This is a genomic window from Streptomyces sp. NPDC006430 (genome assembly GCF_040612395.1).
Lineage (GTDB): Bacteria > Actinomycetota > Actinomycetes > Streptomycetales > Streptomycetaceae > Streptomyces.
Map to the genome: position 1 here is coordinate 57672 of NZ_JBEXQA010000002.1, position 56912 is coordinate 114583.

The following is a 56912-nucleotide window of genomic DNA, read 5'->3' on the forward strand; positions in this document are numbered from 1 at the left end:
GGCCACGCTCACCGGCGCCCTCGACCGCTCCGCCAGGATCGGCCGCCCCCGGCACGCGGACATCGACTGGGACCGGACCATCCGGGCGAACCTGAAGAACTACCTGCCCGAGTACCGCACCGTCGTCCCCGAGCGGCTCATCGGCTACGGCCGCGCGGCGCGATCCGTCAAGAAGGAGGTGATCCTCTGCATAGACCAGTCCGGATCGATGGCGGCCTCCGTCGTCTACGCCTCCGTCTTCGGGGCGGTGCTGGCATCGATGCGTGCGATCGCGACCCGGCTCGTCGTGTTCGACACGGCCGTCGTGGACCTGACGGACCAGCTCGACGATCCGGTGGACGTGCTGTTCGGCACGCAACTCGGCGGCGGCACCGACATCAACCGCGCGTTGGCCTACTGCCAGTCGAAGATCACCCGCCCTGCCGACACGGTCGTCGTCCTGATCAGTGATCTCTACGAAGGCGGCATACGCAACGAAATGCTGGGCCGGGTCGCGGCGATGAAGGCGGCGGGAGTCGAGTTCGTGACCCTGCTCGCCCTGTCCGACGAGGGCGCTCCCGCCTACGATCGCGAACACGCCGCGGCCCTTGCGGCACTGGGCGCCCCGGCCTTCGCCTGCACCCCCGACCTGTTCCCGGAGGTGATGGCCGCAGCCCTGGAGAAGCGCCCGCTGCCCGTCCCCTGATCAACGCCGTGGCACCTGGCAGTTCAAACGAAACTCCAGTTCAACCGTGAGGCGATCTGTGACAGGTATCACCGCTCAGGTGTGATCTGCGATTTAGGGACCCACGTCCCACGGGGATAACCTGCGGGACGGACATGCCGCGTCCACGGTCACCGTGTGCGCCTCCCTAGTGACAGCGCCGTCACGTTGCCCTCCGCGGCACGCCCACGCAGACAACCGCGAATCACTGCGAATCTTTGAAGACAAGGGACGGACGCGCGTGGACCTGTTCGAGTACCAGGCGAGGGACCTCTTCGCCAAGCACGGTGTACCGGTGCTGGCCGGTGAAGTCATCGACACGCCTGAGGCGGCTCGCGAGGCCACCGAGCGGCTGGGCGGCAAGTCGGTCGTCAAGGCGCAGGTAAAGGTCGGTGGCCGCGGCAAGGCTGGCGGCGTCAAGCTCGCCGCCACCCCGGACGAGGCCGTCGCCCGCGCGACGGACATCCTGGGCATGGACATCAAGGGCCACACGGTCCACAAGGTGATGATCGCCGAGACCGCTCCCGAGATCCTTGAGGAGTACTACGTCTCGTACCTCCTCGACCGCACCAACCGCACCTTCCTGGCCATGGCCTCGGTCGCGGGCGGCATGGACATCGAGCAGGTCGCGGAGGAGACCCCCGAGAAGCTCGCCAAGGTCCCGGTGAACGCCAACGAGGGCGTGACCATCGAGAAGGCCCGCGAGATCGTCGCCCTGGCGCAGTTCCCGGCCGAGGTCGCCGAGAAGGTCGCCGAGGTCCTCGTGACCCTGTGGGCCACCTTCATCGCCGAGGACGCGCTCCTCGTCGAGGTCAACCCGCTCGCGAAGGTCGCCAGCGGCGACGTCATCGCCCTCGACGGCAAGGTCTCGCTCGACGAGAACGCCGAGTTCCGCCAGCCGGGCCACGAGGAGTTCGTGGACCACGCGGCCGCGAACCCGCTTGAGGCCGCCGCCAAGGCGAAGAACCTCAACTACGTCAAGCTCGACGGTGAGGTCGGCATCATCGGCAACGGCGCGGGTCTCGTCATGAGCACCCTCGACGTCGTCGCGTACGCCGGTGAGAACCACGGTGGCGTCAAGCCCGCCAACTTCCTGGACATCGGCGGTGGCGCCTCCGCCGCCGTCATGGCCAACGGTCTCGAGATCATCCTCGGCGACCCGGACGTCAAGTCCGTCTTCGTCAACGTCTTCGGTGGCATCACCGCCTGTGACGAGGTCGCCAACGGCATCGTCCAGGCCCTGCAGCTGCTCGCGGACAAGGGCGAGGCGGTCACCAAGCCGCTGGTCGTCCGTCTCGACGGCAACAACGCCGAGCTGGGTCGCAAGATCCTCTCGGACGCCAACCACCCGCTGGTCCAGCGCGTGGACACCATGGACGGCGCGGCCGACAAGGCCGCCGAGCTCGCGGCTGCGAAGTAAGGGCAGAGGTCACAGACTCACATGGCTATCTTCCTCAACAAGGACAGCAAGGTCATCGTCCAGGGCATGACCGGTGCCACGGGCATGAAGCACACCAAGCTGATGCTGGCTGACGGCACCAACATCGTCGGCGGCGTGAACCCGCGCAAGGCCGGCACCACCGTCGACTTCGACGGCACCGAGGTCCCGGTCTTCGGCTCCGTCGCCGAGGCGATGGAGAAGACGGGCGCCAACGTCTCCGTCCTCTTCGTCCCGCCGGCCTTCGCCAAGGCCGCCGTCGTCGAGGCCATCGACGCCGAGATCCCGCTGGCCGTCGTCATCACCGAGGGCATCGCGGTGCACGACTCCGCCGCCTTCTGGGCGTACGCGACCGCCAAGGGCAACAAGACCCGGATCATCGGCCCGAACTGCCCGGGTCTGATCACCCCCGGTCAGTCCAACGCCGGCATCATCCCGGGTGACATCACCAAGCCCGGCAAGATCGGTCTCGTGTCCAAGTCCGGCACGCTGACCTACCAGATGATGTACGAGCTCCGTGACATCGGCTTCACCTCCGCCGTCGGCATCGGTGGCGACCCGATCATCGGCACCACCCACATCGACGCCCTGGAGGCCTTCGAGGCCGACCCGGAGACCGAGCTGATCGTCATGATCGGTGAGATCGGCGGCGACGCCGAGGAGCGCGCGGCGGACTTCATCGCGAAGAACGTCACCAAGCCGGTCGTCGGCTACGTCGCGGGCTTCACTGCCCCCGAGGGCAAGACCATGGGCCACGCCGGCGCCATCGTCTCCGGCTCTTCCGGCACCGCGCAGGCCAAGAAGGAGGCCCTTGAGGCCGCCGGCGTCAAGGTCGGCAAGACGCCGACCGAGACGGCGAAGCTCGCGCGCGAGATCCTGAACGCCGCGCAGTAACGCTCGCCGTTCGCACGTGTGCACGGGCGTGGCCCGCATCCCCCGGGGATGCGGGCCACGCCCGTTCCTGCTGCGCCGGCGGCTGGCGGCCGGCGGCTACTCGATCCGGGGAGCGAGTCGGGCGGGGCCGGCGGCTGGGTCCGCGCGCAGCTTGTCGTGGAGCTGCTTGGTCTCCTTGGTGAGCCGCTGCGGGCCGCTGAGCGGAGGCACCCCGGACACGCTCGCGCCGGGCGCGACCGGGGGCTCGTACTGTCGGGGCGCCGTCACGGTGGTGTACCCGGTCGCGACGGCGATCACCGCGGTCAGGCCGAGGACCGCCCGCGTCCACCGCCTCGCCCGGTACTCGGCGGCGATGCGTACGGAGGCTGCCGGGCGGGGAACCAACGGTACGACCGGCTTCAGCGCGCCGAGCCGCTCGTGCAGCAGCGCGGACCGTTTCTCCGGGGCCGTCGTGGCCAGTTCGGGGACCCGGTCGGCGAGTTCGGCGTGCGCGCGCAGCAGGCGGTTGCCGGCGGAGGGGGTGCTGGCCTCGGTCTCGGCGGCGGTGTCGGGGAGGTCGAGGCCGACGCCGTCGTAGAGCAGCACGGTACGGCGGCGGACCGGGGGCAAGGCCAACATGGCCTCCAACAGGATCCGGTCCGCGGGGGCGGCCGGAGCCCTGTCGGGGTGCTTGTGGGCGCGGCGGAACTGGTGCCAGGGTGAGAGGGCGTACTCGTACGCGGCGGCGCGCACCCACCCGACGGGGTCGGGATCGGTGGCCACCTCGGACCAGCAGGCCCACGCCTTCTGGAACGCCTGCTCCACGGCTTCCTGGGCGAGGCCGCGGCGGCCGGTGAGCAGGTACGCCTGCCGGGTGAGGGCGGTGGCGGCGTACTGGTAGAGCGCATCGAACGCTCCCCGCGGCCCAGCGCCTGCCGGCAGCCTCAGCTGCCTGCGGTCTCCCGCCCCGTCCCCTCTCGGCCTGACCGTCGGCCTGTCGGGGGCGGTGGCTGCGGCGGCGTCCGCGGTGCCCTGCCCGTTGTCCTGCGGCGGGGCCGGTGCGCCTGCGGCAGCCCCGCCGCCAACGCCTTCGCCCGTTCGGGCCGTCGCGGGTTCGGCGCCGGTCACGGCGTCCGCCTGTTCCGCCTGCTCCATGTCAACGGTGGGGGCCGAGGGGTCAAAGGACGTCAGAAGCCTGACGTACGCGTCGCGTTTGTGGCCGCGCGGGTCGGTGCGGCCCGCTTCCCAGGCGCGAACCGTGCTGACCGTGACGCCCACGGCCGTGGCGACCTCCTCGTACGTCAGGCCCGCCGCCTCGCGCAGTCTGCGGCATTCCTCGGGCGAGGGGAGCCGCGGCTCCTCGACGCTCTCTGTCATGCCGCACTCCCCGTGACCTGCCGGCAGCCCTGGGCGAAAAGGTACATAAAACGTATATTGAGCGACACCACGGAAATTCGCCTGTTACCCGCCCATAGCGCGTGTCGTTGGCACCATGACGGGGTGACCCAAGTGACCGAACGCGGGACCTCGTTGCCCACGCCCCCGCGGACCGCCGTCGGCCGGCGGCGCTCGCCGGCAGCCGCCGCTTGCGTGCTGGGCGGCGCCGTGGCCGCCGGGCTGGGGCTCGGCTTCCTCGCCGTCCTCGTCATCGTGCTGTGGATCAGCTCCCCCTACCCCGACAGCGGCCCCGGCGGGGCCCTGCACCTCGCCGCCGGGCTGTGGCTGCTCGCCCACGGGACCGAGCTGGTCCGGTACGAGACCGTGTCCGGGGTGCCGGCCCCGGTCGGCGTGACCCCGCTGCTGCTCGTCGCCTTGCCCGCGCTCCTCATTCGCCGCGCCGCCCGCCTCGGCAGTGCTTCGGGTGATGGCAGCGACGGCGACGAGGTGCTGCCCGCCAGTGCCGTCTTCTCCGCCGTGACCTGCGGATACCTTGGCGTCGGGTCGCTGGCCACCGTCTACGCGGCCGGCGGCCCCATGCCCGCCGACCCGCTCAGCGCCGCCTGGCACCTTCCGCTGGTCGCTGTGCTCGCCGCCGCCGGTGGGGTGTGGGAGGCCAAAGGGCGTCCGATCTGGCCGCTGCCGGAGCGGGTGCCGGGGGTCGTACGGAGGGCTGTCGCGCGCCCCCGTTACGCCCTCGCGCTCCGCGCCGGCGCCGCCGGGTCCCTGGTGCTCCTGGGCGGTGGCGCCCTGCTCGTCGGAGCCTCGCTCGCCTGGCACGGCGCCGAGGTGCAGGGGTCCTTCCTGACGCTGACCGGGGTGTGGTCCGGACGCTTCGCGGTACTGCTGCTGGCGCTCTCGCTGCTCCCCAACGCCGTGGTCTGGGGCGCGGCCTATGCTCTCGGCCCCGGCTTCGCCCTCGGTGGCGGTGCGACCGCGACCCCGCTCGGGTTCGCGGGTTCACCCGCCCTACCGCGGTTCCCGCTGCTGGCGGCGCTGCCGCCGGCGGGGCCCGGGTCCCTGCTGACCTGTGCGACCGTTGTGGTGCCGTTGCTGGCCGGGTTGGCAGTCGGGTGGTTCGCGGTACGCCGGGCGCGTGAAGTTTCGTACGGGGAGACCGCTCTGACGGCGGCTCTGGGCGCGCTGGTGTGCGGTCTGGTGTTGGCCGGGCTCGCGGCGGCCTCGTCGGGCCCGCTCGGTTCCCGGGAACTGGCGAGCTTCGGGCCGATGTGGTGGACGACCGGCGTGGCGGCCTTCCTGTGGACCGTGGTGCCGGCGGTGCCGGTGGCGGTGGCGGTGCACTCCTGGCGGACGCGCCCCGCCCGGCAGGCGGACGTGCTGGCCGTGGACGACGAGTGGCACGACAGCGGCGTACGGGAGATCCGCTGGGAGGCCCTGCGTCGTGCGGCCGGCGCCCTGATCCCCGACCTGACGCCGGTACCGCAGGCCCCGGCCCCGGCTCCAGCCCCGGCTCCAGCCCCGGCTCCGGCTCCGGCTCCGGATCAGGCCCCGGGAGAGGCCCTGGCCCCGGCTCCGGATCAGGCCCCGGGAGAGGCCCTGGCCCCGGCTCCGGATCAGGCCCCGGGAGAGGCCCTGGCCCCGGGAGAGGCCCCGGCCCCGGCCCCGGCCCCGGCGCAGGCACCGGCCGCCCCGCGCGCCGCACCCCGGCAGATCACCGTCGTGGCGGGGCTTCACCTGGACCTGACGCAGATTCCGCTCCCGGCGGCGCAGCCGCCCCCGCCGCCCCCGCCGCTCGTACCGCCCGTGGCCGGCGCCCGCGTGCTGGAGCGTCGCAAGCCCCCGGCCTGACGGCGATCGGCTACTGCTGCACCTTCAGGATCTTGCCCAGCGCATTGTCCGGCAGCAGCGTGTTGCACTGGAGCTCGGCCGAATGGGTGAGGGCGTCCTCGCGGCAGACGTAGAAGTCCTTGTAGGCCAGTTGCAGGCCGTACGAGCCCATGGCGAGCAGGATCGCCAGCGAGGCCGTGACCAGCCCGCCGATGGCGGCCGTCCGCTGTGGCCGGGCGGCTGGTCCGAGGGCTGCCAGACCGCTCTGGGCCGGAGCGGGGGCCGGAGCCGGGCCCGGTGCGCCTTCGCCGCCCGCGCGCGATGCGGCGCCGGACGCCGCCACCGGCTTCCCGCGCAGCCCGCTGATCCCCCAGTACAGGGCGAGCGCGCCCAGCAACAGGCCCACCGACGGGATTCCGAAGATCCCGAAGAAGAAGCCCCACATGCCGGCCAGCAGTGCGTACCGGGCGCGCCGCTGGACCGGGTCCATCGGGTCCCAGCGCACCGGTCCGCCGGGGGCGGAGCCGGGGTCCTCGCCCGGACGGCCGCCGTCGCCACCGCTGCGCGGCTGCCACGGCTGGTCGGGCCGGCCTTCCGGGGGAGCCGCGAAGGGGTTGTCGTCGGTGGAGGAGTCGGGCTGGCGGCGGTCCGGCATCGAGTGCGTTACTTCCCCTGTGTCGTGGACGTCGAAGTGCGTCGTGGGCGTCGTGCGTTGACGTGGTGCACGGTGCTGCACGGCCCTGCGCACCGCGCCGTATGCGGCTTGTACGCCAGACGCTACCCCTCGGCCGTCCCCCCGTCCCTCGGGGGCTGTCCGGTGTGCCGGTATCGTTGCAGGCGTTCAGCGTCTTCGTAGGGTCCCCCGTATATCGGGGTGCTGAAGTTTCGTCTGATCACACAAGATGTACGGAAGCATTCCCGCAGAAAGGGCCTCCCATGGCCGCCTCCCGCCTGGTCGTGCTGGTCTCCGGTTCCGGCACCAACCTCCAGGCCCTGCTCGACGCCATCGACGCCCACCCCGGCGGAGCCGAAGGCTTCGGTGCCGAAGTCGTCGCCGTGGGGGCCGATCGCGAGAACATCGTCGGTCTGGAGCGGGCCGAGAAGGCCGGGATCCCCACCTTCGTGTGTCCGGTCAAGGCGTACGCCAGTCGCCAGGAGTGGGACGCCGCTCTCACCGAGGCGACCGCCGCCCACGCGCCGGACCTCGTCGTGTCCGCCGGGTTCATGAAGATCGTGGGAGCGTCGTTCATCGACCGCTTCGGCGGTCGCTTCATCAACACCCACCCCGCCCTCCTCCCGGCCTTCCCGGGCGCCCATGGCGTCCGGGACGCCCTCGCCTACGGCGCGAAGGTCACCGGCTGCACGGTCCACTTCGTGGACTCCGGCGTGGATACCGGTCCGATCATCGCCCAGGGTGTGGTCGAGGTCCGGGACGAGGACGACGAAGCCGCTCTTCATGAGCGCATCAAGGAAGTCGAGCGCCAGCTGCTCGTCGATGTCGTGGGGCGCCTGGCCCGGCACGGCTACCGCATTGAGGGACGAAAGGTAACAATCCAGTGACCGCCGTAGAGAGCAGCACCACCTCGTCGAAGCGACCGATCCGGCGCGCGCTCGTCAGTGTCTACGACAAGACGGGACTGGAGGAGCTGGCCCGCGGCCTGCACGAGGCGGGCGTCGCGCTCGTCTCCACGGGCTCCACCGCCTCCAAGATCGCCGCGGCCGGTGTGCCCGTCACCAAGGTCGAGGAGCTCACCGGCTTCCCCGAGTGCCTGGACGGCCGGGTCAAGACCCTGCACCCGCGCGTGCACGCCGGCATCCTCGCCGACCTGCGCCTGGAGGACCACCAGCACCAGCTCGCCGAGCTCGGCATCGAGCCCTTCGACCTGGTGATCGTCAACCTGTACCCCTTCCGGGAGACGGTCGCCTCGGGCGCCACCCCCGACGAGTGCGTCGAGCAGATCGACATCGGCGGCCCGTCGATGGTCCGCGCCGCCGCCAAGAACCACCCGTCCGTAGCGGTCGTGACCAGCCCCGCCCGTTACGCCGACGTCCTCGCCGCGGCCCAGGGCGGCGGCTTCGACCTCACCGCGCGCAAGCGCCTGGCGGCCGAGGCCTTCCAGCACACCGCTGCGTATGACGTCGCCGTGGCCTCCTGGTTCACGAACGCGTACGCCCCGGAGCCGGAGGCCGTGCTGCCCGAGTTCCTGGCCGGAGCCTGGGACCGCAAGTCCACCCTGCGCTACGGCGAGAACCCCCACCAGGCCGCCGCCCTCTACACCGACGGCCAGCCGGGCGGGCTCGCCAACGCCGAGCAGCTGCACGGCAAGGAGATGTCCTTCAACAACTACGTGGACACCGAGGCCGCGCGCCGCGCCGCGTACGACCACGACGAGCCCTGTGTCGCGATCATCAAGCACGCCAACCCGTGCGGCATCGCCGTCGGCGCGGACGTCGCCGCCGCGCACCGCAAGGCGCACGCCTGCGACCCGTTGTCGGCCTTCGGCGGGGTCATCGCCGTCAACCGCCCGGTGACGGTCGAGCTCGCCGAGCAGGTCGCGGAGATCTTCACCGAGGTCATCGCCGCCCCCGCCTACGAGGACGGCGCGGTCGAGATCCTCGCCAAGAAGAAGAACATCCGCGTCCTGAAGGTGGACGGCACCCCGCACCAGCCGGGTGACCTCAAGCCCATCTCCGGCGGTGCGCTGCTCCAGCAGAGCGACCTCTTCCAGGCCGAGGGTGACGACCCGAAGAACTGGACCCTCGCCACCGGCGACGCGCTCTCCCCGGAGGAGCTCGCCGAGCTCGCCTTCGCGTGGAAGGCCTGCCGTGCCGTCAAGTCCAACGCGATCCTGCTGGCCAAGGACGGTGCGTCCGTCGGCGTCGGCATGGGTCAGGTCAACCGGGTCGACTCGGCGAAGCTCGCCGTGGAGCGGGCGGGCGCCGAGCGCGCGCAGGGCTCGTACGCGGCCTCCGACGCCTTCTTCCCCTTCCCCGACGGGCTGGAGATCCTGACCGCCGCGGGCATCAAGGCCGTGGTCCAGCCGGGTGGTTCGGTCCGTGACGAGCAGGTGATCGAGGCCGCGAAGGCGGCGGGCGTGACCATGTACTTCACGGGGACCCGGCACTTCTTCCACTGAGCCGGCGCGCCGCGCCCCGAGGTCCGGCGCCCCCACGAGAACGGCGAAGGCCGCGCCCCGCGCACTGCGGGTCGCGGCCTTCGCCGTGGGCGGTGGCGGCTGCGCTGCCGACACCGTTCGTACACCTCGTCGCACCCCGTTGCGCCCGGTTACGCCTAGTACTGGGGGCGCTGGAAGTAGCCGGCGGCGGCCGAGTTGGCCAGACCGACGATGACCCAGACGCCCAGCCCCAGCGAGACCACCGCGAAGAGCAGGGAGACCACGATGGCGGGGGGCGCGTCGGCGCTGCTCAGCGCCGCCAGGTTGCCGAGCACGCTGATCCCGGCGAACAGGGACTGCAGCGCGCCGAAGACGATGCCGGACACGCGGACGCCACCACGGCCCTTGAGCAGCTTGGCCGCGGTCAGGATCGGCCACAGCGAGAAGGCGATGACCAGGATGCCGACCACGACGAACACGCCGCCCGCCACCGCACCGGCGTCACTCGCGGAGGAGTTGGTGGAGTCGGCGAACATCGACGCGAAGAACGCGCCGCCGAGCAGGAGGAACACACCGCCCAGGGCTTGCAGGCCACCCAGGATGAACAGGATGGCGCGGGCCGCCTTCACACCACCGGGCGCGGGCATCTGCGCGCCCGGAACCGGGTAACCGCCGGGGGCGGCAGGGTATGCCGGATAGCCCGCCGGGGCCTGCTGCTGGGGGTAGGCGTAGCCGCCCTGCGGCGGGACGCCCTGCGGTGCCTGCTGCGGGTAGCCGTAGCCGGGCTGGCCCTGCGGGGGCTGCTGTCCGTACGGGTTGTTCGGATCGCCGAAGCTCATCTTGGGGTGTTCCTCCGTGGAAGTGCAGGGACGCACGGCACGCACGGAGGAATCACTGCTTTTTGCGGTCCGCCCCCCGGCACTGCCCGCGGCACTCTTTCGGTCATCGTGGTCCGATCGGACCGGAGTTGTCCAGCGGGGGCGCGACGGCTCCGTCACTTGTTGTGCAAGTGCAATGAATGGATCACGCCTGTGACAGACCCCGCGACTGGAACCGGGGCCGCTCCATCCGGGAGGATGGAGGTATGACCGCCCAGATTCTCGATGGCAAGGCCACCGCCGCCGCGATCAAGTCCGAACTGACCGCCCGTGTGGCGGCGCTCAAGGCCCGGGGCATCACCCCCGGCCTCGGCACCCTGCTGGTCGGTGACGACCCGGGAAGCCGCTGGTACGTCAACGGCAAGCACAAGGACTGCGCCGAGGTCGGCATCGCCTCCATCCAGCGCGAACTGCCGGCGACGGCCTCCCAGGAGGACATCGAGGCGGTCGTCCGGGAACTCAACGCGAATCCGGAGTGCACGGGTTACATCGTCCAACTCCCCCTCCCCAAGGGCATCGACACCAACCGGGTCCTGGAACTGATGGACCCGGCGAAGGACGCCGACGGCCTGCACCCGATGTCGCTCGGCCGGCTGGTGCTGAACGAGCCGGGTCCGCTGCCCTGCACCCCGTACGGCATCGTGGCCCTGCTCCGCCACCACGGCGTCCAGATCGACGGAGCGCACGTCGTGCTCCTGGGCCGCGGCATCACGGTCGGGCGTTCCATGGGCCTGCTGCTGACCCGCAAGTCGGAGAACGCCACGGTCACGCTGTGCCACACCGGCACCCGCGACCTGCCCGCGCAGCTGCGCCAGGCGGACATCATCGTGGCGGCGGCCGGAGTCCCGCACCTGGTCAAGCCGGAGGACGTGAAGCCCGGCGCGGCCGTGCTGGACGTGGGCGTCAGCCGGGACGAGAACGGCAAGATCGTCGGCGACGTGCACCCGGGCGTGGCCGAGGTGGCCGGCTGGATCTCCCCGAACCCCGGCGGGGTCGGCCCGATGACCCGTGCGCAGCTGCTCGTGAACGTCGTCGAGGCGGCGGAACGGATGACGACCAGTGCAGGCTGACCACGACGCGGGAGTCGGTGCCGGAACCGGAACCGGGACCGGAACGGAGACCGGTCCCGGCGGCGCCGAGGTCGTTGCGCAAGCCGGCGCGGTCCCGGAGCCCGAGGCCCCGAAGTCGCGCCGCTTCCCCTCCGTCACCCAGGACACGGCCCGCCCCGAAGGCGCCGGCCGCGCCGCTCCCGGCGACGCGCTCGCGGCCCGGCAGTGGCCGATGCTCAGCGTGCTCGCCGCGACCGCCGTCGGACTGCTCGTGACCGCGCTGGGGCAGGCCCGGATCGGCTGCCTGGTGATCGGCGTGGCGATGATCGCTGCTTCCGTGCTCCGGCGCGTCCTGCCGTCGGTGGGGATGCTCGCGGTGCGCTCCCGCTTCACGGACATGGTCACGTACGGGCTGCTGGGCGTGGCGATCACGCTGCTCGCGCTGGTGATGGAGCCCAAGCCGTTGCTGGAGATCCCGTTCCTGGAGAGCGCGGTCCGCTTCACCGTCCGCTGATGCCCTCGGGCGGACGTATGGCCGTACGGCTGTACGGGGGCACCCGCTGCGGCCGTACGGCGGTGCCCAACGGCCGAAAAGCAGGGGGAAACCGCGCTCCGCGCCTTCGAACTCCCGGTCCGTGTGCCATGCACCACATGGACCGGGGGGTTGGCCCGCTCGAAGGTCGGATAGCCTGACGCCGGATGTCTCTTCACGTCAAGATTCGCAGGGGAGCGGCGTCCGCCAGCACACGGGGCAGGGACGCCCCACCGCCAGCTGTCTAACGGAGAAGGCCATGACCCGCACTCCTGTGAATGTCACCGTCACCGGCGCCGCCGGCCAGATCGGCTACGCGCTGCTCTTCCGCATCGCCTCCGGTCACCTGCTCGGCGCGGACGTGCCGGTCAAGCTCCGTCTTCTGGAGATCCCCCAGGGCATGAAGGCCGCCGAGGGCACCGCCATGGAGCTCGACGACTGCGCCTTCCCGCTGCTCAAGGGCATCGACATCTTCGACGACCCGAACGCGGGCTTCGACGGCGCGAACGTCGCGCTGCTCGTGGGCGCCCGCCCGCGCACCAAGGGCATGGAGCGCGGTGACCTGCTCTCCGCCAACGGCGGCATCTTCAAGCCGCAGGGCGCCGCGATCAACGCGCACGCCGCGGACGACATCAAGGTCCTGGTCGTGGGCAACCCGGCCAACACCAACGCGCTCATCGCGCAGGCCGCCGCCCCGGACGTACCGGCCGAGCGCTTCACCGCGATGACCCGCCTGGACCACAACCGCGCGATCTCGCAGCTCGCCAAGAAGACCGGCGCCGACCTCACCGACATCAAGCGCCTGACCATCTGGGGCAACCACTCGGCCACCCAGTACCCGGACGTCTTCCACGCGGAGATCGCCGGCAAGAACGCCGCCGAGGTCGTGAACGACGAGCTGTGGCTCGCCGACACCTTCATCCCGACCGTCGCCAAGCGCGGCGCCGCGATCATCGAGGCCCGTGGCGCGTCCTCGGCCGCCTCGGCCGCCAACGCCGCCATCGACCACGTGCACACCTGGGTCAACGGCACCGCCGCGGGCGACTGGACCTCCATGGGCATCCCGTCGGATGGCTCCTACGGCGTCCCGGAGGGCCTGATCTCCTCCTTCCCCGTCGTCTGCAAGGACGGCAAGTACGAGATCGTCCAGGGCCTGGACATCAACGAGTTCTCCCGCACGCGCATCGACGCCTCCGTGGCGGAGCTCGTCGAGGAGCGCGACGCGGTCCGCGAGCTCGGCCTCATCTGATCCCCTCCGATCTGACCCGACGCGGTCCGATCCGCAAGGATCGTCGGGGCGACCCGATCGATCCGGCCAAATACACCCGAAGGGGGCCCCGGCGCAACGCGCCGGGGCCCTTTTTTGGCGCGTTCCGCCCTGTCCCGCGTCCCACGCGCCCCGTACGGTTTCCCTCCTCCCGACCGAGGAGATCTCGTGACCGGAACACCGGACGGCAGGGCCCCCGCGGACCCGGCGATGACGGAGGCAGGACGCCTCCTGTGTGCCGGCACCTATCTCGACGCTACGTTCCGCGACCGGGTGATCGAGGAGCTGTACGTCCACGAGGAGCGGTTCCCGGCGCCCTCGTACGGGTTCGACGCCGCCCGCGTCCTCGCCCACGCCCTGCGCGCCCTGCGCACCGAGGTGGCCTGGTCCGCGGCCGTCGTCGCGGTATGGGGCCTGGGTCTGCTGCTCACCCGCACGTTCTTCCTGTTCCTGCTCGTCCCGGCGCTCCTGCTGAGCGGCGCGGGGCGGATCAAGAAGCGCCGCGAGCGGACCGGCCGCGGCGGCCGGATCCTCGAATGGGTGCTGCGCGGCTACGCCTGCGTCCTGCTCGGCTTCCTCCTGTGGGGGGTGCTGCGCGGCTTCATCGCCGACGACGCGGGCCGCTGGGGCCCGCCGGACCTCGGCCGGGTCGGCCTGCAGCTCGGGCAGACCTTGCAGGTCGACCCGCTGGGGATCTTCCTGGAAGTGCCGAGGATCGGCCAGGTCTACGGGGAGTCCTACTCGTGGACGGTCGTGTTGATCGCCGTTCTCGTCACCGTGCTCGTCGGCTTCCAGCGGGAGCACTTCGCCCAGATCATCCACTCCTCGCTCAGCCGGTCGTCCTACGCTGACCAGGCTGCCGATCCGCCCGCGGGCCGGCGCTTCGAGCGGGCCCGGAGCCGGATCGAACGCACCCAGCACGCACCCGTGGTCCTGTACGACGTCAGCAACCCGTTCTGCGGGGCCGGCAAGGCCCACCTGCCGTGGCAACTGGCCGTGGAGCTGCGCTCCCGTGCCGGCGCGGGGGCCCAACGCCTCGACAACGCGCGGATCATCGATCAGATCCGGCCGAAGTTGGAGGCACTCAGGGTCCCGTCGCCGCGCGGTTCCCAGGAGGCGGAGGAGGCCGTGCTGGACCGGCTGCGCGAGCTGGTCGTCGACGAGTGCGTGTTCCTGCCGGCCGCCGGGCTGCCCGACGTGGACGCGGTGGACCTGTCCGAGGAGGCCTTCGCCGGGCACCGGGCCGCCGCGGTCGAGGAGGGCGGCGAGCGGCGCCGGCACTTCCTGCGCGTCCGGATCGGCGGCTGGGACGAGAACCTCGTCATCACCGTCTTCATCCGGGTCCACACCCAGGGCGGCATGCTGATGCTGGAAGTGGCGCCCCACGTGCTGCTGCCGGTGCGGCCGGACTTCCAGCGGGCCGACGACATCGCCCGGCGGCACCGCCGCAACACCCCCCTGGCCAAGGTGCTGCTGGCCCTCACCCACGCCCCCGGCTCCCTCGGCGTGGCCCTCGCCACCCTGGCCGGTGCCTGCCGGGTCCCGTGGCGGCTGGCGACCGCCGGGCACGGCGTCGCGTACGCGGCGGGACCGGCCGTCTCCGTACGCGAACTCGCCTCCCAGGAGGACGGGTCACTGTTCCAACTGATGGACCTCGACCGGTACCTGAAGACCATTCAGGAGCGGATCGTCGGCGGTGTGACCCTCGCGCTGCACGACGCGGGCTGGCACACCGAGGAGTTCGCCGAGCGCGCCGTGAACGTCGCGGACGGCGGGGTGTTCATCCAATCGGTCAGCAACAGCGCCTTCGGTATCCACGGGGTGAGCCACAACAGCACGGTGAACCAGGGGACGGACAAGGCGGATCGCAAGGACCGGCGCGTGGGCGCGGGTAAGGAGAGCAGAAGTGGCAAGTAGCGCGGGCGAGCAGCCGCAGCCGTCGGTACGGATCGGCGACGTACGGGGCAGTGCCTTCAGCATCGGAGGCACGGACGTCAGCAACAGCACGGTGCACCACGGTGGTCCGGGTGCGGGCGCGGCGGGGCCGACCGCGGAGCAACTGCTGGAGGCCGTGCACGACCTCCGCGCCGCCCTCGTACGACTGCCCCGCAGCGACGGGCGGACGGCCCTGGACACCGAACTCGACGCGGCGGCGGAGGAACTGGCGGGGGCGGACGCGGAGATCCGGCCCGGCCTGGCCGCCAGGCTGCGCGCGGCGCTGGAGCGGTGGGCCCCGCTGGTGGAGTCGGTGAGCGCGGCCACCGCGCTGGCCGCCCTGCTGACCTCGTTCGGGGGATGACCCGTGGCCCCGGGGAGCGGCCCCGCCCGCTGGAACCCGCAGTCGCAGCAGTGGGAGGTCCCGGCGGCGGGCGAGGAGGTTTCGGAGCCGGACCCGAAGCGGCTGCCCCCGAAGCCCGCGCATCCGCCGGGAGCCCCGCGGCCGGATGCGAGGACCGCGGTCAGCGACGTGGCCGAGGGCTCGACCGAAGGGGCGGGAGCCACGGTCGACGGACCGCAAGACGCCTCCGGGGACGGTCCTGCCGACGCCCCTGAGGAGGGTTTCGACGGACCGCCGCCCGTGCGGCGAGGGGCCTTCCGGCGGTGGCGCCCGGCCGTGATCGTCCTCGGCCTGGTGGGGGCACTGGGCGGGGCGGCGCTCACCGCCCCGTTGCTGCTGGAGGACCCGTCGGCCCTGCCGTCCGGCTACAAGGTGTTGCGCAGCGCCGGATCGGGCTTCCAGATCGCGGTCCCCGACAGCTGGGACCTCAGCAGCTCCGAGACCGGAGCCGCGGCCGGGACGGTCTACCGCCCCGCACAGGGCCGGGACTCGCTGCTCCAGGTCTTCCCCGTAACCACGGGCCCCACCAATCCGTGCGAGGTCCTGATCGAGGGCACCAAGGACATGAGCGGCCGGGACGGCTACCGGCGGCTGTCACTCGACGCCAAGGCGGGCCCCGGCTGCGAGCTCGTCTTCGACCTCCCCGACCAGGACGTGCAGGGAACCGGGCGCGGGATAGCCCGCCTCACCGTCGCGTCCGACGGCAGCCGGTGGATGATCATGGCCTTCGGTCCGGCCGCCGAGGCCAAGACCGTCCGTGCCCGTCTGACGGCGGCCCTGGGCTCGTTCCGACCGGACTGACGGGGACGGAGCTCAGTGGTACATGCCCGGGGTGTAGTGGCCCGGGACCATGCGGGTGGTGACCGCGAAGCGGTTCCAGACGTTGATCGTGGAGATCACGGCGATCAGCTGGGCGAGCTCCTTCTCCTCGAAGTGCTTCGCGGCCTTCTCGTACACCTCGTCGGGAACGAATCCGTCGGTCAGGACGGTCACGGCCTCGGTCAACTCGATCGCGGCGGCCTCCTTCTCCGTGTAGAAGTGCCGCGACTCCTCCCAGGCGCTGAGCTGCACGATCCGCTCGACGCTCTCACCCGCGGCGATCGCGTCCTTCGTGTGCATGTCCAGGCAGAAGGCGCAGTGGTTGAGCTGCGAGGCGCGGATCTTGACCAACTCGACCAACAGCGGGTCCATGCCCTTCTTCGAGGCGATCTCCAGGGCGACGATCGCCTTGTAGACCTCGGGGACCTGCTGGGCCCAGCTCATGCGCGGGGAGTGCTCGGGAGCGTATGCGGCGCTGTGTTCGTGAGTGGTCGTCATGCCCTCACCCTACGAAGCGTGCGGCCCGCCGATATGGTCCACATCCATGACGCAATCATGGGCCACTTTCGGGGCTGACCTGCATCTGGACCTCGCCGCCGGGCGCGGCCTGCGGGCCGGACTCGTCGAGGCGCTGCGCGAGGCGGCGCGCAGTGGACGGCTGGCGCCCGGGACCCGGCTGCCGTCCTCGCGGTCCTTCGCCGTCGACCTCGGGATCGCACGGAACACCGTCGCGGAGGCGTACGCCGAGCTCGTCGCCGAGGGCTGGCTGACGGCCCGCCAGGGCTCGGGCACCCGGGTCGCGGAACGGGCCCGGCCGCGACGGTCCGCGGCGGCGGCCCGCGTACGGCATCCCGCGCGGCGGGGGTTCACGTACGACCTCCGGGCCGGCGCGCCGGACCTGGGCGGCTTCCCGCGCGCGGCCTGGCTGGCGGCGGCCCGGCGGGCGTTGACGGACGCGCCGAACGAGGCCTTCGGGTACGCGGCCGACGCGCGCGGCCGGGTGGAGCTGCGGGAGGCCCTCGCCGGGTACCTGGCGAGGGCGCGCGGGGTGTACGCGGACCCGGAGCGGATCGTGCTGTGCGCGGGATTCGCGCACGCGCTGACGCTGCTCGCGGGCGTGCTACGGGCCCGGAGGGTGCGGGACGTGGCGGTGGAAGGGTACGGCCTCGACGTGCACCGGGAGTTGCTGACGCGGGCGGGGCTGCGGACCCGGCCGCTGACGGTGGACGCCGCGGGGGCGCGGACGCCGGACCTGCCCGGCGAGGTGGGGGCGGTGCTGCTCACCCCCGCCCACCAGTTCCCGACCGGAGTCGCGCTGACCCCGGCGCGGCGGGCGGCGGCGGTCGACTGGGCGCGGACCACGGGCGGGCTGATCCTGGAGGACGACTACGACGGGGAGTTCCGCTACGACCGCCAGCCCGTGGGGGCGTTGCAGGGACTCGACCCGGACCGGGTGGTGTACCTCGGCACGGCGAGCAAGTCCCTGGCGCCGGGGCTGCGGATGGGCTGGATGGTGGTGTCGCCGGGGCTGCTGGAAGAGGTACTGGCGGCGAAGGGGCGGACCGACTGGACGTCGAGCGCGCTGGACCAGCTCACGCTGGCGGAGTTCATCCGGTGCGGCGCGTACGACCGGCACGTGCGCGGCATGCGACTGCGGTACCGGCGGCGCCGGGACGAACTGGTGGCGGCGGTGTCGGGACGGGTGGCGGTGTCGGGCATCGCGGCGGGTCTGCACGCGGTGCTGGACCTTCCGGCGGGGACACAGGCGTCGGTCCTCCGGGCGGCGGCCTGGCAGGACCTGGCTCTGGAAACCCTGTCCCGCTACGCCCACCCGGAGGCGGCCCTCCCGGACCGAGAGGCCCTGGTGGTCGGCTACGGGACTCCCTCGACGAGCGCCTGGTCCCCGGCCCTGACAGCCCTCACGGCGGCCCTCCCCTGACACCGCGGGCGGCTGCGGGGCCGCCGGGGTCCGGGACGGACGGTCGTGCGGGTTGCGGGGGCGGGGGTTCACCGAAGCGGGTGAGGGCCAGGGCTCCGGCCACCGCCACCACGAAGCCGAGGACCGCCAGCCAGGCCAGGCCCTCGCGCGTGCGGTCACCGAGCCACACCACGCCCACCAGCGCCGGGCCGATCGTCTCGCCGAGGACCATCCCCGCCGTGGCCGTCGTCACCGAGCCCCGTTGCAGTGCGGAAGTGAGCAGCAGGAACGCGGAGCCCCCACCCAGCAGCAGTGCGTACAGCGCCGGGTTCGTGAAGGAGATGCCGTCGATGAGGCGGACCGCCACCTCCACCACCCCGAAGCCCGTCCCGGCCGCCAGTCCGAGGACCAGTGCCCGCGGCCGGTCCGGCAGGCTCCCGCACACCGCTCCCACCAGCAGTACAGATCCGGCCACCAGCAGCAGCCCGAGCTCCAGGGCGAACGATCCCGTCCCCGAGCCCTCCTCGCCCGACGACAGCGCCAGCATGGCCAGCCCTGCGCACACCACCCCCACCGCAGCCCACTCGGCGCCGCGCAACCGCACGTGCAACAGCCGTGAGGCGACCACCGCCGTCACTGCGAGGCTCGCCGCCAGCGCCGCCCCCACCGTATAGATGGGGACGTGCTTCAGCGCCACGATCTGGAGGACGAAGCCGATCCCGTCCAGGGCCAGGCCCGCCCCGTACCGCCACTGCCGTAGCGCCCTCAGCAGCAGGGCCGTGTCCACCCCGGACCCCGTCCCGGGTTCCGCCGCCCGCGCGGCCATGGCCTGGAGGACCGATGCCGTGCCGAAGCAGACAGCCGCACCGAGCGCACAAATCATCCCAAGCAGCACGAATTGACTTTAGATCATGGAGCTGGTGCGGGGGTTTCGACGGCCGGATTCCATCCCTTCGCCACCCCGTTCTAGTCTGTGCGCCATGGATGACAGCAGCAGTGGCAGCAGCACCCCCCGACGTCGCATGCGTTCCGGCGGCGTCGCACTCGGCGGCATGGGCCTGCTCGCTGCCGCACTCGTGGCCTGTGGCAGCAGCAACGAGCCCGACAAGCGCTGCGCGGACCGCGTCACCCTGGAAAAGCTGAACACCAAGGAGTGCAGGAGCGGCGGGCGCGGCTCGTACTACTACGGCGGAAGCGTCGCGAACAACCGCGTCAGCGGAGGCAGCTTCAACAAGTCCGCCGTCACCCGCGGCGGCATCGGCGGCCACTCCAGCAGCAGCGGCGGCTGAGCCCACGTGCGCCGTCACACCATCGAACCCCGCCCCGACTGGCAGAAGACCGTCGAGGAGCAGGGGCTCATCTACCCGCTCACCCGCTACCCCGACGACTCCCTGCGCCCCTACTGGGACGAGAGCGCGTACTACTCCTTCACGCTCCCCGAGGTCGAGGCGCTGGAGAACGTCGTCGAGGAACTGCACGCCATGTGCCTGGCCGCAGCCGCGCACATCGTCGAGCACGACCGTTTCGGGGACCTCGGCATCACCGACCCGCGCCTCGCGGAGCTCATCGCCCGGTCCTGGCGCAGGCGCGCCGAACAGCCGTCCCTCTACGGCCGGTTCGACCTGCGCTACGACGGCACCGGCAGCCCGGCCAAGATGCTGGAGTACAACGCCGACACCCCCACCTCCCTCGTGGAGGCAGCCAGCCCGCAGTGGTTCTGGATGGAGGAGCGCTTCCCGGGTGCCGACCAGTGGAACTCCCTCCACGAGCGGCTCGTCGACGCCTGGCGCCGGCAGGCGGAGCTACTGCCGCCCGGCCCGCTGCACTTCGCGCACTCGGAGACCGACGAGCTCGGCGAGGACCTGATGACGGTGGCCTACCTCCAGGAGACCGCCGAGCAGGCGGGCCTGGAGACGGAGCAGCTGTCCGTCGAGCAGATCGGCTGGGACAGCCTGTCGGGCCGGTTCGTGGACCAGAAGCTCGGCTTCATCCGCAGCTGCTTCAAGCTCTACCCGTGGGAGTGGCTGGCCACCGACCCCTTCGCCCCCCAGGTCCTCGACTCGTACGACCACGGCGGCGGTTCCGGGACCACCTGCTGGATCGAGCCGCTGTGGAAGATGCTGCTGTCCAACAAGGCGCTGCTGGCCGTCTTGTGGGAGCTCTTCCCCGAGCACCCGAACCTGCTGCCCGCCTATCTCGACGGCCCGCGCGAGCTGGCCACGACGACCGGTTTCGCCGCCAAGCCGCTGCTGGGCCGCGAGGGCGCCGGGGTCACGCTGCACCCCGTCGGCGGCGAGCCCTTCGTGCCGGTCGAGGAGGAGACGTACGTCTTCCAGGGCCTGGCCCCGCTGCCCGACTTCGACGGCAACCGCGTGGTGCTCGGCGCATGGGTCGTCGAGGAGGAGGCGGCGGGACTCGGCATCCGGGAATCGGCGGGCCCGGTCACGGACGAGTACGCCCGCTTCCTGCCCCACGTCATCCTCTAGGACCCGGCCCGCACCCGGCCGCCCCGTTCCGATCCGACCCCGGCCGCCGTCCGCAGGCGCGGCGGCCGGACCCGGGTCGGCACGGTCGCGCCCGTCATCGGACGCAGCCCTCCGCAAGACGTAGGCGGGCGACCGCCGTCAGCCGGCCAGGACGGACCGCAGCTGCTCCAGTCCCCAGTCCAGGTCCTCCTTGCTGATCACCAGCGGGGGCGCGATCCGGATCGTCGATCCGTGGGTGTCCTTGGCCAGTACGCCCCGCTCCATCAGCCTTTCGGAGATCTCCCGGCCCGTCCCGTGCCCCGGGTCGATGTCCACGCCCGCCCACAGCCCGCGGCCGCGCACGGCGGTCACCGCGCCCCCGCCGACCAGCAGATTCAGCTCCCGGTGCAGGTGGTCGCCGAGCTCGGCGGCACGCTGCTGGTACTCGCCCGTGCGCAGCATCGCGACGACCTCCAGGCCGACCGCGCAGGCCAGCGGGTTCCCGCCGAAGGTGGAGCCGTGTTCGCCGGGCCGGAACACCCCGAGCACGTCCTGGTCCGCGGCGACGGCGGAGACCGGGACCACGCCGCCGCCCAGCGCCTTGCCGAGGATGTACACGTCCGGCACGACCCCCTCGTGCTCGCAGGCGAAGGTCTTGCCGGTGCGCCCCAGCCCCGACTGGATCTCGTCCGCCATGAACAGGACGTTCCGCTCGCGCGTGAGGTCCCGTACGCCCTGGAAGTACCCGGCCGGCGGTACCAGCACCCCAGCCTCGCCCTGAATCGGCTCCAGCAGCACGGCCACGGTGTTCGGCGTGACGGCTGCGGCCAGCGCGGTGAGGTCGCCGTACGGAACGATCTCGAACCCCGGCGTGTACGGGCCGAAGTGGTCGCGCGCCTCGTGGTCGGTGGAGAAGCTCACGATGGTCGTGGTCCGGCCGTGGAAGTTGCCGGCCGCGACCACGATCTTGGCGTGCCCGTCCGGGACGCCCTTGACCTCGTAACCCCACTTGCGGGCGAGCTTCACGGCCGTCTCCACGGCCTCCGCGCCCGTGTTCATCGGGAGCACCATGTCCTTGCCGCACAGCGCGGCCAGCTCGCGGCAGAAGTCGGCGAACCGGTCGTGGTAGAAGGCCCGGGAGGTGAGGGTGACCCGTTCCAACTGCGCCCGGGCGGCGTCGAGCAGGCGGCGGTTGCCGTGGCCGAAGTTGAGCGCCGAATAGCCCGCGAGCATGTCCAGGTAGCGGCGGCCCTCCACGTCGGTCACCCACGCGCCTTCCGCGGACGCCACGACGACGGGCAGCGGGTGGTAGTTGTGCGCGCTGTGCGCCTCGGCGGAACGGATGGCATCAGCAGTTGTCGACACGGGGTCTCCGATCGTCGGTCAGGCGGGCCGGGTGACGGGGTTGGTGTCACCTGCGTCACCTTGTATACGGCTATACGTCGCTCGTATACCGGACGGGGAAACCTTTCTTGTGGCCCGGCGGCTAAGGTGAGCGGTACGCACGGCGACTGGCGTACGGAGAACCAACTCCGGGGGAGTCGTGCGCGCACGACCGCATACAGGGCCGCTCGCCTGGGCCTCGCGGGGACGAGATCTGACATCGACCCCGGAGGAGCCCGCCATGACCGCGCGCCGCCACCCCGCCCACCGCCACCCTTCCCTGTGGGCCGTCGACCCCGAGCTGGCGTCCTTCGTCGCCGCGGAGGAATCCCTTCAGGCGGAGACCCTGCGTCTGATCCCCAGCGAGAACTACGTGTCCGCCGCCGTGTTGGAGGCCTCCGGCACGGTGCTGCAGAACAAGTACAGCGAGGGGTACCCGGGCCGCCGCTACTACGAGGGCCAGCAGAACATCGACCGCGTCGAGGCGTTGGCCGTCGAGCGGGCGAAGGGCCTGTTCGGGGTGGACCACGCCAACGTCCAGCCGTATTCCGGCTCGCCCGCGAACCTCGCGGTGTACCTGGCCTTCGCGAAGCCCGGCGACACGGTGATGGGCATGGCCCTGCCGATGGGCGGGCACCTGACGCACGGCTGGGGGGTCTCGGCGACGGGCTCGTGGTTCCGGGGCGTGCAGTACGGGGTCTCCGCCGGGACGGGCCTGATCGACTACGACGCGGTCCGCGACCTGGCCCTCGCGGAGCGCCCGAAGATCATCTTCTGCGGCGGTACGGCGCTCCCGCGCACGATCGACTTCGAGGCGTTCGCATCGATCGCGCAGGAGGCGGGCTCGATCCTGGTCGCGGACGTCGCCCACATCGCCGGCCTGATCGCGGGCGGGGCGCACCCGTCGCCGGTCGGGCACGTGGACGTCGTCTCGACGACCACGCACAAGACCCTGCGGGGTCCGCGCGGCGCGATGCTGATGTGCCGGGAGGAGCATGCGAAGGCCATCGACAAGGCGGTGTTCCCGGGCCTGCAGGGCGGGCCGCACAACCAGACCACGGCGGGCATCGCCGTGGCCCTGCACGAGGCTTCCCAGCCGTCGTTCGTCACCTACGCCCATGCGGTCGTCGCCAACGCCAAGGCCCTCGCCGAGGCCCTCCTGGCCCGCGGATTCGACCTGGTTTCGGGCGGTACGGACAACCACCTGATCCTGATGGACCTGACCTCGCGGGGCGTTCCTGGGAAGGTGGCGGCCAAGGCGCTGGACCGGGCGGGCATCGTGGTCAACTACAACACGGTGCCGTTCGACCCCCGCAAGCCGTTCGACCCGTCGGGCATCCGCATCGGCACGCCGTCGCTGACCTCGCGGGGGCTCGGGACGGACCACATGCCGCTGGTGGCGGACTGGATCTCCCGGGCGGTCGACGCCGCCGCGAAGTCGGACGAAGCCGCGCTGGCCGCCGTCCGCGCCGAGGTCACGGACCTGATGTCGGCCCACCCGGCTCCGGGCCTCCCCCTCTCCTGACCCTGCGGATCGCCGGATCGCCGGATCGCCGGATCGCCGGAGCGTCGCCGGAGCGGGGCTCCGCCGGGGCTCGTCCAGCGTCCGGGCGGGGCCGCCGTCCCGGGGCCGCTCCGGGCCCGGCGCCCCACGCGCCGGCGAGGCCGGATCTGGCCGGTGCCGTCGGGCCGGCGGGGCTGGAACGCGCGGAGCGCGGTTTCGGCCCCGCCGGCGTCCGGGGCGCGGACCGGGGCAGCGCCCGGGAGCCCCGCACGGCGGCGGGGCACCCCTGCGTCCTCCCACGTCACGGAACGAAAAGCGGTCGCTCGGCCGGGGCTGGATCCGGCCACCGCGCTACCCCCGGTACCCGCGCGGGCCCCCGTCGCCCGGTGGAGCGAAGGGCGTGATCCGAGCTCCGACCGGCCGGCGGACCATAAGGTTCCGGCCATGAGCGGGCCCGAGCCCGCCCCCGCACCTGAGAGAATGAAGCCATGGCTTCTGATCGTCCTCGCGCGCTCTCCGGTATCCAGCCCACCTCCGGTTCGTTCCACCTCGGGAACTACCTCGGAGCCATCCGTCAGTACGTCGCCCTGCAGGAGACGCACGACGCCTTCTACATGGTCGTCGACCTGCACGCGATCACCATGCCGCAGGACCCGACGGCCCTGCGCGCGAACACCCGGCTCTCCGCCGCGCAGCTCCTCGCCGCCGGTCTCGACCCCGAGCGCTGCACGCTCTTCATCCAGAGCCACGTTCCCGAGCACGCGCAGCTCGGCTGGGTCATGAACTGCATCACCGGCTTCGGCGAGGCCAGCCGGATGACCCAGTTCAAGGACAAGTCCGCCAAGGGCGGGGTCAACAACGCCACCGTCGGCCTGTTCACGTACCCGATCCTCCAGGTCGCGGACATCCTGCTCTACCAGGCGGACGCCGTCCCGGTCGGCGAGGACCAGCGCCAGCACATCGAGCTGACCCGCGACCTGGCCGAGCGCTTCAACCAGCGGTACGGACAGACCTTCACCCTCCCCGCCGCGCACATCGTCAAGGAGGTCGCGAAGATCTACGACCTCCAGGACCCGTCGATCAAGATGTCGAAGTCCGCGTCGTCCCCCAAGGGCCTGATCAACCTCCTCGACGATCCCAAGGTCACGGAGAAGAAGATCAAGAGCGCGGTCACCGACACCGAGGCCGTGATCCGCTTCGACACCGAGCACAAGCCCGGTGTGAGCAACCTGCTCACGATCTACTCCACCCTCACGGGGGAGTCCGTCCCCGCCCTCGAAGCCGCGTACGAGGGCAAGGGCTACGGCGCGCTGAAGACGGACCTGGCCGCCGTGATGGTCGATTTCGTCACACCGTTCAAGCAGCGCACCCAGGAGTACCTGGACGACCCGGAGACGCTGGACTCCATCCTGGCCAAGGGCGCGGAGAAGGCCCGCGCGGTCGCCGCCGAGACCCTGGCGCAGGCCTACGACCGCCTCGGTCTGGTCCCCGCGAAGCACTGATGCTGCACTGAGGGAAAGAGGACCCTGGCAATCCGGGGGGTGCTGGCCGCACACTGGGGCAGCAGCACCACGCAGCCGCAGCCGGCACACAGACGACGGAGGAGACACACGTGGGGACCGTAACGCTCGGCGTTTCGATCGCGGTCCCGGAGCCTTACGGCAGTCAGCTCCAGGAGCTGCGCGCCGGCTTCGGGGACGCTGCCGCGCACGGCATCCCCACGCACGTCACCCTCGTTCCGCCCACCGAGGTGGAGGCGGACCGGCTCGCGGAGGTCCGGGCCCACCTGGCCGAGGTCGCGTCCGCCTTCGCCCCCTTCGCGATGCGGCTGGCGGGCACGGGCACCTTCCGTCCGCTCTCGCCGGTCGTCTTCGTTAGGGTCGTCGAGGGCGGTGCGGGGTGCACCCGGCTCCAGGGCCTGGTCCGCGACCCGGACGGCCCGGTCAACCGGGAGCTGGCGTTCCCGTACCACCCGCACGTCACGGTCGCCCACGGGATCTCCGAGGAGGCGATGGACCTGGCGTTCACCGCCCTCGCCGGGTACACGGCGGAGTGGACGTGCACCGGCTTCGCGCTCTACGAGCAGGGCTCGGACGGGGTCTGGCGCAAGCTGCGCGAGTACCCCTTCGGCGGCGGCCCGGTCACCGCGGTCCCGGCACAGCTCGGGTCGCCGGTCGACGAGGCGGCCGGGGCGACCGAGGCACCCGTACGAGGATCGTGACGCAGCGGCCTGAAGGTCTGGCGGGCGCGGAACCGGAGCGTGCGCAGGACCAGGGTGTGGAACGGGCGTACCGCAGGGCGAAAAGTCACAATCGACGACCGTAGTGCCCAAAAGTGACAATCCCGGCTATTTCCGGCGGCTCATTTACGGTGACTCCATGGACTGGCTGACGAAACTCCCGGTGATCGGGCCGCTGGTGGTCCGCTTGATGCGGACGCACGCGTGGCGTTCGTACGAGCGGCTCGACCGGGTCCACTGGGCCCGTCTCGCCTCCGCCGTCACCTTCATCAGTTTCATCGCGCTCTTCCCGCTGATCACCGTGGCCGCCGCCATCGGCGCGGCGCTGCTCAGCCAGGAGCAGCTGGACCGGCTGCAGAAGAACCTCGCGGAGCAGGTCCCCGGCATCTCCGACCAGCTCGACATCAACGGCCTCGTCGCCAACGCCGCCACGATCGGGCTCGTCGCCGGAGTCCTCCTGCTCTTCACCGGCATCGGGTGGGTCGGCTCGATGCGGGACTGCCTGCGCGCGGTGTGGGAGAAGGACGACGAGGACGAAGGGAACCCGTTCGTCCGCAAGGGCAAGGACGCCCTCGTGCTCGTCGGCCTGGGCGCCGCGGGCCTGTGCTCGGCCGCGGCCTCGATCCTCGGCTCCAGCGCGGTCGGCAAGTTCGGCGGCTGGCTGGGCGTTCCGGAGCAGGGCGCGGGCGGGGCGTTCCTGCGTGCCGCCGCCTTCCTCGTCGGTGTCGTGGCGGCCTTCCTGCTGCTGCTGTACGTCCTGACCCTGCTGCCGGGCGTGGAGCCGCCGCGCCGCGGCCTGATCGAGGCCGCCCTCATCGGCGCGGCGGGCTTCGAACTGCTGAAAATGCTGCTCAGCGGCTACATGCGGGGTATCGCGACGAAGAGCATGTACGGGGCCTTCGGCGTGCCGGTCGCCCTGTTGATCTGGATCAACCTCATGGCCAAGCTGCTGCTGTTCTGCGCGGCCTGGACGGCGACCCCCGCGCACGAGGGGTGGCGACGGCGCACCGCCCCCGGCGGACCGGGCTGACCCAGTGGCCCGGTGGACCCGGTGGCCCCGGCCGGGACCGGGCGCTAGGAGGTCTGGCCACCCCGGCGGCCCCGTGGGCCCCGCGGCCAGCGGCGGTTGACGGCGTAGGCACCGCCCGCGACCACGGCCAGCACTCCGCCCGCGACGCCGAGCGCGGTGCCGACACCGCCGCCCGCGCCTTCGCCGGCCGCCGACGGGCCGTGCTCGTGCGACTGGGCGGGGGAGCCGAGGGAGGAGGTGTCCGCGCTCTTCGGCGGCACCAACTCCCCCACCGGCCGGACCTTCCCGGCCGCCGCGAAGCCCCAGTCGAAGAGCTCGGCGGTCTCCTGGTAGACGGAGTTGGCGCCCCCCGCGCTCGGGTTCATCACCGTGACCAGCAACTTCTTGTCACCGCGCTGGGCGGCACCGGTGAAGGTGGCCCCGGCCATCGTGGTGTTGCCGTTCTTCACTCCGGCGATGCCCTTGTACGGGGAGATGCCGCCCGCACCCGTCATCAGCCGGTTGGTGTTCTGGATCTCGAAGAACTCGCGCGGCTTCCCGGGCTCCTGCGTACCGGGGAACTTCGCGCTCGCCGTGCCGCAGTACTCGCGGAAGTCCTGTTTCTGCAGGCCGGAGCGGGCGATGAGGGTGAGGTCGTACGCGCTCGACACCTGCTCCGGGGCGTCGTACCCGTCGGGGGACACCACGTGGGTGTCGAGCGCCTGGAGCTCCTCGGCGTGTGCCTGCATGTCCTTGACGGTCTTCTCGACGCCACCGTTCATGGCGGACAGCACGTGCACGGCGTCGTTCCCCGACCGCAGGAACACCCCGAGCCACAGGTCGTGCACGGTGTACTCGTAGTCCTCCTTGATGCCGACCAGGCTGGAGCCGGCACCGATCCCGGACATCTCCTGCTCGGTGACCTTGTGGACCCGGTCCTTGGGGAGGCCGGGCAGCACGGTGTCGGCGAAGAGCATCTTCATGGTGGAGGCCGGGGGCAGCCGCCAGTGCGCGTTGTTGGCGGCCAGGACCTCTCCGGTCTCGGCGTCGGCCACGATCCACGAACGCCCGGTGAGGTCCCCCGGCAGAGCGGGGGCGCCGGGCAGCGGGTTCACCTGCACTCCCGGCTTGCCGAGCAGGGTGCCGCCAACGGTGGACATCGACAAGGGCGGCGCGGGCGCGGCGGGGGCCTGGGCCTTGGGCGGCTGCCCCTTCCCGTCCGACGGGGGCGTGGGCGCGGCGTGAGCGGGCACCACGAGCATCGCGGGGACCAGCAGCCCGGCGGAAAGGACCGTCAGCGCGGTCTTCTTGGCAGACACGCAGGTGAAAGTACATCCCGATCGGCTGTCTACCGTCCGGGACCGGCCAACTTGTGGCAACCACTGCCGGGACAGCCCACCCCGGCGCGTCCGTCCTGGGGACGAAACCGATACTGGGGGCATGAAACTCAGCCGTGCCGCCTCCTGGTTCCTGCTCACCTTCGGAGTGTGGAGCTGGTTCATCTGGGTGTCTTTCGTCCGGAACCTGTGGAAGGACGCCAGTGGTCTGGCATTTGACGCGGCGGGCGAGCCGACGGCCTACTTCTGGGTCCACCTTCTCCTGGCGGTGACGTCCTTTCTCCTGGGGACGGCCGTTGGTGTGATCGGGTTGCGCGGTGTCCTCGCGCTGCGGCGCGCATCACGTCGGGGTGCGCCGGAGTGAAGATCGCACTCTTCGTCCTGATCCTCCTGGTGGTACTGGCCCTGCTGGGCCTAGTGCACCGCTGGCTCTGGGTCCGGCTGGTCCGCGATACGACGCGCCCGGGCGGCCCGGCCCGCCGGATCGGCACCGCCCTCGCCTTCGCACTGCCGCTCCTCTCGCTGGCCGCCCTCACCAGTGGCCGTGCCGGTGCCCCCTTCCGACTCCAACAGGCGGTGGCCTGGCCGGGTTACTTGTGGCTGGCCGTCCTCCTCTACCTGAGCCTGGCGATGCTCCTGGCCGAACCGGTCCGCGCCGTCCTGCTCCGCCGCCCGGCGCCCTCCCGTCCGGCCCGGGAGGCGGCGCCCGGACCGGAGCCCCGGCTCCGGGAAGGTGCGGCGAGCGGAACGGCCCGCCGGGGCCCCGGGGTGGACCTGAGCGAGCCGGTCCCGCCGCCTGTCGTGTCGCTCGCCCCGCCGGCCGCCGCCCCCGACCGTGCGGCGCAGGACCCCGAGGGCGTCAGCCGACGGCAGTTCGTGGCGCGGGCGGTCGGCGGGGTCGCCGCCGGGGCCGCTCTCGGCACCGTCGGGTACGGGACGTACGGGGTCCTGCGCGGGCCGGGCGTGAAGCGGGTCCGGGTCCCCCTCGCCAAGCTGCCCCGCGCCGCGCACGGTTTCCGGATCGCCGTCGTCAGCGACATCCACCTGAGCCCGGTCCTCGGCCGCGCCCACACCACCCGCATCGTCGACACGGTCAACCGGACCCAGCCCGACCTCATCGCTATCGTCGGCGACCTCGTGGACGGCAACGTCCACGACCTGGGGAACGCCGCCGAGCCCCTGAGCAGGCTCCGGGCGCGGCACGGCTCGTACTTCGTCACCGGAAACCACGAGTACTTCTCCGGTGCCCAGCAGTGGATCGACCACGTCCGCGAACTCGGCCTGGTCCCCCTGGAGAACGCCCGCCGGGCGCTGCCGCACTTCGACCTCGCCGGGGTCAACGACGTCCAGGGCGAGAGCGAGGGCCACGGCCCGGACTTCGACGCCGCCCTCGGCGACCGCGACCGGGCCCGCGCCGCCGTGCTCCTCGCCCACCAGCCCGTCGTCATCCACGACGCGGTCCGCCACGGGGTCGACCTCCAGCTCTCCGGCCACACCCACGGCGGCCAGCTCTGGCCCGGCAACTACCTCGCCGAGCTCGCCAACCCCACCGTCGCCGGCCTGGAGCGTTACGGCGACACGCAGCTGTACGTCTCCCGCGGCGCCGGCGCATGGGGACCCCCGGTCCGGGTCGGGGCGCCGTCCGACATCACGGTGGTCCAACTCGCCTCATACCAGGCTTGACCGGGCGTACCCCTGAACGACCCGCCGTGAATCGGCCTTCCCGCGGCCGAATTTCCATGATGGGATGTCCGTTAATCGGACATGGGGGCCTGAGTCGATCCGATTAACGGTCAACCGTGGGTGGGGTGGGGTCAAGGATGAGGTCTGTCCGCTCGAAGGTCATCGCGGTCGGGCTGGTGCTCGGCGTGGCTGGTGTCGGCGCGTGGCAACTGTTGCCCGAGGAGGGCCGGGGCAGCGGAACCGCCGTCCGGGTGGGGACGAGCGACGTCGTCTCCTCCCTAGACCCCGCCGGAGCGTACGACGCCGGTTCCTGGGCGCTGTTCAGCAACGTCTACCAGTCGCTGCTGACCATCAAGTCCGGCTCGGACACCCCCGTCCCGGACGCGGCCTCCGCCTGCAAGTTCGTCGGCCAGAAGCTCACCGTCTACCAGTGCGACCTGCGCCCCGACCTGAAGTTCGCGAGCGGCCGGGTCATCACCGCGGAGGACGTCAAGCACTCCTTCGACCGCATCAAGGCGATCAACTCCGACCAGGGCCCGGCGCCCCTCTTCAACACCCTGGAGACGGTCAAGGCCGAGGGGCGCACCGTCACCTTCACCCTGTCCGCCCCCGACGCCACCTTCCCCTTCAAGATCGCGACGGGTGCCGCCTCGATCGTCGACAAGGAGAAGTACCCGGCGAAGGCCCTCCGCCAGGACGGCAAGGTCGACGGATCCGGCCCCTTCACCCTCGGTGCGTACCAGGCCGGGACCAGCGCCGAGCTCAAGCCCAACGCCGCCTACCAGGGCCAGGCCAGGCCGGCCAAGGCGGCCGTCACCGTCCGGTACTTCAAGGACTCCGCCCAGCTCGACCAGGCCTGGAAGGAGCACGAGGTCGAGGTCGCCCACCGCGACATGCCGCCGGCCGTGCTCGCCGGCCTCAATCCCGGCCTCAAGGACACCCGCTACCAGGCCTCCGGCGGCACCGAGACCCGCAGCATGGTCTTCAACGTCCGGCCCGGCTCCGCCGCCGCCCCGCTCGCGGTGCGCCAGGCGATCGCCGCCGTACTGGACCGCTCCAAGGTGGCCGGCGAGATCCACAAGGGCACGGTCACCCCGCTCTACTCCCTCGTCCCGGCCGGCGTCGCGGCCCACAGCACGCCGTTCTTCGACACCTACCCGTTGCCCAACGGAGCTGCTGCCAAGAAGCTCCTCAAGGACGCCGGGATCACCGGCCCGGTCCTGCTGAACCTCGGAGTCAACACGCGCGGTGCGAACGTCCCGGAGGCCGAGGAGATCGCGAAGCAGCTCCAGTCCACCGGGCTCTTCCAGGTGAAGGTCAAGGTGGTGGACAAGTGGGCCGACTTCCAGAAGGCCTACGCGTCCGGTGAGTTCGACGCCTACACCATCGGTTGGATCGCCGACTTCCCGGACGCGGACAACTTCCTGGCGCCGCTCGTCGGTGCCGACTCCAGCATGAACAACGGCTTCTCCGACAAGGCCGTCGGCGATCTGATCGCCCGCACCCAGTCCTTCTCGGACCGGGCCCAGGCGTCCGCCGACTTCCGCGAGCTCCAGAAACTGGTCTCGCAGCACGTTCCGATGCTGCCCATCTGGCAGAAGAAGGACTACGTGATGTACCGCGAGGCCGTCTCCGGAGCCCAGTACCTCTCCGACGGCACCGGAGTGTGGCGCCTGTGGGAGCTCAACTGGCTGTAGCCGGCCCCCGCGACAACCGCTAAGTCCGGTCGGTTGGGTCGGGGTCCGGGGCGGAGGCCCGCTTCTTCTTCGAGGCCACCGTCTGCGCCATCCCCGGCAGGAAGTCCGCGAACAGCTCGTGCACCTCGCGCACCAGAGGCCGCAGCACCCGGAACCGGGCCAGGACGATGCCCCGCGTCGTCAGCTGCGCGCCGCGATCGGCGAGCCGTCGCGTCTTCTCGCTGTTGGGGGACCGGTCGAAGACCCAGTACAGGACGAGACCCATCTGCGAGAGCCACATCAGCTCCGGCAGTACGTCGGCCAGTTCCTCCGGGACCTTGGTCTTCGCCCCCGCCAGCACCTCGCGGTGCATCTCGATCGCCGTCTTGCGCGCGGGTTCCGATTCGGGGGAGAAGGGGCTGAGCGGGCTCTCCGGGTCCGCCGCGTTCTTGAAGAACTGCGAGGCGAACTCGTGGTACGGCTCGGCGATGTCCAGCCAGCTCGTCAGCACGCCCGCGAGCCGCTTCTGCAGATCGGTCTCGTTGTCCAGGATGGGCCGAACCGCCGCCAGGTGCGCGGCGCCGATCCGGTCGTAGAAGCCCTGGACCAGGTGTTCCTTCGATTCGAAGTAGTAGTAGGCGTTGCCGACCGAGACCCCTGCCTCCTTGGCGATGGCCCGCATGGTCGTCTTGTCGAAGCCGCGCTCCTGGAAGAGACGGAGCGCGGTTTCGAGGATGAGCGTGCGGGTCTGCTCGCTCTTGGGAGCCTTCTGATCAGTCACGGTGCACGAGCCTATCCGGGTGCGGAGCAGCGCTCGTCACAGGCCGGTTCCTCCGGCTCCGCTTCGCCCTCCGGACCACCTTCGGTCCGGACCGCCTGCCGCCACGCGGAGGCGGTGTACATGGCGGCCCGTGCGAAGGGCCGCCCTGCCGGGGTCGCGAGCCAGTTCGCCTTGGGCCGGTGCTCCGCCAGCGCCCACAGGCAGACGATGAAGGCGTCGGTACCGGTCCATACCTGCCCCGAGGCCCCGATGACGGTGATCTCGCGGAGCGTCGCCGCGTGGTCGAGCTGCGGGAACCGCCGCTGCGCCTCGACGGACGCGGCCGGGACCAGCCGGAGCGGTACCAGCCAGCGCTGCCCGAGCAGCCAGTGCCGGATGTGGACGCAGAGCGGGCAGCCGGCGTCGTACAGCACGGTCAGGTGCTGGGTGCCCGGCGCGGCCGGTGCCATCGTCAGGCCCCGGCCGGAGCGGTCCACCCCTGGGGGGCGACGGGCGGGGTCTGCTGGCGCTCCATGATCCCGCGGCGGCGCATCTTGTTCAGCACCCATACGTTCCCCAGGTGCATCACACCGAGGACCAGGAGGACGACGCCGAGCTTGACCGACAGGGCCTCGAAGAGGCCGCGGGCTTCGAGGACCGTCTCGCCCGACCGCAGGTAGAGGGTGACGAAGCCGATGTTCACCAGGTAGAAGCCGACCACCAGGAGGTGGTTCACGGCGTCCGCGAGCTTCTCGTTCCCGTGCAGGACGTCGGCGATGAAGACCCGCCCGTTCCGGCTGAGCGTACGGGCCACCCAGATGGTCAGCCCGATGCTGAAGAGCAGGTAGATGACGTATGCGACGACGGTGAGGTCCATGCCCTCGCCCCCCTTGAACGTGTTCAACTTGTTGGCAGGACTGACTGTAGACCTCTTTTTGAACAGGTTCAAGCTTTCAGCAGGGCGGCCGTGGCCCGCCGTCCGCGGCCCCGGGGCGGTCCGCCGAGACGATGGCCGCCTCGGGGCGAGGCATCGGGGTGCCGTCGGACAGGAACAGCGGGCGCGGGTCGTGGACGGCGCCCACCTCGGCCTTGCGCAGGCGCCCGTTCCGAGCCGTCACACGGTCCGTCGGCGCCGGGGTGAGCACCCGCTGTTCGCGGACGAAGGCGATGAAGCTCTCGAAGTCGCGCTGGTGGCGGTACGGCTCGCGGAAGCCGGTGAGCGCCGGATAGCCGTCGTGCGCCAGGAACGTGTACGAGGGGGCCGCGAGCCGGTAGCTGCGGGCGAGGTCGAGCGGGGCGCCGCCGACGAAGACGTCCGCCGGGTCCACCCGGTCACCGACCGGCCCTTGGGCGTCGAAGACGTAGCGGACGTTCCTGGAGACGGCGAGCGGAGCGAAGCGCAGTTCCCCGGTCGCCGTCGTCGTCCACTGCTGCTCCAGCGCGTCATGGAGCTGCTGCCCGGTCACCGTCGCCGTGACGATCGGATCGCCGAAGCCCACGGCCGTCCAGGCACGGCCGAAGGTGACGGCGCCGTCGGACGCCGCGTCGCGCACGAGGTCGGCGGCGATGACGGCCTGGCCGACCCGGGGCGCCACGGCGACCAGGGCGAGCTCGGCCGGGACGTTGGGGTGGACGTTCGCGTCGTTCTCGGCGTCGGTCGGCCTTCGGCCCGCCCACAGCGCCCAGTCGGCGACCAGATCGCCCATGGTGCTCTCACCCGCCGTGTTGCGCGTGCGCAGGAAGGAGCCGGTCTGCCTGCCGATGCGGGTGGCGGCGCGGGCAGCCGCCTGTCCCGACCAGTAGTCGACGACCTCCTTCAGGGCAGGGTGCGGGGCGACGTCACGGGTGTTGGGGTGGTTCGTCGAGACCGTCAGCTCGCGGACCACCCGGCCGGTGCGGGGGTCGAGCCGCAGGTTGATCTCGTTGATGATCTGCCCGTAGCAGCCCGCCTCCACGAAGGGGCGGGGGACGCCGTTCGGATCGGGGAGCATCATGTTGAACCGGGTGTGCCAGTGGCCGGTGACGATCGCGTCGATGTCGGGGGAGACCCGCAGGGCCAGGTCCAGGGCCGGGCCGGAGGGATCGGAGCCACTGTTGAAGTCGGCGCCCGCCACCGCTCCGTCGTGCATGCTGAGCACGATCGCGCGGACGCCCCGGGCCTTGAGCAGGGCCGCGTAGTGGTCGGCGGTGGCGAGTTCGTCGAGGGTGGCCAAGCCGGGCTGGTAGGAGCCGGGGAAGAGCTCGGTGCCGAGGGCGGTGAGGTGGATGAAGCCGATCTGCAGCTCCCCGCCGGTGGCGGTGCGCACCTTCTCGATGCGGTACGGGGGCAGGACGGTGCGCCCGTCGGCGGCCCGGACGACATTGGCGCTGTAGTAGCGGAAGTCGGCCCCGCGGAAACGGCGGCCCGAGGAGTCGGTGAACGATGCGTCGCGGCCCTCGACGGGGAACGGGACCCCTTGTTCCATGTGCTCGCGCAGCATGGCGGGGGATTTGTCGAACTCGTGGTTCCCGGCGGTCGCGAAGTCGAGGCCCATGCGGTTCAGCGCTTCGACGGTGGGCTCGTCCGCGAAGGCGGCGGCGTCGAACTCCCAGCCGGAGAAGGCGTCTCCGGGGGTGAAGAAGAGCGAGTGGGGCCGGCCGGCGCGCAGCCGCTCCAGGTGGGAGGCCATGTAGGCGACGCCGCCGACGGTGTACCGGCCGCCGCCGTTGCCCGTGATGGTGGCGTTGCTGCCGGGGGCGGCCTGGAGGTAGCCGTGCAGGTCGGTGATGTTGAGGAGCTGGACGTCGACGTACTCGTCGGCGGTGGCGGCATCGCGCGCGTGGTCGGTGGCGTGCGCGGGGACGCCGGTCGCGAAGGTGGCCGCGGTCGCTCCCATGGCGGTGAGGAAGAACCGCCGTCCGAGCTGAGGTGAACTCCGGTCCGGGCGAATGGTCTTGGAGTGCTTCGTCACATCCGCTCATGGTCCCGGGGCAACGTGAGCGTGTCGATGGTGCCGGGCGCGGTCCCCACCGTACGCCGGCCAGGGAGCCGCCTGGGCCCAGCCGGCAGCGGCAGACCCGGCCGGCGCGGGTGCGCGCCGGGTGGGAACCTACGTGGTGACCTTCGGCCGCTGCCAGCAGTGACCGGCGGGTGCGGTATCCGGACGGTTCGCCGGGGCGGGGTCACCGTAGGAAGTCCCTTAGCCGGGCGGTGACCTCCAGGGGGCGTTCCAGGGAGGGCAGGTGGCCGGCCCAGGGGAGTTCCAGGTGGCGGGCGCCCGGGGTGTGCTCCGGGATCGAGGCGGCGACGTCGCGGAAGTCCGGGAGGTCGTGGGCCCCGCCGCTACGTCGGGGCGCCCCGTTCGACGGCGCGGTGGTCGGGGACTCGGCGAACGTCCGTCAGATGCTGAGGGAACGCGCGTAGTTGAGCTGGTTCATCACCCAGGGGAAGGTGCTGGCATCGACCGCGGGGATCATCGTGGAGTGGTGGCGGCCACCGCTGGTGACGGTCACCTGGATGTATCCGGTGGTGGTCTTCTCCTTCATGAGGAGGAAGAGCAGGCCGAGCAGGCAGAACAGGAAGAAGACGATCGCGAGCACGACCGCGTGCGTCGGGATCTTCGTCTCGGTGCGGGAGAAGTCCGTGGCGTTCCACATCGCGCCCTTGAGCGGCATCGGGCCCGAAGGGGTGATGATCTGGTCCCCGGCGATGGTGATGTCCCCGAGGGACAGTCCGGATCCGCCGACACCCGCGGCGGGGGCAACCGGGTAGGCCGGATAGGCCGGCGGCTGGGTCGGGGGAGCCGCGGGAGGTATCACGGGGGGCTGGGCCGGGGTCGGTATGCCCGCACCACCGACGGTGGGCTGGTAGCCCGGGGCCGCCGGGTAGGGCTGCGGGTAGCCGTAACTGGCGTTCCCCGGGGTCCCGTTGTCACTCGCGTACGGATTCGGCTGCTGCTCGCTCATGGGGCCGATCTTTCCACAGGCGCCCTGCGGATGCCCCCGTCCGGCCCGTCCGGCCACTCCATCGGGGCCGGCCCCGAGCACGGGCGAGGCCCCGCGCCCCGGATCGGATCCGGGGCGCGGGGCCTCGTACGGCAGACCGCGAACGATCAGAGCGGCGCAGGATCAGAAGCGGCGCGTGATCAGGGCGCGCTTGACTTCCTGGATCGCCTTCGTGACCTCGATGCCGCGCGGGCACGCGTCGGTGCAGTTGAAGGTCGTGCGGCAGCGCCACACGCCGTCCTTGTCGTTCAGGATCTCCAGCCGCTGCTCGCCGGCCTCGTCACGCGAGTCGAAGATGAAGCGGTGGGCGTTGACGATCGCCGCCGGGCCGAAGTACTGGCCGTCGTTCCAGAACACCGGGCACGAGGACGTGCACGCGGCGCACAGGATGCACTTGGTGGTGTCGTCGAAGCGCTCGCGGTCCTCGGCGGACTGCAGGCGCTCGCGCGTCGGCTCGTTGCCCTTGGTGACCAGGAACGGCATGACGTCGCGGTACGCCTGGAAGAAGGGCTCCATGTCGACGACGAGGTCCTTCATCACGGTGAGGCCCTTTATGGCCTCGACCGTGATCGGCTTCTCCGGGTTGATGTCCTTGATCAGCGTCTTACAGGCGAGCCTGTTCTTGCCGTTGATCCGCATCGCGTCGGAGCCGCAGATGCCGTGCGCGCACGAGCGGCGGAAGGTCAGCGTGCCGTCGAGGTCCCACTTGATCTTGTGGAGACCGTCGAGCACGCGCTCCTTCGGGTCGATCTCGATCTGGAAGTCCTGCCACTGCGCCTCGTCCGAGATCTCGGGGTTGTAGCGGCGGATCCGGAAGGTGACCGTGATGAACGGGGAGGCCGCAGCCGCCTCTTCCATCTTTTCCAGGGTCGGGGTAGCCATTAGTACTTACGCTCCATCGGCTGGTAGCGGGTCGTGACGACCGGCTTGTAGTCGAGCCGGACCGAGTCCGAGCCGTCGGCTCCGACCTCGCGGTACGCCATGGTGTGGCGCATGAAGTTGACGTCGTCGCGGTTGGGGTAGTCCTCGCGGTAGTGACCGCCGCGGGACTCCTTGCGCGCGAGCGCGGACACGGCCATGACCTCGGCCAGGTCGAGCAGGTTGCCCAGCTCGATGGCTTCCAGCAGGTCCGTGTTGAAGCGCTTGCCCTTGTCCTGGACGGACACGTTCTTGTAGCGCGCGCGCAGTTCCGCGATCTTCTCGACCGCGGTCTTGATGGTCTGCTCCGTACGGAAGACCATCACGTTCGCGTCCATCGTCTCCTGGAGCTCCAGGCGCAGGTCGGCGACCCGCTCCTTGCCCGTGGAGTTGCGCAGGCGCTCGACGAGGTCGATGACCTGCTGCGCCGGGTTCTCGGGGAGCTCGACGAAGTCGTTCTCCTGCGAGTACTTCGCCGCGGCGATGCCGGAGCGCTTGCCGAAGACGTTGATGTCCAGCAGCGAGTTCGTGCCCAGGCGGTTGGCGCCGTGCACGGAGACGCAGGCGACCTCGCCGGCCGCGTACAGGCCCGGGACGACGGTGGTGTTGTCGGACAGGACCTCACCCTCGACGTTCGTCGGGATGCCGCCCATGGCGTAGTGCGCGGTGGGCTGGATCGGGATCGGGTCCGTGTACGGCTCGATGCCGAGGTACGTGCGCGCGAACTCGGTGATGTCCGGGAGCTTGGCGTCGAGCTGCTCCGGCGGCAGGTGCGTCAGGTCCAGGTACACGTGGTCACCGGCGGGACCGCAGCCGCGGCCCTCACGGATCTCCGTGTAGATGGAGCGAGAGACGACGTCACGGGACGCGAGGTCCTTCATGACCGGCGCGTACTTCTCCATGAAGCGCTCGCCGTCCTTGTTGCGGAGGATGCCGCCCTCACCGCGGGCACCCTCCGTCAGCAGGATGCCCATGCGCCAGATGCCCGTCGGGTGGAACTGGAAGAACTCCATGTCCTCCAGCGGCAGGCCGCGGCGGTAGCAGGCCGCCTGGCCGTCACCCGTGAGGGTGTGCGCGTTGGAGGTCACCTTGAAGAACTTGCCGGTGCCGCCGGAGGCGTAGATGACGGCCTTCGCCTGGAACACGTGGATCTCGCCGGTGGCGAGCTCGTACGCGACCACACCGGCCGACTTCTTGACGCCGTCTTCCTCGACGATCAGCTGGTCCAGGACGTAGAACTCGTTGAAGAACTCCACGCCCTCCTTGACGCAGTTCTGGTACAGCGTCTGGAGGATCATGTGACCGGTGCGGTCCGCGGCGTAGCAGGACCGGCGGACCGGGGCCTCGCCGTGGTTGCGCGAGTGGCCGCCGAAGCGGCGCTGGTCGATGGTGCCGTCCGGGGTGCGGTTGAACGGCAGGCCCATCTTCTCCAGGTCGAGGACCGCGTCGATGGCCTCCTTCGCCAGGATCTCGGCGGCGTCCTGGTCGACCAGGTAGTCACCGCCCTTGACCGTGTCGAAGGTGTGCCACTCCCAGTTGTCCTCCTCCACGTTCGCCAGCGCGGCGGCCATGCCGCCCTGCGCGGCGCCCGTGTGGGAGCGGGTGGGGTAGAGCTTCGTCAGCACCGCGGTGCGGCTGCGCTTCGTCGACTCGATGGCGGCGCGCATGCCGGCGCCACCTGCGCCGACGATGACGGTGTCGTACTTGTGGATCTTCATTGGATTCGCCTCAGCCCCGTTGCCTAGCGGATGTTCGGGTCGAAGGTGAAGATCACCAGCGTGCCCAGAAGGATGGTGAACACCGTGGCGGTGTAGAGCAGGCCCTTCAGCCACAGCCGCGTGCCCGCGCGCTCCGCGTAGTCGTTGATGACCGTACGCAGACCGTTCGAGCCGTGCAGCATGGCCAGCCACAGCATCAGCAGGTCCCAGACCTGCCAGAACGGGGACGCCCAGCGGCCGGCCACGAAGGCGAAGCCGATCTTGGAGACGCCGCCGTCCAGCACCAGCTGGATGACGAGGTGGCCGATGACCAGCACGACCAGGACGATGCCCGAGAGGCGCATGAAGAGCCACGCGGCCATCTCGAAGTTGCCGCGGGTCGAGCGCGGCGTCTTGCCGGTGCGCTTGCGCGGGGCTTCGATGTACGGCGCCGGGTGCTCGACGTCGTAGAGGGACACGCCCTCCACGTCGCCGATGGCCTTGGCGGAAGAAGTGTCAGAAGACATGCGCGTCACTTCCCGAACAGTTCAAGGTAGGCGTGGCTGAGTACGGGGTACACGGCCCCGCCCATCAGTACGACCCAGATGCCCACGACCCACCAGAGCATCGTCTTCTGGTGGCGCGGGCCCTTGGACCAGAAGTCCACGGCGATGACACGGAGACCGTTGAGCGCGTGGAACAGGATGGCGGCCACGAGGCCGTACTCCAGCAGCGCGACGATCGGAGTCTTGTAGGTAGCCACGACATCGTCGTACGCCTCGGGGGAGACGCGGACGAGAGCGGTGTCGAGGACGTGTACGAACAGGAAGAAGAAGATGAGGACGCCGGTGACTCGATGAGCCACCCAGGACCACATTCCTTCCCGGCCGCGGTACAACGTTCCAGCCGGCACGGAAAACCCTCCGGAAGCGGGGCGGGGGCCAGCCGGCTTCGTTGTCGGTCGGGCCCGGCCGGGTACGGTCCTCCGGCCCCGGACATCGTAGCGACGCTTTGTCGGTTCCTTCGCGCGGGGGTCTTCGGTGTGATCAAACAGGCACGGACGGACTATCCCACAGGGGCGAATAGCCCGGAATCCGCTGCGGAAACCCCGTCCGGCGAGGTCAGCCAATGTGTCAGGTCGGCGAGCCGCGCCTGGGCGAGTCGGCGCAGCTCGTCGGCCGAGATCGACCGCTCCTCGTCCGCCTCCAACTCCATCCGCCGCCGGATCGCGGCCAGCAGCTGGTCCGCCCGCTCCTCCGGCGGGTGCCCGTCCAGGCAGATCACGAAGGCGTGGCCGAACTTCCGTTCGTACTCCGCCCGGGCCGCGTCGAGCGCGAGGAGGGCGGCGTACGGGGCCCCGTGGCCGAGCTCCACCGGGAACTCCGAGGCCAGGGCCTCGCTCAGGTCCGCCTGGGAGAGGTCGTACGAGGCCTCGTCGGCCGCGGCCAACAGGGCGCCGCGATCGGGGTACGGGCGGTGCGTGGCCACCCGTTGGGCCCAGCGTCGACTGCCGCAGCAGTGCAGCAGCACGGCCTCGGCGGTATCGCGGGAGAGGGTGTTGAACCGCGCGAGACCGGGGCCGTGGGAAGGATCGGTGCTTCCCCCGGACTGATGGTCTCCCGGGTTGGTGCCCCCATGAGCCTGTGCCGGAAGGTGGCTGGACAGCGGAGGGCTCCTCGGGGCGTGGCGCGGGTGTACCGCCACGCTAGCGATGCGGGGCCGCGCGTGTCGTACCCATTCGAGGTTTTCACTCGTAAGTGAGCCGAAAGGATGACGGACGAGACGGCCGCGACGGATGACAGGATGGCGGGGCGCGCGGCGAGAGGTGAGCCGAGACGGGCGAGTGGCAGAGGAAGAGGAAGACGACCGAGGCCGCCACCCCCCACAGGAGAGGCCCCGGTCGTCGTCCGTACGGACTCGTGCGACAAGCCCGTATCCCTGTCAGCGCCGCGGGTGCGTTTTGTGTCACACCCCGCTTCGCACACGATTGGTTGCTCCCCGTGCAACTCGTGGACGAAGGTACTTGAAAGCCGTAACGTGCTGATTTGCGCCACACGTACAGGACAGTGAACGGGTTGGGGACTTTGCTGGGGGACGACGCGGAGCTGACCGCCGCAGTGCTCGCGGCACAGGGCGGCGACGAGAGCGCGTTCCGTGCTGTGTACCGCGCCGTGCATCCACGCCTGCTCGGATACGTACGCACGCTCGTCGGGGACGGCGACGCGGAGGACGTGACCTCGGAGGCCTGGCTCCAGATCGCCCGCGACCTGGACTCCTTCACCGGTGACGCCGACCGCTTCCGCGGCTGGGCCGCCCGGATAGGCCGCAACCGGGCCCTCGACCACGTGCGCATGCGCGGGCGCCGTCCGGCCATCGGCGGCGACGAGACCGAGCTGACGGGCCGCGCCTCCGACTGCGACACCGCGGGCGAGGCGATGGAGGCCCTGTCGACCGACCGGACCATGGCGCTGATCGCGCAGCTTCCGCAGGACCAGGCGGAGGCGGTGGTGCTCCGGGTGGTGGTCGGCCTGGACGCCAAGAGCGCGGCCGAGACCCTGGGCAAGCGGCCGGGCGCGGTACGCACCGCAGCGCACCGGGGCCTGAAGAAGCTGGCCGAGCTGCTGCGCGCGGAGGGCGGCTTCGGGCCAGAGCCCGATATCGACTCGGACACGGCGGCCCCGGTCGGCCATAATGCCCGTGGCCAGGCGCGGGACGGCAGGGGCGGGAGGGATCTCGACGCCGTACCCGCTCAGCGCGGCCGGGGTGGTGGCCTCGTAGAGCAAACCGGTGTGACGCATTCACCGTGGCGGACGCAGAAGGACATGTGATGGCCTACGAGCGCAACAGGTGGCTGGACAGAGCCGCGGCAGAACGAGTGCTGCGCGGTGGTCCGGTCGTACCTGTCGGCGATCGCCGTGCCCGTGAGGCCGAGGCTCGCTTGCGGACCGCTCTCGAAGCCCTGGCCGAGCCGCAGTCGCCGGCCGGGGTGGAACTTCCCGGCGAAGCAGCCGCGGTGGCCGCCTTCCGTGCAGCGCGCGGCGGTGCCGCGCATGACGGGGCGTCCGAACCGGCCGAGGTCGCCGGCCCCGTGATGGAGCTCGGCCCGGTCGTGGCCCTCACCTCTCCCCTTCCTGTGTCCGCGTCCCGGCGGAGCCGCCCCGTGCGGTTCGGGTTGGCCGCCGCGCTGGCGGGGGTCGCTGTCGGCGGTCTGGCGGCCGCTGCGGGCGCCGGGCTGCTGGACCGCGCCACGCACGACACTGCCGGTCCCGCACCGGCGGTGTCCCTCAGCACCGACGAGAACCCGACGTCGCGCGACACCGCGGGCCCAACGCCCGGACGCGAGCCGCGGCCCACCCCGCTGCGGGGCGGCGACGGATCGTCGCCCACCCCGGGCTCCTCTCTCGCGCCGGGTGCACAAGCGGGTGCGTCACAGGGATCCGGAACCGGAGGAGCGGGAACCGGCACCGGCCCGGGCACCTGGTCCGGTGGCGCCGCGGGCACCACCGGGACGGACGGCAAGGAGACCTTCGGGGGCGGCACCACCGAGCTGAAGGACAGGCAGAACCGCCTCAAGGCGGTGGACCTGTGCAAGGCCTACCGTTCGGGCCAGATCACCAGCGACCGCCGCGACCGGCTCTCCAAGCTGGCCGACGGCCTCTCGCGCATCCCGTACTACTGCGAGACGGTGCTCGACCGGCAGAGCGGGTACTCGTCGCCGGCCGTTCCGCGGACGTCCGACGACGGCAGTGACGTGCTCAAGGCCCCGACGCTCACCCCGGCGAGCCCGGGCGCCTCCGCGGGCACCCGCCTCCCGCACTGAAGGCCGCCGGCAGCGGTGCTCCGACTGCCCGTTCGACCCTCCTTCGAGTGGTCCGCGAGCGCCCCACCAGCGCGTCCCGGTCGATGCTCATGAACGGGCTGTAACACTTTTCGCACCTGCGGCGCAGTACGTAACGAGCCGACTGGTCATCGGCCGCGCATGAGCCGGGGTTCCCCCCGTACCCCTGGGCTCTGCGCACATGGCGCGGGCGGGGTTCGTTCCCCCGGCCCTGCCCGCGCCCCCTACGTACCGGACCGGGTCCCGGAGATCCGTGGAATCCCCGGGACCGCTCGGACCGTCCTGCTCATCCGGCCGATCGGCCCAGCGGCCCGTCCGGATCACCAGTAGACGACGACCTTGTCGCCCACCTGCACCTGGTCGAACAGTGCCGCGAGCTTGCCCTTGTCCCGGACGTTCACGCAGCCGTGCGAGGCACCGGCGTAGCCGCGGGCCGCGAAGTCCGCGGAGTAGTGCACCGCCTGACCCTGGCTGAAGAACATCGAGTACGGCATCGGCGTGTGGTAGATCGTGGACGTCCAGTCCTTGGCCTTCCACTCCACCTTGAACTGACCCTCGCGGGTCGGGGTGTTCTCGGAGCCGAAGCGGACGTCCATCGTGGAGATGATCTTTCCGTCGATCATCCAGGCGAGGGTGCGGCTCTCCTTGCTGATGCACATGACGCGGCCCGTCATGCAGCGCGGGTCCGGTGCGTCGACCTCGTTGACGGTCGGCGGACGCAGCTCGTCGGCGGTGGGCTTCTTGCTGACGCTCTGGATCTTCTTCCAGGTGGCTTCGTCGACCGCGCCGGAGGCGGTCAGCCCGTTCTTCCCCTGGAAGGCCTTGACCGCGGCCGTCGTCTTCGAGCCGTAGAAGCCGGTGGGCGCGACCGTCATGTACTTGAGCTGCTTCAGGCGGGCCTGGAGCTCGCGCACCTGTTCGCTCTCGTCACCGTTCGCCATGACGGCCTTGACCGTCGGCGAGGGGGAGGCGGACGGCGAGGCCGACTGCGACTGCGACTGCGAGGGGGACGGCGAGGGCGGGGCCTCGCTGGGCTTGTTGTCCGTCGACGGGGAGCTCTCGGGGGTGGAACCCGCCGCGGACGCGGACGGAACCGAGGAAGCGGAGCCGGCCGGCCCCGCCTTCTGAGGCCCGCAGGCGGTCGCGGCGAGCGCGACGGCGGTGGCCACCCCGAGCGTGCGGATTATTACTCTCTGGCGGTGCATTGCGATCCCCCGATTTCTCCGTGGTGTATCTAGGTGATGCCTGGCGGGCGTGGAGAGTTGCAGACGATCCAGGGATGTTGCGCCATTGTGACCAGCGGCCGTCAGGGACGGTCGGAGCCGTCGCGGGGACGGTTGTACCAGCCCCGGGCCCGTTTGCTCTACGGAGGTTTTCGTCACATGGCAAGCACCGAGAGCGGATTTCCGATCGAACCGGTCTACGGCCCGGGCGACCTGACGGGGTGGGACCCGCAGGCCAAACTGGGTGAACCAGGGGCGTATCCGTACACGCGAGGGGTCTACCCGACCATGTACACCGGCAAGCCGTGGACGATGCGCCAGTACGCCGGCTTCGGCACGGCCGCCGAGTCCAACGCCCGGTACCGGCAGCTCATCGCGGGCGGCGGCACCGGCCTGTCCGTCGCCTTCGACCTGCCGACGCAGATGGGGCACGACTCCGACGCCCCCCTCGCGCACGGGGAGGTCGGCAAGGTCGGCGTCGCGATCGACTCGATCGACGACATGCGGGTCCTGTTCGACGGGATCCCCCTCGACCGGGTCTCCACGTCCATGACGATCAACGCCCCGGCGGCCCTGCTGTTGCTGATGTACCAGCTGGTCGCCGAGGAACACGGGATCGACGGCGGGCAACTGACCGGAACCATCCAGAACGACGTGCTCAAGGAGTACATCGCGCGGGGGACGTACATCTTCCCGCCCGGGCCCTCGCTACGGCTGACCGCCGACACCTTCCGCTACTGCCGAACCGAGATCCCCCGCTGGAACACCATCTCCATCTCCGGGTACCACATGGCCGAGGCGGGGGCCTCGCCCGCGCAGGAGATCGCCTTCACCCTCGCCGACGGGATCGCGTACGTGCGGACGGCGCTGGCCACCGGGATGGAGGTCGACGAGTTCGCCCCGCGCCTCTCCTTCTTCTTCGTGGCCCGTACGACGCTGCTGGAGGAGGTCGCGAAGTTCCGGGCGGCGCGACGGATCTGGGCCCGGGTCATGCGGGAGGAGTTCGGGGCGCGTGACCCGAAATCCCTCATGCTGCGGTTCCACACACAGACCGCCGGAGTCCAGCTGACGGCGCAGCAGCCCGAGCTGAACCTCGTCCGGGTGGCCGTGCAGGCGCTGGGGGCCGTGCTGGGCGGTACGCAGTCGCTGCACACCAACTCCTTCGACGAGGCGATCGCACTGCCGACGGAGAAGTCGGCCCGGCTGGCGCTGCGCACCCAGCAGGTGCTGGCGTACGAGACGGACGTGCCGCACACCGTCGACCCCTTCGCCGGGTCGTACGCGGTGGAGCGGATGACCGACGAGGTCGAGGCGGCGGCGCTGGCACTGATGCGCCGGGTCGAGGACCTGGGCGGGGCCGTCGCCGCGATCGAGGCGGGCTTCCAGAAGGGGGAGATCGAGCGGAACGCGTACCGCATCGCGCAGGAGACGGACGGCGGCGAACGGGTGGTGGTCGGGGTCAACCGCTTCGCGCTGGAACAGGAGGAGCGCTACGAGCCGCTGCGCGTCGACCCGGCGATCGAGAGCCGCCAGCGCGAGGCGCTGGCGGCACTGCGCGCGGACCGCGACGCCGAGGCCGTCTCGGGAGCGCTGGCCGCGCTGCGCGAAGCGGCGTCGGGCACGGCGAACGTCCTCTACCCGATGAAGGAGGCCCTGCGGGCCCGGGCCACGGTGGGCGAGGTGTGCCACGCACTCCGGGAGGTGTGGGGGACGTACGTGCCGGCCGATTCCACATGGTGAAACCCTTGAGTGACAGGTGTAACCCTATGGGACACTCCTGCCATGTTGGGTGTCACCGATCTGCCGACCTATCTCGTCGGGCTCGTCCTGATCATTCTGTTGCCGGGGCCGAACTCGCTGTACGTACTGTCCGTCGCCGCGCGGCGCGGCGTGCGGACCGGGTACCGGGCCGCCGCCGGGGTGTTCACCGGGGACGCCGTGCTGATGGCGCTCGCCGCCGCCGGGGCGGGGGCGCTGCTCCAGACCAGCCCGGTGCTGTTCGGCATCGTCAAGCTGCTCGGCGCCGGCTATCTGACCTGGCTTGCCATCGGCATGATGCGGGGGGCGTGGGCCCTGTGGCGCTCGCGGGCCGAACGGGCCGAAGTCCCGGCCGAGTCCGGTGCAGGGCTCGGGGCCGAAGCCGGTGCCGGAGCCGGTGCCGAAGCCGGCGAGGGCGAGCGGCCGTACCGGCGGGCGCTGCTGATCAGCCTGTTCAACCCCAAGGCGATCCTGTTCCTCGTCTCCTTCTTCGTGCAGTTCGTGGACCCCGCGTACGCCTACCCGGCCCTCTCCTTCCTCCTGCTGGGCGCGCTGCTCCAGCTCGGCAGCTTCCTGTACCTGACCCTGCTGATATTCGGCGGCACCCGGCTGTCCGCCGCCTTCCGCCGCCGCAAGCGGCTCTCGGCCGGGGCCACCTCGGCGGCGGGCGTGCTCTTCCTCGGTTTCGCCGCCAAGCTCGCCGTCAGCTGAGCCCGCCGCGCCTGCCGTGCCCGCCGGGGCGGTCACCGCGGGCGGCCAGCGCGCAGCCGCCGCAGGCGGCGGACCACGTGGCGCACGGCGGGGTGGTGCGGCAGGAAGGACAGCTGGGCCGGGATGCCGCCGGGTAGACCGAGGGTGGTCAGCCGACGGCGCGTGAAGTAGCGCCACGTCCGGTCGTCCAGGTGGTGGGCCAGGTAGTGCTCGGCCTCCGCGCGGCGCGCGGCCAGGACCTGCGGCTGCATGGTGAAGCCGACCGCGGTGAGCAGGTCGCTCAGCCCGCTGCGGACCCTGGCGGGGCCCGGCGGAGTCCAGCCGGCGACGGCCTCGGCGTCCGCGAGGGCGGGAAGCAGTGCGTCCACCACCGTCAGCGGGATCCGGTTGCTGTTCTGGTACGGGGTGAGACGGGCCAGCACGGCCTCGGTACCGGTGCGCGCGACCGGCAGCCCGTACAGCGTGGCGGCGGTCAACAGTCCGGTGGAGAAGCAGCCGACGACGAGGGCGGGACGCAGCTGCTGGTAGAGGGTCTCGGCCAGGACCGGGGCGGCCACGACGGTGAGCCGGACGCCGAGCCGCTCGGCCTCGGCCTCGGCGCGGCGGGAGTAGGCGGCGGGGGCGCCGGGATGGGGTTTGAAGACCAGTTCCGTGTGGCCGAGGGCGTGCGTGCCCCGGACCATCGCAGCGTGCAGCTCCTCCTCCTCATGCGGGGAGAGGAGTTCGAGGGCGGAGAGGTACTGGCCCAACAGCAGGGCCGGAGCCCCTCCGGCCCCGGCCGGTTCGGTGGGGAGTTCGGCCAGGACCTTCAGGAACTCCGGGGTGGGGACGAGCTCCGGCCGGACGTCGAACTCCGTGAGCAGCAGTGGCTCCAGACCCGGTACCAGATCCAGGTGGAGCACGCGGCGCACGCGCATGCCGAGCTGTGGGTCGAGGCGGAAGCGGGTGGGCCCGTAGCTCATCAGCCCGTCGGCGTAGACGTCGACGGCGGCGCCGGGGAAGAGCTGGCACAGCGTCCGGGCGGGCGGAACCTGGATCGACTCCACGATCAGTTCGACCCGGTCCTCGCCCAGGCCCCAGCTGGACCGCAGCTGACGCTCCCACAGGGGGACGTCCTCGGGGCGCGGGGCCCACGTGCTGGGGTGCTGCGGGGCGATGACGGCGTTCCAGTCGAGGACCTCGTCGAAGCGGGCGCGCAGCGCGCCGAAGCCCGGCATGGCGGCGAGGCCGGGGGAGACCTCGGCGGTGAGGGCGTGGTTGCTGGTCAGCAGGATGCGGCGGTCGGCCGGCGGGAAGCTGCCCGCGTCGATGCCCGCGGCGAGCGTGGCCGTTCCGTAGAGGGTGGAGGCGAGGAAGACCTGCGTGCAGCGGGCGGGTCGAACGGCCGCCATCAGAGCGCGGCTCCTGCTCGGGTTCCTGGTGCGGTTCCTGCTGGGGTTCCCGTTCGGCTTCCGGTCCGGGTGGGGCGGCGGCGCAGGCGGCGCAGCAGGCCGGCGCGGTCGACGTCCATCGCGTTCAGGGCCTGGTCCAGCACGTCCTGGGGCATGCGTCGGAGAGCGGCCGTGCTCATCGAACGGAGTTTCTTGGCCACGGCCGGTTCGAACCTTTCGATGGATCCGACATGGTGCGCGATAATTGCGCAATACGTTCGGACGGCTTTCGGGAGAAGGAGATCGGAATCGGGATCCGCGGCCGTATCCGACAGCACTTGATCGAATGCGCGAATGAAGTCGAGCTGACGCTCGTCCTTGATCTGGGTCAACGAGGTGGAGACCCCCCGCCGATAGAAGATCCCGGGCATTCCGACGGCGGCGAAGGACCGGGCCCGTCGGTGCAGCCGCCAGATCCACGGCCGGTCCTCCGCCGTCCGCAGCCCGTCGGTGAAGTGCAGCAGCCCGCGGTCCAGGAGCCGCCGGTGGTACATGCCGGCCCAGGCGTACGGATAGTCCACGCAGCTGGCCCGGGAAGCGGGCAGGATCCCGGCGCGAGGGTCACCGACGACCAGCTGGGGGCCGTACGGCACGCGCTGTACGCAGCGACTGCGGCCGGTCACCTGGACATGGTCGTTGCGGACGAAGTCGCAGTTCAGGGCCTCGATACTGGCCAGGGTGCGGGCCAGGTGGCCTGGGGCCAGCCAGTCGTCCCCGTCCAGGAAGGCCAGGTACTCCCCGCGCGCCGCGTCCAGGCCGGTGTTCCGGGCGGTGGCCAGGCCGCCGTTCCGGTCGCGTCTGAGGTGCACCGCCCCGGGCAGCTCGCGCGCCGCCCGCTCCAGGAGCTCGGGCGTCCCGTCCGTCGAACAGTCGTCGACGAGCAGGAACTCGAAATCCTCCCGGGCGTTGAGTTCGAGACTCTTCAGGGCATCCGGTGCGAACGTCTGCACGTTGTAGAACGGCACGACAACAGAGAGCTTGAGCACCCGCCAGACGTTAAGTCTTCGGCCGGCATTCACCATGGCCCAAACGCGGATTCCGTGTGAACGACGCGGGGCGGGTGCGTTAACCGGTGCGGTTTCGCATCGAGTCGACGGGTTGTTAACCCGCTGTTGTGCGGTCGTTGGGCCGGTCACCGAAATTGCGGAATAGCTTCTGCCGGGTGCCAGTCAGCCATCGCGCAGCCACTCGTACTCGTAGTCGTACTCCCCTTCGCGTCGCCGTACTCGCAGATTCCGACACGCGTTGGAAATGGGGCGCGCTCACCGCCCGCCGCCTCGCGCCGGGGGCACCCCGTGGGGGTCCCCCCGGACGGATTCCGGGGGAGGCGGTTGGGGGAGACCTCCACCTCACCGGATACCTGCTGCGCGGCCGAGCCACCCCGACCGCGCGCCAGCTCGGCGAGGTGGGCGTCCGCGCCGACCGGCTGTCCGAGGTGACCTGCGCGCAGTTCCTCGCGGAGATCGAGCGCGAGCGCTACGACGTCGTGGTCCTCGCCCTGGTCGGCGGGGCCGTGCAGGCCGTCCTGCACGGGGTCCGCGCGCTGTGGCCCGAGCCCGCCGCCCGCCCGGTGCTCGTCACCGGATACGTCGGCGTCGTCTACGAGAAGCTCGCCGACGGTCTGCTGCTGCGACACGGGGCCGACCTCGTCCTCGCCAACTCCCGGTACGACGCGGGGCGTTTCCGCGCGGTGTACGAAGGAGTCGGCGCGGACCCGGACGCCGTCACGCAGACGGCGTTGCCGTTCCTCGCCGGAGCACCGTACGAACCGGCCCTCAGCCGCGCGCACACCGTCGTCTTCGCCGTGCAGCCGTCCGTCCCCGACGGCCGCGCCGACCGGACGTACCTCCTGCAGCGGGCGGCCCGGCACGCCCGGCTGCACCCCGGCCGGGAGGTGCTGATCAAGCTGCGCAGCCGGCCCGGGGAACACACCACACACCTGGAGGAGCAGCCGTACCAGCGCCTCGCCGAGCGGCTCCCGGGCGGACTGCCCCCCAACTGCCGGCTGGTGTACGGGAACATGGGTGAGGTCCTGGACCGCACGGACTTGCTGGTCACGGTGTCCTCCACGGCCGCCCTGGAATCCCTGCACCGGGGCATCCCGACGGCGGTCCTCACCGACCTCGGCGTCCGCGAGGTGCTCGGCAACCACCACTTCCTCGGCTCGGGCTGCCTGGCCTCGTGGGACCAGCTGGACGCCGGGCTGCTGCCGCAGGGCGACCCGGACTGGCTGGACGACCAGGGCGTGACGGGCACCGGGGACCCCTTCGCCGCCGCCCGCGCGCGACTCGTCGAACTGCTGGGGCGCGGTGAGCTCCCGGCCGTCGCCCCCTACTACACGCAGGCCACCGCCCCCGGATACCTGCCCGGCATCCTGGCCCGGCACCACCTCGCCCCCGACGGGACCCCGCTGCCCGGCTCCGTCCGGCAGGAGGGCGACGGAGAATCCCGGCTGCGCCGCAGGCTCCGCTCGCACCTGCGCGAGGCCGCCCGCGGGGCCTACCGGCACGGGGTCCAGCGCGTGGCCCCGGTGATTCGCAGGCTGGGAGAGCTGTGAGCCCCGGCGCACGACCCCGGGTGCTCGCCGTGGTTCCGGCCCGGGGCGGGTCCAAGGGGGTCCCGGGGAAGAACCTCGCCGAAGTGGCCGGGGTCCCGCTCGTCGTACGTGCCGTACGGGGCTGCCGGGGCGCGGCCACCGTCACCGACGTGGTGGTCTCCACCGACTCCGAGGCCATCGCCGCCGCCGCCCGCGCCGCCGGGGCCGACGCGATCCGCCGGCCCGCCGCCCTCTGCGGCGACACCGCGAGCAGCGAAGCCGCCGTGCTGCACGCGCTCGACTCCTTCGAGGAACTGCACTCCCTCACCGTGGACGTGGTCCTCCTCGTCCAGTGCACCAGCCCCTTCCTGACCTCCGCCGACGTCGAGTCGGTCGCCGCCGCCGTCGCATCCGGCGCCGCCGACTCGGCCCTGACCGTCGCCCCCTTCCACGGCTTCCTCTGGCGGGCGGACCCCGACGGCGGCGGACACGGCGTCAACCACGACAAGGCCGTGCGGCCCCGCCGACAGGACCGTCCCCAGGACCTGCTGGAGACCGGCGCCGCCTACGCCATGGACGCCGCCGGCTTCCGCGCCGCCCGACACCGCTTCTTCGGGCGCACCCTCCCCGTCCCCACCGACCCCGCACGGGTCCTGGAGATCGACGACCCGCACGACCTGGCCCGCGCCCGCCTCCTCGCCCCGCTCTTCACCCCCTGACCCCGCACCCCTCCCACCCCTCTCACCCCTCCCACCCCCCCCGCACCCCTCCGCACCCCCGCGAACCGAACGAAGGACGTCACCTGCCATGACCGCCGTCATCCCGCACACCCGCCTGCGCAGCTTCGGTTCGCGCACCGCCGGCCCCGGCCGCCCCGTCTACGTCGTCGGTGAGATCGGCATCAACCACAACGGCGACCTCGGCAACGCCTTCGCCCTCATCGACGCCGCCGCCGAGGCGGGCTGCGACGCCGTGAAGTTCCAGAAGCGCACGCCGGAGATCTGCACCCCGCGCGACCAGTGGGACGTCGAGCGCGACACCCCCTGGGGCCGGATGACGTACATCGACTACCGGCACCGCGTGGAGTTCGGCGAGGCCGAGTACCGCTCCATCGACGAGTACTGCGCCAAGCGCGGCATCAACTGGTTCGCCTCCCCGTGGGACACCGAGGCCGTCGCCTTCCTGGAGCAGTTCGACGTCCCCGCCCACAAGGTGGCCTCCGCCTCCCTCACCGACGACGAGCTGCTGCGTGCCGTGCGCGCCACCGGCCGCACCGTCGTCCTCTCCACCGGCATGTCCACCCCGAGGCAGATCCGGCACGCCGTGGAGGTGCTCGGCAGCGACAACATCCTCCTCTGCCACGCCACTTCGACGTACCCGGCCAAGGCGGAGGAGCTCAACCTGCGGGTGATCAACACCCTGCAGGAGGAGTTCCCCAACGTCCCGATCGGCTACTCCGGCCACGAGACGGGCCTGCAGACCACCCTCGCGGCCGTCGCCCTCGGCGCCACCTTCGTCGAGCGGCACATCACGCTCGACCGCGCGATGTGGGGCTCCGACCAGGCCGCCTCCGTGGAGCCGGGCGGGCTGTCCCGGCTCGTCCGCGACATCCGCACCATCGAGACCGCGCTCGGCGACGGCGTCAAGCGCGTCTACGCCTCCGAGCTCGGCCCCATGAAGAAGCTCCGCCGGGTCCAGGGCGAACTCGCCTCGGTCTGACCTCCCGGCCCGTGCCCGGCCCACCGGGCGGGCCGTACGACGCCCCGCCCCCCTGACGAGGAGTACGCGGTGACACCCCCAACCTCCACCCTGGCTTTCGTCGAGAGTCCGGTCCAGCTCCTGAACGTGCTGGAGTGGGCGTACGCCGAAGGGACCGCCCCGGCGGGCGGCGCCCCGCTCCTGGACGGCGTCCCGCGCCAGCCCGACCGTACCGGCGGGGCCACCGCCCGGCCCCCGGCCGCAGCGGCGGGCAGCGGCCCGGCCCCGTACGGCGGGACCGACCGCCGCCCGGCCGCCTCCGGGCCGCGGCCCGGAGGCGGAGCCACCGCCCGCGGCTCCGGTCCGGCGGGCGCGGCGCACCTGCGGATCGTCGTACTGCCCCCCACCGACCCGATGTCCCGCGGCCAGCTGCGCCGGATGGCGGGGCTCGCACGCGACGAGGGGTACGAGGTTCGCTGGCAGGAGGCCCGCGGCGGCCGTCTCGCGCCGCTCAAGGCGCTCGCCGCGCTCGCCCGGGACGTGCGCGCGGCCCACCGGGTCGTCATCGGTGACCCCTTCTCCCGGTACGTACAGCTCCTGCTCACCCTCGTACGGGCCGAGGAGCTCGTGGTGGTCGACGACGGAACCGCCACGATGGAGTTCGTCGCCCAGACGGCACGCGGCGAACGCCTCGTGCGCTGGCACAGGGTGGGCGGCTCGGGACTGCCCGGCCGGGTGCGCGAGCTCGCGTACGCCCCGGTCTCGGCCACCGCCCGGCGCCGCTTCACCCCGGCAACGGGCAAGGGGCGCCGCGTCGAGGTGTTCAGCTCGATGCCCGTCACCGTCCACGGCGCGATGACGCTACGGGTCAACGACTTCGCCTGGACCCGCTCCCGGTTCGGCCCGCCGCGCCTGACCAGGGGCACCGACCTGGTCGGCACCTCCCTCGTGGAGACCGGCGTGGTGGATCCGGCCCGCTACCTGGACGCCGTACGGGCCCTGACCCGCGAACACGGCGCCACCCGCTACTTCGCGCACCGCCGGGAGTCCCCGGAGAAGCTACGCGCCGTCAGCGAGGCGACCGGGCTCGAAATCGTCCGCCCGGACCTGCCCCTGGAGCTGGTCGCCCGGCGCGGGCCGGTCGGCCGAACCGTCGTCAGCTTTCCGTCCACGGTCGTCCACACCCTGCCGTACGCGCTGACCGGTACCGGTGTGACCGTCGTCGTATGCGATGTCGACCCGGCCTGGCTCACGGGCTCGGCCTCGCCGCGGGCCCGCGGTTTCCTCGCGGGGGTCAGCGAGACCGCCCGTGATGTGCGCAGAATCCCAGTCCAGACGGCTTCCGCGGCCGGTTGAGCGCGCGAGTTTACCCGCGCGTGCATCCGGTCATGCGTCCAGAGGCCTGGTTTTTTTCCCCTAACGGCATGAAGTTTTGGTGATCTCCGGCCAGTTGAGCCATTCGTGCGCCTACCCTTCAACGGGTGAACCAGTTGATGTCCCGCGAGTCCCAGACCGCCCTGCCCGGCACGCCCGACCGGCCCGAGCTGCCCGGCAAGCTTCCGGACCACCTGCGTGCCGAACTGATCGCCTTCCGCCGGGACTTGCACATGCACCCCGAGCTAGGGCACCAGGAGTTCCGCACCACGGCCGCGATCAAGGCACGACTGGAGAAAGCTGGACTGCACCCACGCGTGCTGAAATCCGGAACCGGCCTGGTCTGTGACGTGGGCACCTGGGACGGGGGCCGGCCGATGCTGGCCCTGCGCGCCGACATCGACGCCCTGCCCATCCCGGATGCCAAGACGCACGTCGCGTACCGCTCGACCGTCCCGGACCGTGCCCACGCCTGCGGCCACGACGTGCACACCGCGGTCGTCCTCGGCGCCGGCCTGGTGCTCGCCGAGCTCGACCGGGAGGGCCTGCTGCCCCGCCCGGTCCGGCTGCTGTTCCAGCCCGCCGAGGAGGTGCTCCCCGGTGGAGCCACCGACGCCATCGCGTCCGAGGTGCTGGACGGCGTAGGAAAGATCATCGCGGTGCACTGCGACCCACGCGTGGACGCCGGCAAGATCGGGCTGCGGACCGGGCCCGTCACCTCCGCCTGCGACCGCCTGGAGATCACCCTCGAAGGCCCCGGCGGGCACACCGCCCGTCCGCACCTGACCACCGACCTGGTGACGGCCGCCGCCCGGGTGGCGGTCGACCTGCCGGCCGTGCTCTCCCGCCGGATGGACGCCCGCTCGGGCATGTCGATCACCTGGGGCCGGATCGAGGCGGGCCACGCCTGCAACGTGATCCCGATGCACGCGGAACTGTCGGGAACCATCCGCTGCCTGGACATCAACGCCTGGCACGAAGCCCCCGACCAGATCCACGCCGCGATCGACGAGATCGCCGGGATCTACCGGGCCAAGTCGGAGATCACCTACGTGCGCGGAGTGCCGCCGGTCGTCAACGACCCGGTCGTGACCGAGCTGCTGCGGGAATCCATGGCGGCCCGGCTCGGCAAGGATTCGGTCGAGGACACCGAGCAGAGCCTCGGCGGCGAGGACTTCTCCTGGTACCTCGAACACGTGCCCGGGGCCATGGCCCGGCTCGGCGTGCACACCCCCGGCTCCAGCACCAAGCGGGACCTCCACCGGGGCGACTTCGACGTCGACGAGGCCGCGATCGGGGTCGGCGTGGAGTTCTTCACGGCTGCCGCACTGCTCGACGGGCGTCGGGCGAGGCCGCTCGGGTAAAAGTTCTTACAACATCTGAGCGTGTGAAGTCACGCGTGTCCAGCCCTTGGTACACAAGGGCTGGGCGCAAGGATCGTCACCGTTCGGTCACTGTCCGATTCACGACGATCCGATAACGACTCATGAACGGGCCTTTAACTGACATCTACGCGCGTTACGATCGCGGCGAAACCAGCGCCGGTCGTGGCGCTTCGGTCAGGTTTTGAAGGAGCCTCCCCTTGCGCCGGATCACCAGGATCGCCACCGTGGGCATCGCGTCCGCGGCGCTGGCCCTCTCGGCCACCGCCTGTGGCGGAAAGAAGTCTTCGGACACCTCTTCCTCCCCGTCTTCGTCCTCTTCCTCCAAGTCCACCAGCGTCGCCCTCGCGTACGACATCGGTGGCCGTGGCGACCAGTCGTTCAACGACGCCGCCTACGCCGGTCTGCAGAAGGCCGAGAAGGAACTGGGCGTCAAGGGCGTCGAGGCCGAGCCCACCGAGGGCGAGGGCGAGGCCGACAAGGTCCAGCGCCTCACCGAGCTGGCCCGCAAGGGCAACAACCCGGTGATCGGCGTCGGTTTCTCTTACGCCCCCGCCATCAAGAAGGTCGCGCCGAAGTTCCCGAACACCACGTTCGGCATCATCGACGACACCTCCGTGACCGGTGCGAACATCGCCAACCTGGTCTTCAACGAGGAGCAGGGCTCCTACCTGGCCGGCGTCGCCGCCGCCAAGGCGTCCAAGACCGGCACGGTCGGCTTCATCGGTGGCGTCGAGGTCCCGCTCATCAAGAAGTTCGAGGCGGGCTTCACCCAGGGCGTCAAGGACACCAACCCCAACGCCAAGGTGCTCTCCCAGTACCTGACCCAGCCGCCGAACTTCGACGGCTTCTCCAAGCCCGACCTCGGCAAGGCCGCCGCCCAGGGTCAGCTCGACGCCGGCGCCGACGTGGTCTACGCCGCTGCCGGTCTCGCGGGCTCGGGTGCCATCGAGGCCGCCTCGGCCAAGGGCAAGTGGGCCATCGGCGTCGACTCCGACCAGTACAACCAGGCCGGTCTGTCGAAGTACAAGGAGCACATCCTGACCTCGGTCACCAAGGACGTCTCCGGTGCCGTCTTCAACGAGATCAAGTCGGTTCAGGACGGCAAGCCGCAGACCGGTGAGGTCCGCTACGGCCTGGACGCGAACGGTGTCGGCCTGGCCGACTCCAACCCCGAGTACAAGAAGATGACCGAGCTCCTCGCCGCAGTCGAGAAGGCGAAGGCCGACATCATCGCCAAGAAGATCACCGTCAAGACCGCGCCGTAAGGCCGAGTCCGTCGATGTGTGACGATCAGTAGTGGTCTCCGGGGTCCGGGGGGCGGTCCGTGCCGCTCCCGGGCCCCGAGCCGTGCTCCGTGGGTCTTGTGGTCAGTGGCCGCAAGTTTTCACTTTCGACAGTGCTACGCGCGTAGAGGCATCGTGGACGCGATACCTTCTCTCCCCGCCCTGTCCCCCTGCCCTCCGGCTTTTCCAGCTCCTTCCGCGCCAAGGAGAGTGCGTCATCAACGCGTCCAGCCCGCCCCCCGCCGTAGAACTCCACGGCATCACCAAGCGCTTCCCCGGCGTCGTCGCCAACAAGGACATCGCGATCACCGTCCGCAAGGGCACGGTCCATGCCCTCGTCGGTGAGAACGGCGCCGGCAAGTCGACCCTGATGAAGATCCTCTACGGCATGCAGAAGCCGGACGAGGGGACCATCGCCATCGACGGGGAACAGGTCTCCTTCAACAGCCCCGGCGAGGCCATCGCCCGCGGCATCGGCATGGTGCACCAGCACTTCATGCTCGCCGACAACCTCACCGTCCTGGAGAACGTGGTCCTCGGCGGCGAGAAGCTGTACGGCATCGGCACCAAGGCCCGCAAGAAGATCATGGAGATCTCGGACGCGTACGGCCTCGGCGTGCGGCCCGACGCCCTCGTCGAGGACCTGGGTGTTGCCGACCGCCAGCGCGTGGAGATCCTCAAGGTCCTCTACCGCGGTGCGAAGATCCTCATCCTCGACGAGCCGACCGCCGTGCTCGTGCCGCAGGAAGTGGACGCGCTCTTCAACAACCTGCGCGAGCTCAAGGCCGAGGGCCTGACCGTCATCTTCATCTCGCACAAGCTGGGCGAGGTCCTGAAGGTCGCCGACGACATCACCGTCATCCGC

General features: G+C 71.3%; 52 protein-coding genes, 1 pseudogene and 1 riboswitch (2 of these 54 cut by a window edge). Of the genes and pseudogenes, 33 read left to right on the plus strand and 20 right to left on the minus strand.

The genetic code is table 11. From position 1 onward, the window contains the following. From ABZZ20_RS03305 to sucD, 3 genes are all read left to right on the plus strand, one after another. Nucleotides 1-685: the 3' portion of a VWA domain-containing protein gene (locus tag ABZZ20_RS03305; RefSeq protein ID WP_356866243.1), read on the plus strand. Its footprint begins 482 nt before the window's first position; 685 of the gene's 1167 nt are visible here — the last part of the coding sequence; the start codon falls outside the window, past its left edge; the stop codon is at nt 683-685. Nucleotides 686-944: 259 nt separating this feature from the next. After that, nucleotides 945-2123 (plus strand): ADP-forming succinate--CoA ligase subunit beta, encoded by a 1179-nt coding sequence (sucC, locus tag ABZZ20_RS03310; protein ID WP_030011549.1) that lies wholly within the window; start codon nt 945-947, stop codon nt 2121-2123. Between the two features lie 21 nt (nt 2124-2144). Next, nucleotides 2145-3035 carry a succinate--CoA ligase subunit alpha gene (sucD, locus tag ABZZ20_RS03315; protein ID WP_356866245.1) on the plus strand — a complete coding sequence of 297 codons (891 nt, stop codon included), beginning with the start codon at nt 2145-2147 and terminating at the stop codon, nt 3033-3035. 96 nt (nt 3036-3131) lie between these two features. On the opposite strand, the gene ABZZ20_RS03320 is transcribed toward sucD, so the two are convergent. After that, nucleotides 3132-4391, minus strand: a complete 1260-nt coding sequence (locus ABZZ20_RS03320; RefSeq protein ID WP_356866247.1) for a helix-turn-helix domain-containing protein — start codon at nt 4389-4391, stop codon at nt 3132-3134. Nucleotides 4392-4514: 123 nt separating this feature from the next. Here ABZZ20_RS03320 and ABZZ20_RS03325 point away from each other — a divergent pair, with 123 nt between their 5' ends. Then, on the plus strand, nt 4515-6260 hold the full coding sequence (locus ABZZ20_RS03325; RefSeq protein ID WP_356866249.1) for a DUF6350 family protein: 1746 nt from the start codon (nt 4515-4517) through the stop codon (nt 6258-6260). 10 nt (nt 6261-6270) lie between these two features. Here the strand turns inward: ABZZ20_RS03325 and ABZZ20_RS03330 are convergent, their stop codons facing one another. After that, nucleotides 6271-6894: a hypothetical protein gene (locus ABZZ20_RS03330; protein WP_356866251.1), complete on the minus strand. Its 624-nt coding sequence runs from the start codon at nt 6892-6894 to the stop codon at nt 6271-6273. Between the two features lie 281 nt (nt 6895-7175). On the opposite strand from ABZZ20_RS03330, the gene purN reads away from it, so the two are divergent. Together purN and purH are read left to right on the plus strand one after the other, a co-directional pair. Then, the gene (gene purN / locus ABZZ20_RS03335) at nt 7176-7799 is read left to right on the plus strand and encodes a phosphoribosylglycinamide formyltransferase (protein ID WP_356866253.1); all 624 of its coding nucleotides are present in this window, start codon (nt 7176-7178) and stop codon (nt 7797-7799) included. Continuing rightward, complete coding sequence (gene purH / locus ABZZ20_RS03340; RefSeq protein ID WP_356866255.1) at nt 7796-9376, plus strand: bifunctional phosphoribosylaminoimidazolecarboxamide formyltransferase/IMP cyclohydrolase; 1581 nt, start codon at nt 7796-7798, stop codon at nt 9374-9376. The genes purN and purH overlap by 4 nt, the downstream gene beginning before the upstream one ends. Before the next feature lie 155 nt (nt 9377-9531). Here purH and ABZZ20_RS03345 read toward each other — a convergent pair whose 3' ends face one another. Beyond that, entirely contained in the window at nt 9532-10194 is a 663-nt protein-coding gene (locus ABZZ20_RS03345) for a hypothetical protein (protein ID WP_356866257.1), read from the minus strand. 245 nt (nt 10195-10439) lie between these two features. On the opposite strand from ABZZ20_RS03345, the gene ABZZ20_RS03350 reads away from it, so the two are divergent. From ABZZ20_RS03350 to ABZZ20_RS03375, 6 genes are all read left to right on the plus strand, one after another. Next, on the plus strand, nt 10440-11303 hold the full coding sequence (locus ABZZ20_RS03350) for a bifunctional methylenetetrahydrofolate dehydrogenase/methenyltetrahydrofolate cyclohydrolase (RefSeq protein WP_356866258.1): 864 nt from the start codon (nt 10440-10442) through the stop codon (nt 11301-11303). Beyond that, the gene (locus ABZZ20_RS03355; protein ID WP_356866260.1) at nt 11293-11796 is read left to right on the plus strand and encodes a DUF3017 domain-containing protein; all 504 of its coding nucleotides are present in this window, start codon (nt 11293-11295) and stop codon (nt 11794-11796) included. Before ABZZ20_RS03350 ends, ABZZ20_RS03355 begins: the two co-directional genes overlap by 11 nt. 277 nt (nt 11797-12073) lie before the next feature. Continuing rightward, the gene (locus ABZZ20_RS03360) at nt 12074-13063 is read left to right on the plus strand and encodes a malate dehydrogenase (protein ID WP_356866262.1); all 990 of its coding nucleotides are present in this window, start codon (nt 12074-12076) and stop codon (nt 13061-13063) included. Nucleotides 13064-13249: 186 nt separating this feature from the next. Beyond that, nucleotides 13250-14998 (plus strand): hypothetical protein, encoded by a 1749-nt coding sequence (locus ABZZ20_RS03365; protein WP_356866264.1) that lies wholly within the window; start codon nt 13250-13252, stop codon nt 14996-14998. Beyond that, on the plus strand, nt 14988-15380 hold the full coding sequence (locus ABZZ20_RS03370) for a hypothetical protein (protein WP_356866266.1): 393 nt from the start codon (nt 14988-14990) through the stop codon (nt 15378-15380). Before ABZZ20_RS03365 ends, ABZZ20_RS03370 begins: the two co-directional genes overlap by 11 nt. A 3-nt stretch (nt 15381-15383) precedes the next feature. Beyond that, a complete protein-coding gene (locus ABZZ20_RS03375) occupies nt 15384-16220 on the plus strand; it encodes a hypothetical protein (RefSeq protein WP_356866268.1) in 837 nt (278 codons plus the stop codon). A gap of 12 nt (nt 16221-16232) precedes the next feature. On the opposite strand, the gene ABZZ20_RS03380 is transcribed toward ABZZ20_RS03375, so the two are convergent. Further along, on the minus strand, nt 16233-16736 hold the full coding sequence (locus tag ABZZ20_RS03380) for a carboxymuconolactone decarboxylase family protein (protein ID WP_356866270.1): 504 nt from the start codon (nt 16734-16736) through the stop codon (nt 16233-16235). A 46-nt stretch (nt 16737-16782) separates the two neighbouring features. On the opposite strand from ABZZ20_RS03380, the gene ABZZ20_RS03385 reads away from it, so the two are divergent. Further along, on the plus strand, nt 16783-18177 hold the full coding sequence (locus tag ABZZ20_RS03385) for a PLP-dependent aminotransferase family protein (RefSeq protein WP_356866272.1): 1395 nt from the start codon (nt 16783-16785) through the stop codon (nt 18175-18177). Here the strand turns inward: ABZZ20_RS03385 and ABZZ20_RS03390 are convergent. Then, nucleotides 18158-19039 (minus strand): hypothetical protein, encoded by an 882-nt coding sequence (locus tag ABZZ20_RS03390; protein ID WP_356867168.1) that lies wholly within the window; start codon nt 19037-19039, stop codon nt 18158-18160. The two genes, ABZZ20_RS03385 and ABZZ20_RS03390, sit on opposite strands and share 20 nt — an antisense overlap. A 97-nt stretch (nt 19040-19136) precedes the next feature. Between ABZZ20_RS03390 and ABZZ20_RS03395 the strand changes: the two genes are divergently transcribed. Both ABZZ20_RS03395 and ABZZ20_RS03400 read left to right on the plus strand, forming a co-directional pair. Further along, nucleotides 19137-19445: a hypothetical protein gene (locus ABZZ20_RS03395; protein ID WP_356866273.1), complete on the plus strand. Its 309-nt coding sequence runs from the start codon at nt 19137-19139 to the stop codon at nt 19443-19445. Between the two features lie 6 nt (nt 19446-19451). Next, nucleotides 19452-20642, plus strand: coding sequence for a glutathionylspermidine synthase family protein (locus ABZZ20_RS03400; RefSeq protein WP_356866275.1), 1191 nt, complete (start codon nt 19452-19454; stop codon nt 20640-20642). Nucleotides 20643-20780: 138 nt separating this feature from the next. On the opposite strand, the gene rocD is transcribed toward ABZZ20_RS03400, so the two are convergent. After that, complete coding sequence (rocD, locus tag ABZZ20_RS03405) at nt 20781-21986, minus strand: ornithine--oxo-acid transaminase (protein ID WP_356866277.1); 1206 nt, start codon at nt 21984-21986, stop codon at nt 20781-20783. A 132-nt stretch (nt 21987-22118) separates the two neighbouring features. Then, a riboswitch (ZMP/ZTP riboswitch) is annotated at nt 22119-22209 on the plus strand. A 36-nt stretch (nt 22210-22245) separates the two neighbouring features. Here rocD and glyA point away from each other — a divergent pair. The 4 genes from glyA to ABZZ20_RS03425 all read left to right on the plus strand — a co-directional run bounded on the left by glyA (nt 22246) and on the right by ABZZ20_RS03425 (nt 26777). Further along, nucleotides 22246-23529, plus strand: a complete 1284-nt coding sequence (glyA, locus tag ABZZ20_RS03410; RefSeq protein WP_356866279.1) for a serine hydroxymethyltransferase — start codon at nt 22246-22248, stop codon at nt 23527-23529. A gap of 467 nt (nt 23530-23996) precedes the next feature. Beyond that, nucleotides 23997-25010, plus strand: a complete 1014-nt coding sequence (gene trpS / locus ABZZ20_RS03415; protein ID WP_356866281.1) for a tryptophan--tRNA ligase — start codon at nt 23997-23999, stop codon at nt 25008-25010. A 110-nt stretch (nt 25011-25120) separates the two neighbouring features. Next, complete coding sequence (locus ABZZ20_RS03420; protein ID WP_356866283.1) at nt 25121-25729, plus strand: 2'-5' RNA ligase family protein; 609 nt, start codon at nt 25121-25123, stop codon at nt 25727-25729. A 157-nt stretch (nt 25730-25886) separates the two neighbouring features. After that, a complete protein-coding gene (locus ABZZ20_RS03425; RefSeq protein ID WP_356866285.1) occupies nt 25887-26777 on the plus strand; it encodes a YihY/virulence factor BrkB family protein in 891 nt (296 codons plus the stop codon). Nucleotides 26778-26821: 44 nt separating this feature from the next. On the opposite strand, the gene ABZZ20_RS03430 is transcribed toward ABZZ20_RS03425, so the two are convergent. After that, nucleotides 26822-28075, minus strand: a complete 1254-nt coding sequence (locus tag ABZZ20_RS03430; RefSeq protein WP_356866287.1) for a D-alanyl-D-alanine carboxypeptidase — start codon at nt 28073-28075, stop codon at nt 26822-26824. A gap of 121 nt (nt 28076-28196) precedes the next feature. On the opposite strand from ABZZ20_RS03430, the gene ABZZ20_RS03435 reads away from it, so the two are divergent. From ABZZ20_RS03435 to ABZZ20_RS03445, 3 genes are all read left to right on the plus strand, one after another. Next, on the plus strand, nt 28197-28457 hold the full coding sequence (locus ABZZ20_RS03435) for a hypothetical protein (RefSeq protein WP_356866289.1): 261 nt from the start codon (nt 28197-28199) through the stop codon (nt 28455-28457). Then, nucleotides 28454-29776 (plus strand): metallophosphoesterase, encoded by a 1323-nt coding sequence (locus ABZZ20_RS03440; RefSeq protein WP_356866291.1) that lies wholly within the window; start codon nt 28454-28456, stop codon nt 29774-29776. Before ABZZ20_RS03435 ends, ABZZ20_RS03440 begins: the two co-directional genes overlap by 4 nt. A 137-nt stretch (nt 29777-29913) precedes the next feature. Then, nucleotides 29914-31473, plus strand: coding sequence for an ABC transporter substrate-binding protein (locus ABZZ20_RS03445; RefSeq protein WP_356866293.1), 1560 nt, complete (start codon nt 29914-29916; stop codon nt 31471-31473). A 19-nt stretch (nt 31474-31492) separates the two neighbouring features. Here ABZZ20_RS03445 and ABZZ20_RS03450 read toward each other — a convergent pair whose 3' ends face one another. The 10 genes from ABZZ20_RS03450 to ABZZ20_RS03495 form a co-directional block, all read right to left on the minus strand. Next, on the minus strand, nt 31493-32233 hold the full coding sequence (locus tag ABZZ20_RS03450; protein WP_356866295.1) for a TetR family transcriptional regulator: 741 nt from the start codon (nt 32231-32233) through the stop codon (nt 31493-31495). An 11-nt stretch (nt 32234-32244) separates the two neighbouring features. Next, nucleotides 32245-32682 carry a DCC1-like thiol-disulfide oxidoreductase family protein gene (locus tag ABZZ20_RS03455; RefSeq protein ID WP_356866297.1) on the minus strand — a complete coding sequence of 146 codons (438 nt, stop codon included), beginning with the start codon at nt 32680-32682 and terminating at the stop codon, nt 32245-32247. Nucleotides 32683-32684: 2 nt separating this feature from the next. After that, nucleotides 32685-33089: a hypothetical protein gene (locus ABZZ20_RS03460; RefSeq protein WP_356866299.1), complete on the minus strand. Its 405-nt coding sequence runs from the start codon at nt 33087-33089 to the stop codon at nt 32685-32687. A gap of 76 nt (nt 33090-33165) precedes the next feature. Further along, nucleotides 33166-35088 (minus strand): bifunctional metallophosphatase/5'-nucleotidase, encoded by a 1923-nt coding sequence (locus ABZZ20_RS03465; RefSeq protein WP_356867170.1) that lies wholly within the window; start codon nt 35086-35088, stop codon nt 33166-33168. 502 nt (nt 35089-35590) lie between these two features. After that, complete coding sequence (locus ABZZ20_RS03470; protein ID WP_356866301.1) at nt 35591-36157, minus strand: hypothetical protein; 567 nt, start codon at nt 36155-36157, stop codon at nt 35591-35593. A 162-nt stretch (nt 36158-36319) separates the two neighbouring features. Continuing rightward, the gene (locus tag ABZZ20_RS03475; protein WP_356866302.1) at nt 36320-37078 is read right to left on the minus strand and encodes a succinate dehydrogenase iron-sulfur subunit; all 759 of its coding nucleotides are present in this window, start codon (nt 37076-37078) and stop codon (nt 36320-36322) included. Continuing rightward, on the minus strand, nt 37078-38832 hold the full coding sequence (gene sdhA / locus ABZZ20_RS03480) for a succinate dehydrogenase flavoprotein subunit (protein ID WP_356866304.1): 1755 nt from the start codon (nt 38830-38832) through the stop codon (nt 37078-37080). The genes ABZZ20_RS03475 and sdhA overlap by 1 nt, the downstream gene beginning before the upstream one ends. 23 nt (nt 38833-38855) lie before the next feature. Continuing rightward, nucleotides 38856-39338: a succinate dehydrogenase hydrophobic membrane anchor subunit gene (locus ABZZ20_RS03485; RefSeq protein ID WP_356866306.1), complete on the minus strand. Its 483-nt coding sequence runs from the start codon at nt 39336-39338 to the stop codon at nt 38856-38858. Between the two features lie 5 nt (nt 39339-39343). Further along, entirely contained in the window at nt 39344-39724 is a 381-nt protein-coding gene (gene sdhC / locus ABZZ20_RS03490) for a succinate dehydrogenase, cytochrome b556 subunit (RefSeq protein ID WP_356866308.1), read from the minus strand. A gap of 152 nt (nt 39725-39876) precedes the next feature. Further along, entirely contained in the window at nt 39877-40476 is a 600-nt protein-coding gene (locus ABZZ20_RS03495) for a 2-oxo-4-hydroxy-4-carboxy-5-ureidoimidazoline decarboxylase (protein WP_356867172.1), read from the minus strand. Nucleotides 40477-40895: 419 nt separating this feature from the next. On the opposite strand from ABZZ20_RS03495, the gene ABZZ20_RS03500 reads away from it, so the two are divergent. Both ABZZ20_RS03500 and ABZZ20_RS03505 read left to right on the plus strand, forming a co-directional pair. Continuing rightward, a complete protein-coding gene (locus tag ABZZ20_RS03500; protein ID WP_356867173.1) occupies nt 40896-41639 on the plus strand; it encodes an RNA polymerase sigma factor in 744 nt (247 codons plus the stop codon). Then, the gene (locus ABZZ20_RS03505) at nt 41639-42631 is read left to right on the plus strand and encodes a hypothetical protein (RefSeq protein ID WP_356866310.1); all 993 of its coding nucleotides are present in this window, start codon (nt 41639-41641) and stop codon (nt 42629-42631) included. Before ABZZ20_RS03500 ends, ABZZ20_RS03505 begins: the two co-directional genes overlap by 1 nt. A 338-nt stretch (nt 42632-42969) precedes the next feature. On the opposite strand, the gene ABZZ20_RS03510 is transcribed toward ABZZ20_RS03505, so the two are convergent. Continuing rightward, nucleotides 42970-43854 (minus strand): L,D-transpeptidase family protein, encoded by an 885-nt coding sequence (locus ABZZ20_RS03510; RefSeq protein WP_356866312.1) that lies wholly within the window; start codon nt 43852-43854, stop codon nt 42970-42972. A 177-nt stretch (nt 43855-44031) separates the two neighbouring features. Between ABZZ20_RS03510 and ABZZ20_RS03515 the strand changes: the two genes are divergently transcribed. Further along, nucleotides 44032-45612: a methylmalonyl-CoA mutase family protein gene (locus ABZZ20_RS03515; protein ID WP_356866314.1), complete on the plus strand. Its 1581-nt coding sequence runs from the start codon at nt 44032-44034 to the stop codon at nt 45610-45612. A gap of 42 nt (nt 45613-45654) precedes the next feature. Further along, nucleotides 45655-46341 (plus strand): leucine efflux protein LeuE, encoded by a 687-nt coding sequence (leuE, locus tag ABZZ20_RS03520; RefSeq protein ID WP_356866316.1) that lies wholly within the window; start codon nt 45655-45657, stop codon nt 46339-46341. A 32-nt stretch (nt 46342-46373) separates the two neighbouring features. Here the strand turns inward: leuE and ABZZ20_RS03525 are convergent, their stop codons facing one another. Both ABZZ20_RS03525 and ABZZ20_RS03530 read right to left on the minus strand, forming a co-directional pair. Further along, nucleotides 46374-47732: a polysialyltransferase family glycosyltransferase gene (locus ABZZ20_RS03525; RefSeq protein ID WP_356866318.1), complete on the minus strand. Its 1359-nt coding sequence runs from the start codon at nt 47730-47732 to the stop codon at nt 46374-46376. After that, nucleotides 47732-48757 (minus strand): glycosyltransferase family 2 protein, encoded by a 1026-nt coding sequence (locus ABZZ20_RS03530; protein WP_356866320.1) that lies wholly within the window; start codon nt 48755-48757, stop codon nt 47732-47734. The genes ABZZ20_RS03525 and ABZZ20_RS03530 overlap by 1 nt, the downstream gene beginning before the upstream one ends. Nucleotides 48758-48933: 176 nt before the next feature. Between ABZZ20_RS03530 and ABZZ20_RS03535 the strand changes: the two genes are divergently transcribed. From ABZZ20_RS03535 to ABZZ20_RS03565, 7 genes and pseudogenes are all read left to right on the plus strand, one after another. After that, a complete protein-coding gene (locus tag ABZZ20_RS03535; protein ID WP_356866322.1) occupies nt 48934-50328 on the plus strand; it encodes a DUF6716 putative glycosyltransferase in 1395 nt (464 codons plus the stop codon). Further along, a pseudogene (locus ABZZ20_RS03540) lies at nt 50325-51017 on the plus strand (acylneuraminate cytidylyltransferase family protein); the annotation flags it as partial. The gene ABZZ20_RS03535 and the pseudogene ABZZ20_RS03540, both read left to right, overlap by 4 nt. A gap of 109 nt (nt 51018-51126) precedes the next feature. Then, the gene (locus tag ABZZ20_RS03545; protein ID WP_356867175.1) at nt 51127-52026 is read left to right on the plus strand and encodes an N-acetylneuraminate synthase family protein; all 900 of its coding nucleotides are present in this window, start codon (nt 51127-51129) and stop codon (nt 52024-52026) included. Nucleotides 52027-52095: 69 nt separating this feature from the next. Further along, entirely contained in the window at nt 52096-53361 is a 1266-nt protein-coding gene (locus ABZZ20_RS03550) for a hypothetical protein (protein WP_356866324.1), read from the plus strand. A 137-nt stretch (nt 53362-53498) separates the two neighbouring features. Next, a complete protein-coding gene (locus tag ABZZ20_RS03555; protein ID WP_356867177.1) occupies nt 53499-54743 on the plus strand; it encodes an amidohydrolase in 1245 nt (414 codons plus the stop codon). 218 nt (nt 54744-54961) lie between these two features. Continuing rightward, complete coding sequence (locus ABZZ20_RS03560; protein WP_356866326.1) at nt 54962-56029, plus strand: BMP family ABC transporter substrate-binding protein; 1068 nt, start codon at nt 54962-54964, stop codon at nt 56027-56029. Between the two features lie 235 nt (nt 56030-56264). Next, nucleotides 56265-56912: the 5' end (the start) of an ABC transporter ATP-binding protein gene (locus ABZZ20_RS03565; protein ID WP_356867179.1), read on the plus strand. It continues 1020 nt past the right edge of the window; only the first 648 of its 1668 coding nucleotides appear in the window; it begins with the start codon at nt 56265-56267; the stop codon falls past the right edge of the window.

Coding starts and splice junctions, on each gene's coding strand:
- ABZZ20_RS03455 (WP_356866297.1), bottom strand. CDS start 32,682: ATGGCACCGGCCGCGCCGGGCACCCAGCACCTGACCGTGCTGTACGAC.
- ABZZ20_RS03515 (WP_356866314.1), top strand. CDS start 44,032: ATGGCAAGCACCGAGAGCGGATTTCCGATCGAACCGGTCTACGGCCCG.
- ABZZ20_RS03525 (WP_356866318.1), bottom strand. CDS start 47,732: ATGGCGGCCGTTCGACCCGCCCGCTGCACGCAGGTCTTCCTCGCCTCC.
- sucD (WP_356866245.1), top strand. CDS start 2,145: ATGGCTATCTTCCTCAACAAGGACAGCAAGGTCATCGTCCAGGGCATG.
- ABZZ20_RS03360 (WP_356866262.1), top strand. CDS start 12,074: ATGACCCGCACTCCTGTGAATGTCACCGTCACCGGCGCCGCCGGCCAG.
- ABZZ20_RS03435 (WP_356866289.1), top strand. CDS start 28,197: ATGAAACTCAGCCGTGCCGCCTCCTGGTTCCTGCTCACCTTCGGAGTG.
- ABZZ20_RS03470 (WP_356866301.1), bottom strand. CDS start 36,157: ATGAGCGAGCAGCAGCCGAATCCGTACGCGAGTGACAACGGGACCCCG.
- ABZZ20_RS03505 (WP_356866310.1), top strand. CDS start 41,639: ATGGCCTACGAGCGCAACAGGTGGCTGGACAGAGCCGCGGCAGAACGA.
- ABZZ20_RS03475 (WP_356866302.1), bottom strand. CDS start 37,078: ATGGCTACCCCGACCCTGGAAAAGATGGAAGAGGCGGCTGCGGCCTCC.
- ABZZ20_RS03320 (WP_356866247.1), bottom strand. CDS start 4,391: ATGACAGAGAGCGTCGAGGAGCCGCGGCTCCCCTCGCCCGAGGAATGC.
- ABZZ20_RS03395 (WP_356866273.1), top strand. CDS start 19,137: ATGGATGACAGCAGCAGTGGCAGCAGCACCCCCCGACGTCGCATGCGT.
- ABZZ20_RS03350 (WP_356866258.1), top strand. CDS start 10,440: ATGACCGCCCAGATTCTCGATGGCAAGGCCACCGCCGCCGCGATCAAG.
- sdhA (WP_356866304.1), bottom strand. CDS start 38,832: ATGAAGATCCACAAGTACGACACCGTCATCGTCGGCGCAGGTGGCGCC.
- ABZZ20_RS03390 (WP_356867168.1), bottom strand. CDS start 19,039: ATGATTTGTGCGCTCGGTGCGGCTGTCTGCTTCGGCACGGCATCGGTC.
- ABZZ20_RS03345 (WP_356866257.1), bottom strand. CDS start 10,194: ATGAGCTTCGGCGATCCGAACAACCCGTACGGACAGCAGCCCCCGCAG.
- ABZZ20_RS03460 (WP_356866299.1), bottom strand. CDS start 33,089: ATGGACCTCACCGTCGTCGCATACGTCATCTACCTGCTCTTCAGCATC.
- ABZZ20_RS03465 (WP_356867170.1), bottom strand. CDS start 35,088: ATGGGAGCGACCGCGGCCACCTTCGCGACCGGCGTCCCCGCGCACGCC.
- leuE (WP_356866316.1), top strand. CDS start 45,655: ATGTTGGGTGTCACCGATCTGCCGACCTATCTCGTCGGGCTCGTCCTG.
- glyA (WP_356866279.1), top strand. CDS start 22,246: ATGACCGCGCGCCGCCACCCCGCCCACCGCCACCCTTCCCTGTGGGCC.
- ABZZ20_RS03445 (WP_356866293.1), top strand. CDS start 29,914: ATGAGGTCTGTCCGCTCGAAGGTCATCGCGGTCGGGCTGGTGCTCGGC.
- ABZZ20_RS03425 (WP_356866285.1), top strand. CDS start 25,887: ATGGACTGGCTGACGAAACTCCCGGTGATCGGGCCGCTGGTGGTCCGC.
- ABZZ20_RS03555 (WP_356867177.1), top strand. CDS start 53,499: ATGTCCCGCGAGTCCCAGACCGCCCTGCCCGGCACGCCCGACCGGCCC.
- purN (WP_356866253.1), top strand. CDS start 7,176: ATGGCCGCCTCCCGCCTGGTCGTGCTGGTCTCCGGTTCCGGCACCAAC.
- ABZZ20_RS03485 (WP_356866306.1), bottom strand. CDS start 39,338: ATGTCTTCTGACACTTCTTCCGCCAAGGCCATCGGCGACGTGGAGGGC.
- ABZZ20_RS03510 (WP_356866312.1), bottom strand. CDS start 43,854: ATGCACCGCCAGAGAGTAATAATCCGCACGCTCGGGGTGGCCACCGCC.
- trpS (WP_356866281.1), top strand. CDS start 23,997: ATGGCTTCTGATCGTCCTCGCGCGCTCTCCGGTATCCAGCCCACCTCC.
- ABZZ20_RS03380 (WP_356866270.1), bottom strand. CDS start 16,736: ATGACGACCACTCACGAACACAGCGCCGCATACGCTCCCGAGCACTCC.
- ABZZ20_RS03330 (WP_356866251.1), bottom strand. CDS start 6,894: ATGCCGGACCGCCGCCAGCCCGACTCCTCCACCGACGACAACCCCTTC.
- ABZZ20_RS03385 (WP_356866272.1), top strand. CDS start 16,783: ATGACGCAATCATGGGCCACTTTCGGGGCTGACCTGCATCTGGACCTC.